Origin of the sequence: Cytobacillus massiliigabonensis, assembly GCF_900199725.1 — a bacterium.
Taxonomy (GTDB): Bacteria; Bacillota; Bacilli; order Bacillales; family Cytobacillaceae; genus Cytobacillus; species Cytobacillus massiliigabonensis.
In genome coordinates this window covers 2,931,450-2,981,597 of record NZ_LT904904.1, presented here as the reverse complement: position 1 = coordinate 2,981,597, position 50,148 = coordinate 2,931,450, and the positions used below count along the sequence as shown (strand labels likewise).

The window sequence follows — 50,148 nt, the reverse complement described above, 5'->3', positions numbered from 1 at the left end:
GCGCGTCGATTTCGCCATGGAGTTCAACTTGCCGGTGGAATTTACGGTGTGGACTGCGGGAAGATTTTCGAAAGTAAACGGGTGGGTGAAGTACGTTGATATGATTGCGCAACAGTTTCGCGTAAAATTAGCAAACGGAATGATAGAGCGTGTGAGCATGGCGGACGTGGTTGACGTGCGGGTTGTCGAAGATTGACAACGTGCCCACTTTCGCATATTATTAGACCGTAAGAGTCGAACGGAAACCATACGCAAGATTGACCGAAAACCGATTGACCGACTGATTGAACGTTGATACTACGTAGATTGACCGTTTTGATTGAACGTGAAAGTCCTCCGTAGTCTTCAAAACTATCTGTGACCAGCGTGCCTGGTCAGCTGGGTTCGATTCCCAGGCGGTCCCGCCAATAAAACTAATTAAATGTAGAAACCTAACACGTCTTTTTTAAAGGCGTGTTTTTTGTTGTTTATAGAGTAAGAGCTAAAAAACTTGAACAATAGGGGATTTAATGTATTGGGAATTTTATAATTATTCAGTAAATATTATTCAAAAATAAACAAACATACTATATAATAAACAAAAATAAATAAACGTGACTTTACAAAAGGGATGGATGAAAAATGAAGGTAAGTTTATTCGCAACCTGCCTTGTTGATTTGTTTCAGAGCAATGTGGGGAAGGCTACGGTTGAGCTACTAGAAAAGTTAGGCTGTGAGATTGATTTTCCGGAGTCTCAAGTCTGCTGCGGTCAGCCATCTTATAATAGCGGCTATGTGAAAGAATCGAAAGAAGCAATGAAACGAATGATTGAAGCCTTTGCAGATGCAGAATATGTCGTTTCGCCATCTGGGTCTTGTGCTTATATGTTTCATGAATATCCGCATATATTTAAAGATGATCCGATTTGGGAACATAGAGCAAGGGAATTAGCTGAAAAGACATTTGAACTGACCCAATTTATAGTGGAAGTTTTAAAGATTGAGGATGTTGGTGCTAGATTTGATGGGAATGCAACCTACCATACATCATGCCATATGACGAGATTACTAGGTGTAAAAAAAGCACCGATGATTCTATTAAACAATGTAGAGGGTCTGAGAATGACTGAATTGCCTGGAAAGGAAAAGTGCTGCGGCTTTGGGGGGACATTCTCGGTAAAAATGGCTCAAATATCTGAACAAATGGTAGATGAAAAAATCACACATATAGAAGAAACAGAAGCGGATTATTTAATAGGAGCAGATGCAGGATGCTTAATGAATATTGGAGGGAGAATTGATAGAAAAGGTAAGGGGATAAAGGTTCTCCATATTGCTGAAGTATTAAATAGCCGTTAATGCACAATTAATATAGATTGGGGGAATCGTGTATGCCGATGAAAATAGGTTCAGAAGAATTTAAGAACCGTGTAGATAAAGGAATTCATGATTCATTTATGCGTGGAGCTGTTGCTAGTGCACAGGATGGAATTGGGCAGAGAAGGCAAGAAGCGGCTGATGAACTTGGCAACTGGGAGGAATGGCGTTCTCATGGGGAGGAAATAAGGCAGCATGTGTTAGCACACTTGGATTATTACTTAGAGCAATTAAGCGAGAATGTGGCAAGACGTGGCGGGCACGTCTTTTTTGCTCGAACGAAGGAAGAAGCAAATGACTATATACAAGAAGTGGCCAAAAGGAAAAAAGCGAAGAAAATTGTCAAATCAAAATCGATGGTGACGGAGGAGATAAATTTAAATTCAGTTTTGGAAAATGCCGGATGTGAAGTAGTCGAAACGGATCTTGGAGAATACATCCTCCAAATAGATGATCATGATCCGCCTTCTCATATCGTTGCACCGGCCTTACATAAAAATAAAGAACAAGTTCGAGAGGTATTTACAAAAAAACTAGGGTATAAAAAGTCGTCCAAGCCAGAGGAACTTGCATGGCATGCACGTGAAATGCTGAGAAAGGATTATTTAACTGCAGATATAGGCATTACAGGCTGTAATTTTGCTGTGGCTGAAACAGGTTCCATTTGTTTAGTAACAAATGAGGGCAATGCAGATTTAGTTACATCATTGCCCAAGACGCTAATTACAGTTATGGGGATGGAGCGGATTGTTCCAACCTTTGAAGAAATGGAAGTTCTTGTTTCTCTTTTAACTAGGAGTGCTGTCGGTCAAAAGCTAACAAGCTATATTACCTTGTTTACAGGACCAAAAGCTGAATTGGAAGTAGATGGACCTGAAGATTTTCACCTGGTAGTTCTAGATAATGGAAGATCCCATATTATTGGCGGGGAATTTCAATCCATTTTACAGTGTATTCGCTGTGCAGCTTGTGTAAATGCATGTCCAGTCTATCGCCATGTAGGCGGCCATTCTTATGGTTCGATTTACTCTGGTCCAATTGGTGCTGTCCTTTCTCCGTTATTAGGCGGCTATGACGATTACAAAGAACTTCCTTACGCATCAACACTTTGCGGAGCCTGTACCGAGGTCTGTCCAGTGAAAATCCCTTTGCATCAGCTCTTACATAAACATCGTGAAGTCATTGTAGAAAGAGAAGGAAAAGCACCAATATCTGAAAAACTGGCAATGAAGGCATTTGGCTTAGGCGCTGCATCACCAGCTTTATATAAAATTGGTTCCAAAATAGCACCGACGGCTATGAATCCTTTTACAGTAGGAGACAAGATCTCAAGCGGTCCCGGACCGTTAAAAGCATGGACAGAAATTCGTGAATTCCCTGCTCCAAATAAAGAAAGATTTAGAGACTGGTTTAAAAATCGTGCAAAGGAGGATCGTGAATAATGGAGAGTACGATACAAAATCGAGATGAATTTTTGAATCAAATTGCCTTTCGGCTTGGGCGCGAGAGACTCATTGCTCCTATAGAGAGACCAAAATGGAAATATCGCCCTCAAGAAGGAGTATTAAAAAATAAAACACAGGATGAATTATTGGATGTGTTAAAGGAACAATGTAAGAAAATCCATACAAGTATTTGCATTACAGAACTAAAGAATTTACCTGCTGCCTTAAAAGATGTTGTATCTGCATTTGGCGGCGGCCCCATTGTTACTTGGAAGGATGAACGTTTTTCCAAATGGGGGCTAGGCACGCTTCTAAAAGAGAAGTGGGAATGTTATGAATGGGATCCTGCAAAAAAAGAGGAAAACATAAAAAAAGCGGAAGAAGCGAACATTGGGATTACTATTAGTGAGATCACTCTTGCAGAATCGGGAACAGTCGTTTTATTTACGGATAAAAACAAAGGCAGAACGGTGAGCTTTTTACCTTCAGCATTTATTGCTCTCATCCCCAAAAGCTCGATCGTTCCCCGGATCACTCAAGCGGCAGTAAAAATGAGAGAAATCTTTCAAAATACAGGTCGTGTTCCATCATGTATGAATTTTATTACTGGACCAAGCAACTCTGCGGATATTGAACTGAAATTAGTTGTTGGCGTTCATGGACCTATTAAGGCGTACTATATTGTTATTAATGATCTCTAATTGCAGAAAAATTGTTTGAAGGGAATGAATGATATTGGAACTGTTTATAGATACTGCAGAATTAAAAGAAATTAAATCTGCACAAGCTTTATCCATATTAGATGGAGTAACAACCAATCCAACGATTCTATCGAAGCAAAAGCTGCCTCCAAAGAAAATTCTTGCGGAAATTAATGAAATTGTCAGAGGGAAGGTATGGTACCAGGTGACTGGAGAGACTGAGAAGGACATGGTACGGGAGGCACTGGATATTTGTTCGGTCATTACACATCCGGTTATTAAGCTGCCAATGGGAATAGAAGCATTGAATGCATGTCATTCTCTTTCAAAACAAGGAATTGAGACAAATATGACCCTTATTTTTTCCGTATCACAAGCGCTGCTAGCGGCAAAAGCGGGTGCTGCATATATTAGTCCATATGTAGGGAGGGTAAATGATACGGGGTGGTCTGGATATCAGCTAATCAAAGAGATTGTAAGTGTATTTGAAATACAAAACTATCAAACAAAAGTGATAGGTGCTAGTTTAAGAGGGAGTCATGACATTGTTGAAATGGCCATGCTAGGTGCAAAGGCGGTTACGATGCCATATAAGGTGTTCTTTAGCCTGATGCAGCATCCAATGACAGAAATCGGGAGATATCAATTTAATAATGACTGGAAGGATTTTCAAGATCGGCTAAAAACGGAATAAAGGGTGGTTGATGATGTCTGCTTTCCTGCTTGCTCATGATCTTGGGACAACAAACCATAAATGTGTGGTCTTTAATGAAAAAGGGGATATAATTGCTTCCGCTCAAAGAGCGTATCCAACCTATTATTCAAACGGTGGAATGGCAGAACAAGACCCTAATGACTGGTGGAGCAATTTTCTTGAAACAACGAAAGAAGTACTTACCATAATAAGTCCTGGAAAAATCGCCGGTATTAGCTTTAGTGCGCATATGAATGGATGTTTGCCTGTAGACCAAAATGGCGTCCCTTTAATGCGGTCCATCATCCATGCTGATACAAGAAGCATGGAAATTGAAACTGAAGTCTATCAAAAGGTATGTGAAAATCAGCTGTATAATATAACAGGAAATCGGATTGATTCCAGATATACTTTATTAAAGATGTACTGGCTGAAGGAAAAAAAGCCAGAAATCTATCAGTATACTCGCTTTTTCCTTCAAGCAAAAGATTATCTCGTTTACAAGCTTACAGGCAATTTAGGTGTAACTGATTATTCTGATGCTTCATTAACAGGTGCTTTTCATCTAAAGAATAGACAATGGGAAGATTCTCTATTTAAAGAATTAGGGCTTGATCTATCTAAAATGCCAATCCCTGTACCTTCTACAGAAATAGTCGGTTATGTACAAAAAGAGATTGCTAAAGAAACAGGATTATTAGCAGGCACGCCAGTCATTATTGGAGGGGGGGACGGTGCCTGTGCCACGGCAGGTGCTGGTTCCTTAAGACAAGGTGAAACATACATTAGCTTAGGTACAACTGCATGGGTTTCAAAAGTTGTGGAGGAACCTTTTATAGACATTGAAAAGCGGGTTTTCTCAATTTGTGATTTAAATCCGAAATATTATAATGTGCTAGGGACTATGCAGACGGCTGGAGCCGCATATGAATGGGCGATCAAACTATTCTCTCCTGTTGTAGAATGGGGAAGTTTGGAAGTTAAACCAGAGTATCAACAATTTGATAAACAAATAAAAAAAGTTCCTGCTGGTGCCCGCGGATTGATTTTTCATCCATACTTATTAGGTGAGCGTTCACCTATTTGGAACGAAAAAGCAAGAGGCAGCTTTTTGGGGATGCATCTTGAACATAATCGGTTTGATATGGCGAAAGCAGTTTTAGAAGGGATCGCCTATTCTCTTTGCGGTATTTCAGAAATAATTAATCCTCAAGCTAGAAAAGAAATCCGAATGATTGGCGGGTTAGTTCAAAGTGAGAGTCTAATTCAAACGATTTGCGACGTTTTAGAACGTCCGATTCAGTTAACGGCAAACCCGTCTGAAGCAACTTCATTAGGGGCTGCAATCGCTTTAGGGGTAGGAATTCAAATGTTTCCAAGCTTTGAGGATGCTTCCCATATGATTTCAAAAGTTAAGCAATATCACCCAAACGATGAGAACAGTACAATTTATAATCATCAAATGAATCATTTCAAGATTCTTTACGAACGAATAAAAGACATTCAATTTAATAACTAAATCATTTAAAGTAGATCTATTTATCTCGCAATTGTGGGTTAGTAGGTCTATTTTTTGATTGAGAACTAATAATTTATTTTTAGAAAATTATAAAAAATAGTTGATTTTTCACTTAAATAAAGATAAAAATAAATAAACGGTAATAATACAAATAAAACAGAAGGAGATAAGATGGATGTTAAAAGGAATACCCAAAATTATAAGTCCAGAACTTATGAAAATTCTTTTGGAAATGGGGCATGGGGATGAAATTGTTCTAGCAGATGGAAATTTCCCTGCTGCGGCTTGCGCGAAAAGGATCATTCGCAGTGATGGTCATGGTGTTATTAAACTGTTAGAGGCAATATTGAAATTTTTCCCTTTAGATCATTATAGTGAGTTTTCAGCCTCACTTATGAAGGTTGTTGAAGGGGATGCAGCAGTTCCAACTATATGGAATGCTTTTGAGGAAGTTATAAGAACAGCTGACACTGATTTTAAGTCCTTTGAAATGATTGATCGTTTTGATTTTTATGAACGGTCAAAAAAAGCTTATGCTATTGTTGCAACTAGTGAAAGCGCATTATATGGCAATATCATTCTAAAAAAAGGGGTAGTGGCTGAATAACTTTATAGTTAGAAAATATGGGAAGGAAATTAGAGGTGAAGTGATGCTGGTAGCAGAGAGACAGGAAAAGATCAGCGATATTGTAAATGAACGCGGGAGTATTCGGGTTTCAGAACTTAGTGGCTTGTTTGGGGTTACTGAGGAAACGATACGGAGAGATTTAGAAAAGCTGGAAAAGGAAGGATATTTGCGCAGAACACATGGCGGTGCTGTTAGTCCAAAGGAACCGCCCTATGAACTATCTTATTTGGAAAGAGAAGTGATGAATGTAGCAGAAAAGAAGGAAGTAGCAGAGCAAGCACTGAAATATATTCAACCTTATGACCGAATTATATTAGATGCTAGTTCTACTGCTTGGTATATTGCCAAGGCTTTGTCTGATTTCCCTTTGACAGTTCTCACTAATTCATTAAAGGTTGCTGCGGAACTGTCAAATAAAGAAAAGATAACAGTCCACATTACTGGTGGGATGCTATGGGCTGATTCATTAGCATTAGTAGGTCCTTTAGCAGAAAAATCATTAGGTAATTACTATGTGGATAAAGCGTTTATTTCTTGCAAGGGAATTGATCCTGAATGGGGAATTAGTGACTCCAATGAATTTCAAGCACTAGTTAAGAAAAAAATCATAGAAATTTCTGACACTGTTTATTTACTGGCAGATTACAGTAAATTTGGGACGAAAGCTTTTTCTCATATTTGCCATTTAAATCAAATAGATAGGATTATAACAGATTGTAAGACGCCGAACAAAGAGCTGAAAAGGATAAATGCATAAGAATTATTTGATCGGACGAGTATATTTACAAGAGTTAGAATTTTCAAATATATATTGATTTTGTTTTGAATATTTATTACAATCAACATAAATAAAAGATAATTCACAAATATAAAACTTAAATGTTTTGGTTTATCTTTTTTTAGAGGTATTAATGTAAACGATTACATCAAACAATAGATTAGTAGGTGGTATGATGGATGATCGATTGTTAATAATGAAAGGAATTAGTAAAGCATTCCCTGGTGTGCAGGCGCTGTCAAATGTTGATTTTGAATTATATAAAGGAGAAGTGCACGCACTTTTAGGAGAAAACGGCGCAGGGAAATCTACATTGATGAAAATTTTGACCGGTATTTATCAAAAAGATTCTGGCAAAATCTTTTATCAAGGGAAGGAAGTGGAGATTCCCGATACGAAGGAAGCGCAGGAGCTTGGCATTAGCATCATTCACCAGGAGCTTAATCTAGCACTAGATCTTACAATAGCTCAAAATATTTTCATTGGCAGAGAGCCAAAAAAAGGCTTTAATCTCTTTTTAGATGAAAAGGAATTGAATAAAAAAGCGCAGAAGCTGTTTGATCGATTAAATATCCAATTGAATCCAAAAGATTTAGTAGGAAATTTATCAGTTGCTAAACAGCAAATGGTTGAGATAGCCAAAGCGCTATCCTTTGACTCAAAAATATTAATTATGGATGAACCAACAGCGGCATTAACTGACTCAGAAATTGATTCCCTATTTGCGATTATCAGAAACCTGCGAAAAGATGGTGTTGGCATTATCTATATCTCTCATAGGATGGAAGAGTTAAAGCAAATTACTGATCGAGCAACAGTTATGCGCGATGGTACATATGTAGGAACAATAAACATGGCAGAAGCAACGATTGACCAAATCATTTCAATGATGGTAGGAAGGCAAATCTATCAAAATCAAAAGCCTGAAATACAGGCAAGAAATAGGGAGAAAGTTCTTGAAGTGAGAAATTTGAATAGAGGATCAATGATAAAAGATGTGAACTTTTCACTTCATAGAGGAGAAATACTTGGATTTGCCGGGCTAATGGGAGCTGGAAGGACAGAAGTAGCGAGGGCAATATTTGGTGCAGACCCGCTTGAAACAGGTGAAATATTTATTAATGGAAAAAAAATCCACATTAAATCGCCTAATGATGCTGTCCGAAATGGAATCGGCTATTTATCTGAAGATCGAAAACAATTTGGTTTAATGCTTGAAATGGATGTAAAAGCGAATGTAGCAATTGCTGCCATGAAAAATTTTATTCAGCTTGGATGGCTGAATAATACAAATATTAATAAGCAATCAGCTAGAATGGTAGACTCACTGAAAATCAAAACACCATCGATCAATCAGCAGGTGAAGAATCTTTCTGGAGGGAATCAGCAAAAGGTTGTCATTGGCAAATGGCTGACAAGAGACTCTGATATATTAATTTTTGATGAACCTACTCGTGGAATTGATATAGGAGCAAAGGATGAAATTTATAAACTACTAAATGAATTAGCTTCCCAAGGAAAGTCAATTATTATGATTTCGTCGGAGCTGCCTGAAATATTACGGATGAGTCACAGAGTGATTGTCATGTGTGAGGGCAGGATTACAGGAGAATTGAGAAATGATGAAAAAATATCCCAGGAAGAAATCATGGCTCTGGCTACGAAACGAATTGGCTAATCGTTTGACAACTTTACGAAATTTATAAGGAGAGTGAGCGAAATGCAGACCCCAGAGCCTCAACTAATACTAGATGATAAGAAAAGAGTAAAAATGAAATCGAATGCTATCCAGCAATTTCTTGCTTTTGGCAGTTTAATCGTTCTTGTCATTTTCTTTTCTATCGCTTCCCCTAACTTTTTTCAATTTGATAACATTATTGGAATTTTACTCTCTACATCGGTTATTGGCATTCTTGCGTTAGGTGCAACTTTCATCATTATAACAAGCGGAATTGATCTATCCGTTGGAACCGTTATGACCTTATGTTCAGTTATGACAGGGATTTTTATTACAAGTATGGGATTACCTATTTTTGTTGGCGTTTTAGGCGGTATATTAACCGGTGCTACGGCTGGAGTAATCGCTGGTATTGCCATCTCGAAATTTCAAATTCCACCCTTTATTGCTACGCTTGCGATGATGATGATTGCCAAAGGATTGGCACTTGTCATATCAGGCGCTGCTCCAATTTACTTTACATCACATGAAGGCTTTACAAAAATTGCGATGGGATCACTCATTCCAGGAACTGAAATTCCAAATGCCGTTCTCATCTTCTTCGGAATGGCAGTTATTGGCGGAATTATTTTAAACAAAACAATTATTGGCAGATACACATTTGCGATTGGAAGTAATGAAGAAGCAACTCGTTTATCTGGTGTTAATGTGAATAAATGGAAGATTATCATTTATGGAATTGCAGGAGTATTTACTGGCATTGGCGGGATTGTAATGGCTGCTCGTCTAAATTCTGCCCAGCCAGCATTAGGTCAAGGATATGAACTGGAAGCGATCGCTGCGGTAGTAATTGGAGGTACATCATTAAGCGGGGGAAAAGGGACGATTTTAGGGACAGTCATTGGTGCACTAATTATGAGTGTACTGACGAATGGTCTTCGAATATTATCAGTGCCTCAGGAATGGCAGACAGTCGTTGTAGGTGCTGTCATCTTATTTGCTGTTTACACAGATGTTTTGCGAAATAAGAAGTCAAAATAATTACTCGGTATTACTCTCCATAAGAGAATAATATATATTTTTTCAAATTTATTAAGGGGGCTTTCAATTGAAAAAGAAGAGCAGTATTTTTCTAACCGTCTTGCTTTTATTCTCTTTAGTACTGAGTGCATGTTCGTCAGACGAAACAAATGGTGAAAAAGAAGAAACGGATGCAGGTAAATCGAAGGATGGGAAAACATATATTGCGATTATTTCAAAGGGATTTCAGCATCAATTTTGGCAGGCGGTAAAGCAGGGAGCCGAAAAAGCAGCAGAAGAGTTCAATGTAGAAATTACCTTTGAAGGACCAGAAAGTGAATCACAGGTTGATAAGCAAATGGAAATGCTTCGTGCTGCACTAGATAAAAAGCCGGATGCTCTAGGCTTTGCTGCTTTAGATAGCCAGGCAGCTGTGCCTTTGCTTCAGGAAGCCAGTGATAAAAAAATTCCAATTATCGCATTTGATTCTGGTGTAGAAAGTGACCTGCCTTTAGCAACAGCAGCAACGGATAGCCGTGCAGCTGCAGCACTTGCAGCTGATAAGATGGCTGAATTAATTGGCGGAAAAGGGGAAGTAGCAGTAGTTGCACATGATCAGGTCAGCCAAACGGGTATTGAGCGCAGAGATGGCTTCGTAGAGCAAATGGAAGAAAAATATCCAGATATTAAAATTGTTGATATTCAATACGGCGGCGGTGATCATCTAAAATCTACTGATGCTGCAAAAGCTATTATGCAGGCATATCCGGATCTTAAAGGGATTTTTGGAACAAATGAAGGATCTGCTATCGGGGTGGTAAACGCTGTATCCGAAACGAAGAACAAGGAATTAGTTATTATTGGCTTCGACTCAGGCAAACAGCAAATTGATGCGATTAAAAATGGACTAATGGCAGGAGCAATTACGCAGAATCCAGTAGGAATTGGCTATGAAACTGTTAAGGCTGCTGTAGATGCAATCAATGGAAAAGAAGTTCAAAAGAATATTGACACGGGTTTCTTCTTCTATGATAAGAACAATATCGATAATGAAGAAATAAAGGCTGTTATTTACGAATAGTCATCAAGCCAAAGAGAGGGTGCTGAGGCGAATGGCATCCTCTTTGTTAGTTAAATAAACCAATCTTTTAAGAAAACGAACATGTCGAATAATACTTAGGAGAAAACGAATGAAAAAAATTAAATGGGGGATATTGAGCACAGCAAAAATTGCCATTGAACAAGTTATCCCTGCTATCCAAAGGTCATCGAATGGTGAGGTATATGCCATCGCCAGCTTAAGCAAAAAGGCAGACAGTGTGGCTGATGCATTCCAAATTCCTTTTTGCTATGAAAGCTATGAAAACCTTTTAGACAATCCAGACGTAGATGCTGTCTATATACCGCTGCCAAATAATTTGCATAAAGAGTGGGCGATTCAAGCAGCAAATGCTAAAAAGCACGTGCTTTGTGAAAAACCTGCAGCATTAAATGCTGAAGAAGTGAATGAGATGATTATGGCATGCAGAAACAATCAAGTACTTTTTATGGAAGGGTTCATGTATCGTTTCCATCCACAGCATGAGAAGGTAAAGGATTTAATAAAGGAAAAAGCGATTGGTGAGGTAAAAATGATCCGGGCTTTTTTCTCTTTTTATATGGAAGATAGGAAAGAAAATATTCGCCTGAATCCTGCCCTTGGAGGCGGAGCTCTTTATGATATTGGCTGTTATTGTATAAACTCTCTTCGATATTTATTGGATTCAGAACCGCTAAGTATGAAAGTTACAGGAATAATGAACGAAAAGGGGGTAGATACATCTGTCTCAGCAATTATGCATTTTCCCAACCAAGTGCAAGCCTCTTTTATGTGCAGCTTTGATGCCGTACTAAAAAATGAATATGAGGTGTTAGGTACGAAGGGTTCTATACGAGTTCCACATGCGTATAGACCAGATTTGAACGCTGGAAAAGGAATCGTGCAGCTTTCAAATGAAAATGAGAATCATGAGTATGTTATATCGGGAGATCAATATGTATTGGAAGTGGAGCATTTTGCAGAATGCATTCTTTCAAATAGAAAACCAGTGTATTCAGGTGAAAATACCCTTAACAATATGAAGGTTATCGATTCATTAATAGAAAAATTAAATGAAGTCATTTTGCCAAATTGAGGTGGGAGCTTTGTCAAAAGTAATTGCTGAATTAAGACGATATGCAGATAAAATTGTGAAATCCGGTCTTGTAGTTGGGGCTGGTGGAAACTTAAGCATGAGGGATGGAAATATGATGTATATTTCTCCAAGCGGCTTTGATCTCCAGGAGATTGAAGATCATCAATGGGTGCGTGTGTATATAGATACTGGCGAAATATTAGATCCATTAAAACCCTCCTCAGAAGTGTTAATGCATCTTGAATGTTTTCGCAAACGTTCAGATATTACAGCCGTCCTTCATACACATCCAAGCTACTCAGTTGGTGTTTCTTCCGCTGGTCATTCAATTCCTAGTTTGTTCCCTGATTTTCCTGCGATGATTCGAAATATTGCTTATTTAGATTATATGATCCCAACTACAGATGTATTGGCAAATGCAGTTGCTGATGTGATTCATGATACCGATGTAGTAGTTATGAGAAACCATGGAGTATTAACAGTAGGAAAAACAATGAAGGAGGCATATTTCTTTATGCAGATTACAGAGGAATCGGCAAAGGTTTATACAATTGCCTCGACTGTTGGTGTTCCGCGAATACTGACTGAGGAGGAATGCCAAGCATTAAGAAATTTGTCTTCAGAGAAATATAGATCTGAATTGCTTAAGGATTCGAAGTAATCATTGGTCGTTATTAAAGGACGTGAAAGAAATGAAAAGTGTTTGGGCTTTTGATTTAGGGGCATCAAATGGACGTTTGATGATCAGCCGATTTGATGGAAAGAAGCTGTTGATGGAAGAGATTCATCGATTTACCAATCAGCCGGTTTTTTTAACTGGTCACTATTATTGGGACATATTAAAAATATTCCAGGAAATGAAAAATGGGATGGGCAAATGTATTTTAAAGGGATATAAACAAATCGAAAGTCTTTCCATAGACACATGGGGAGTCGACTTCGGTCTTCTCTCCGCATCAGGTGAGCTGCTTGGAAATCCTTATTCATATAGAGATCAGCAATCAAATAATAGTTTAATCGAAATGTATAAAACGGTACCTAGAGAAGAATTATTCTACCGAACGGGTATCGAGCCTGCAGCTATAAACACTATTTGCCAGCTATATGAGATAAAAAATAGAAATCCAGACCTTATAGAGAAAGCAGATACTGTTTTACTTACTTCAAATCTCTTAAGTTATCTCTTTTCAGGTATAAAGGCAAATGAATATACAATAAGTACGACGACGTCCTTATTTAATATTCATCAGCGAAATTGGGATACAGATCTTTTGAGAAAATTAAATCTGCCCTCTGACTTAATGGCAGATATTATAGAACCAGGGACAATGCTAGGACCGACCATGAATTCAATTAATGCAGAGCTCGGAATCCCATCTGTAAAGGTAATTGCTGGTGCTGGGCATGATACAGCTTGCGCTCTTGCAGCACTGCCAATTAAAACTAAGAATGCCGCCTTCATGAGCTGCGGAACGTGGATATTAATGGGGATACAAGTGAAAGAGCCAGTTATAACTGAGAAAGCACTAGAATGGGGATTTACAAATGAAGGTACGGTGAATGGAGAATACCGGCTATTAAAAAATACGATGGGTTTATGGCTCATTCAGCAATGTAAATTGATTTGGGAGAAAGAAGGATTGAGCAGTACATATGAAGAGGAAGCAAGATTAATAGAAAAAACTGAAGCGTTTCAGCGTTTGGTTGATCCAGATGATCCGCAATTTTTTAATCCGGTAAATATGCCAAAGCAGATTAGGGATTTTTGTTTGAATACAAACCAGATGCCTCCAGAAACAATCGGGGATTTTCTGCGTTGCATTTTAGAGAGTCTATCCCTTAAATACAGGTGGGTACTTGAAAAAATAGAGTACTTAACTGGTCAAAGAATTGAAGTTATCCATATGGGTGGCGGAGGAATTCAGAACGAATTTCTATGCCAATTTACTGCGAATGCAACGAATAGAACAGTCGTTGCAGGTCCAATCGAAGCGAGCTCCATTGGGAATGCTCTATCTCAATGGGTTGCCTTAGGCGAAATAAAAGATTTTCAGGAAGGAAGAGAAATAATAGAAAACTCTTTTCCTATGAAAATTTATGAACCGCAAAATCAATTACCTTGGCAAGAAGCGTATGGACATTTCAAGAAACTATTGAAAAGGGGACTTGTATATGAAGACGATTAAGAATAGATACCTTGGAAGTTTACCGAAAATAGGAATCAGACCAACGATTGATGGCAGAAGGAATGGGGTTCGAGAATCTTTAGAAGAGACAACTATGAACTTGGCTAAATCGGTGGTAGAATTTTTATCCGAAAATCTTAGGCATTATAATGGCGAGCCTGTTGATTTTGTTATTGCTGATACTTGTATAGGCGGGGTGGCAGAAGCTGCACAGGCGGCAGAGAAATTTGCTAGGGAGGGCGTCGGTGTGTCCATTACTGTCACACCATGCTGGTGCTATGGTTCAGAAACAATGGATATGACTCCTGAAATTCCTAAAGCTGTTTGGGGATTTAATGGAACTGAACGGCCTGGTGCCGTATATTTGGCAGCTGTACTTGCAGCACATAATCAAAAAGGGATACCTGCATTTGGAATCTATGGCAGGGATGTGCAAGACATTGGTGATACGGTTATACCAAACGATGTCAAAGAAAAACTGCTTCAATTCGCTAAAGCAGGTCTTGTAGTAGCAACAATAAAAGGAAAATCATATCTTTCCATGGGCAGTGTTTCGATGGGGATCGCAGGAAGTATGATTAACGAAAGTTTTTTCCAGGAATACCTTGGAATGAGAAATGAATATATTGATAGTTCAGAATTTATAAGAAGAATGGATAAAGAGATTTATGATAAAGAAGAGTACGGAAAAGCTTTAAGCTGGGTAAAGGAAAATTGCAAGGAAGGACCGGATAATAATTCTGAGAGTGGTCAGCGTTCAAGGGAAGAAAAGGATCGCGATTGGGAAACTAGTGTGAAAATGTCATTAATTGCGAGAGATTTAATGATAGGAAATCCGAAGCTTTTAGAGTTAGGCTATGGGGAAGAAGCACTCGGAAGAAATGCCATTGCCGCTGGCTTCCAAGGTCAGCGGCAATGGACAGATCATTTCCCGAACGGAGACTTTATGGAAGCAATCCTAAATTCCTCATTTGATTGGAATGGCATTCGTCCTCCTTATATTCTTGCGACAGAAAATGATAGTTTGAATGGAATTACGATGCTGTTTGGTCATTTGTTAACGAATACAGCTCAAGTATTTGCAGATGTAAGAACGTATTGGAGCCCCGATGCAGTAGAACGAGTTACAGGCTATAAGCCGGAGGGCCTGGCTGAAAATGGATTTATTCACTTAATAAATTCTGGTCCTGCAGCTCTAGATGGAACAGGTGAACAATCAATAGATGGAAAGCCGGCCATTAAACCATTCTGGGATATTAGTGAAGAAGAGGCTCAAAATTGCTTGGATGCAACACTTTGGAGACCATCTTCTACAGGATATTTTCGCGGAGGCGGCTATTCAAGTGACTTTCTTACAAAAGGGAACATGCCTGTAACCATTGCAAGGATAAATTTAATTAAGGGATTAGGACCTGTACTTCAAATTGCAGAAGGGTATACAGTTGAACTGCCGAATGAGATGCATGATACACTTGACCTGCGTACAGATCCAACATGGCCAACCACTTGGTTTGTTCCTAATTTAACAGGAGAAGGTGTTTTTCAGGATGTATATTCAGTCATGAATAGCTGGGGTGCCAATCATTGTTCAATGAGCTACGGTCATAATGGGAGTGACTTAATTACACTAGCTTCCATGCTTCGGATTCCAGTTAATATGCATAATGTCAAGAAGGATAAGATTTTTAGACCAAGTGCATGGGGAATGTTTGGAACGAATGATCCAGAAGGGGCAGATTACCGAGCTTGCAGTACCTATGGCCCATTATATCGATAATTCATGATGTTACAAAACCCCTGATTCACATTTCAGGGGTTTTTCAAACAGTATACTCATTGGAAAGAAAAACTAATTTCGAAGAGAGGCTAACCGATGGAAGGAAAGAAGTATACAATTGGGATTGATTATGGAACAGAATCTGGAAGAGCTGTATTAGTTGATATAACTGATGGAGGAATAGTTGCTGCCCATGTAACTAAGTACAGGGATGGAGTCATTGATAAACAATTGCCATTCTCAAATGTCATATTGGATTCTGATTTCGCATTGCAAAATCCTGCTGATTATTTATCAGTGCTTTCAATTTCTGTACCAGAGGTCCTGAAGCAATCAGGAATAAATCCAGCTGATGTGATCGGAGTTGGGGTGGATTTTACAGCGTGCACCATTTTGCCGACAGATGAGCAATTGGAACCACTTTGCTATAAAGAGCATGTAAGAGAGAATCCGCACGCTTGGGTAAAATTATGGAAGCATCATGCTGCACAAGAGGAAGCTAACAAAATAACTAAAATAGCTTCCGATCAAGGCGAAGAGTGGCTGAAGCGTTACGGGGGGAAAATATCATCTGAGTGGATGCTGCCTAAGGTGTGGGAAGTGTTGAACAAGGCACCTGAAGTATTTTCCCAGACAGCCTATTTTCTGGAAGGATCCGATTGGATAACTGCTAAAATGACTGGAACAATCAAAAGGAACAGCTGTGCAGCAGGCTATAAAGGGACTTGGCATAAGAAAGAGGGATATATACCCGCACAGTTTTTGAATTTACTGGATCCAAGACTAGCTGATATTTATGAAACAAAATTAAGTGGCGAGGTTGTATCAAGCGGATCGAAAGTAGGAGAACTAACAAGTGAGATGGCTGAATTGATGGGGCTTCATTCTGGTATCGCCGTTTCAGCAGGGCTGATAGATGCCCATGCGGCTGTCCCAGGGGTTGGGGTTTCAGAACCGGAAAAAATGGTTATGGTCATGGGAACCTCTACTTGCCACATGCTTTTAAGTGAGAAGGAAGTATTTATTGAAGGAATTAGTGGAGTAGTTGAAGATGGAATAATTCCAGGCTTATATGCTTATGAGGCCGGTCAAGCGGCAGTGGGTGATATCTTTGCTTGGTTTATTGATAAGAATGTTCCTACTTATATATGTGAAAATGCGGTGAGTGAAGGAAAAACTATTCACGAATTATTAGAAGAGAAGTCGAATAAACTGAAACCTGGAGAAAGTGGTTTAATCGCTTTGGATTGGCAAAATGGAAATCGTACTCCATTAGTGGATGCTGATTTATCAGGTCTATTAATTGGATTGACTTTATCTACAACACCTGAGGAGATTTACCGTGCATTAATTGAATCCACCGCTTTTGGTACTAGGACAATTATTGATACGTTTCGTAAGAATGGAGTAGCAATCTCCGAGCTTTATGCATGTGGAGGACTTCCTCAACGCAATAAGCTGCTCATGCAAATTTATGCAGATGTGACAAACATGGAAATTAAAATCTCTAGCACAACTCTTACTCCTGCAATTGGAGCAGCAATGTATGGAGCTGTTGCAGCAGGGCAATCAAAGGGCGGCTATAATACAGTGATTGAAGCATGCCGAAACATGGCTAAACTAAAGGAAGAAACATATATCCCAATTCAAGAGAATGTAGAAAAATATGATTCTCTATATTTGGAGTATAAACGCTTGCATGACTATTTTGGCCGTGGAGAAAATAATGTAATGAAACGATTGAAAGAGATGAAAGAAATGAATATTCGATAAGAAGATTACCCTCAGGCTAGTATCTGAGGGCTTAATTAATAAAAAGGTAAAGAGATGATGACGATGGGAAAATTGTATGCAATTGGTGAGGTATTAATAGATTTTGTTCCACTGCAAAAAGGGCTGCCCCTTAAAGATGTGGTTACCTTTGATCGAGCCCCTGGAGGAGCCCCTGCAAATGCAGCAGCAGCTGTGGCAAAATATGGGGGAATGTCTTCGATGATTACAAAAGTAGGAGAGGATCCATTTGGTGATTTTTTAATAGAAAAGCTAGAAAGTGCAGGAGTGGAAACAGATAAAATTCGAAGAACAAATGAAGCAAAAACAGGGATTGCTTTCGTATCATTGAAAGAGGATGGGGAAAGGGATTTTTCCTTTTATCGTCATCCTTCAGCAGACTTGCTTTTACAAGAAGACGAAATTGATACGAAATGGTTTAAACTGGGGGATATCCTTCATTTCTGTTCCGTTGACTTAGTGGAAAGCCCTATGAAGAAAGCGCATAAAAAAGCCATTCTAGCAGTTATTCAATCAAATGGTTTAGTCAGTTTTGACCCTAATGTCCGGCTTCCCTTATGGGATGACCCTGAGGCATGCCGAAGGGCAATCCTTGAATTTATCCCACTTGCCCATATTGTAAAAATATCTGATGAAGAGCTGGAATTTATTACAAATATATCAAATATAGATGAGGCGATTGAAACCTTGTTTTGCGGGAATGTAAGAGCAGTGATTTATACTAAAGGATCTGCGGGTGCGGATTTATACATAAAAAAATATAAATATGAATCAAAGGGATACCCTGTAAAAGCAGTTGACACAACGGGGGCTGGTGACGCGTTTATTGGCGGTATTTTATATCAGCTCCTAGAAAGAGGAGCATGTCCATTTAATGTTGTAGAAATTCTCCAGGAACATCATGTTGAATTATTAGCATTTGCGAATGGAAGCGGTGCTTTAACAACTACTGGCCTAGGAGCTATATCTTCATTGCCGACAAAAGAGGAAATTTTAGAATTAATTAAATGATGCCTTTTTAAAAAGAGTTAAATTAAACGAAACAAAAATAAATAAAAATAGAAATAAAGATATTCAAAGATAAACAAAACTATATTATAATTAAACAAAATATAATAAATGGAAGCGGAGGAGAGTGTGTGGTTAAAAATTATTGGAATAGTGACATGGCGTGCCAATTACAAGAAGGACTTGCTGAGTTAGTTTACCGTTCTAATTTAATAGGTTCCGATCGTTCAGTATGTAACTGGGGCGGTGGGAATACTTCTATGAAGACGACAGAAAAGGATTTTCGCGGCAGAGATGTAGAGGTCATGTGGGTAAAGGGGAGCGGGTCTGATTTAGCTACAATGAAGGCTGGGAACTTCACAGGGCTAAGATTAGAGGATATAGGCCCATTGTACGATCGTAATGAAATGTCAGATGAAGAGATGGTTACGTATCTTTCCCACTGCATGATTGATAGTAAACATCCACGAGCATCCATTGAAACATTGCTGCATGCCTTTTTACCATTTAAACATGTTGACCACACACATCCAGATTCGATCATAAGCCTTTGCTGTGCTGATAATGGGAAGCAAATGGCAGAAGAAATATATGGAAACCGGTTTGTTTGGGTTCCTTACATCCGCCCCGGCTTTACTTTATCAAAGATGATTGCTGATGGAGTAGAAAATAACCCTGATGCTGAGCTTGTTTTAATGGAAAAACACGGTTTGGTTACTTGGGGTGACACGTCAGAGGAAGCCTATAATAAAACGATTGAGATTATTACCAAAGCAGAAAATTTTATAAATAGCAGAATGGAGGGGGCTTCAATATTCGGCGGTCAAAAATATAAGTCTCTTTCTGAAAATGAGGCAGCAAATATTTTAGCATCAGTCATGCCGAAAATACGTGGTTTGGTTAGTGATGAAAAGAAAATGCTTTTAACTTATGACCGCGGGGAAGATATTCTCCAATTTGTTAACAGCTATCAAGCCAATGAGCTTTCTCAGATAGGTGCTGCCTGTCCTGACCATCTAGTTCATACAAAACGCATACCGCTTTATATAGATTGGGATCCAGAATCGATGAATGTAGATTTATTAATTGAAAGATTGATAGATGGAGTGACTGCTTTTAAAGCCGAATATGCAGACTATTTTAAACGAAATAAGCTTCAAGGAGATCAGATGTCCGAACCTGCTCCAAGAGTTATTCTCATACCAGGGATTGGAATGATTAATACAGGGAAGGATATTGGCAATTCAAAAGTAAGCGGTGCGCTATACCATCGTGCTATTGCTGTTATGAAGGGAGCATCTGCATTAGGAAACTTTACTTCATTAAATGAGAATGAATCCTATAATGTTGAGTACTGGCCGCTGGAGTTGTATAAATTATCTCTGGCACCTAAGGAAGCGGAATTTTCGAGAACGATTGCTTTTGTAACGGGAGGTTCAGGCGGAATTGGAAGTGAAACGTCCCGGAGATTTGCCGCTGAAGGCGGGCATGTTGTCATTGCAGACTTAAATTTAGAAGGTGCCAAAAAAGTGGCTGCAGAAATTAATGAAAAATTTGGATCTGATCGTGCAATAGCAATTAAAATGGATGTAACAAAGGAAGAAGAAGTCCAGAGTGCGTTCCATCAGGCGGCACTTTCATTTGGCGGGGTGGATATAATTGTTAACAACGCTGGTCTTGCCACATCAAGTCCGATTGACGAAACGACACTTCAAGAATGGAATTTAAATATGAATGTTTTAGGAACAGGCTACTTCTTAGTTGCCAGGGAGGCATTCAAGACGATGAAACAGCAAGGAATGGGTGGAAACATGGTCTTTGTTGGTTCGAAAAATTCTGTTTATGCTGGTAAAAATGCTGCAGCTTATAGCTCTGTGAAAGCATTAGAAACACATTTAGCAAGATGTATAGCTGCTGAAGGAGGAGAATACGGAATTCGTGTGAATTCGATTCTTCCAGATGCTGTTCTACAAGGCTCGGCTATCTGGGGTTCCAAATGGCGTGAGGAGCGAGCAGCAGCCTATGGGATTCATCCGGATCAATTAGAAGAACACTATCGCAATCGTACAACATTGCTAGTAAATATTTATCCATCCGATATTGCTGAAGCGATTGCATTCTTTGCATCAACAAAGGCAGATAAAACGACAGGCTGTATGATAACAGTTGATGGAGGTGTACCTGCAGCTTTCACAAGATAAAATAAATCAAGAGATAACCATGATTGAGAAATTCATCTGGTTATCTCTTTTTGTATTGAGCTTCCAAAAATTATGATATATTATTTATGGAAATGAACGTATAAATAAAAAAATACAGACATAAATCAAAAATGAAAGGGATGGAATAGGAGTGCTTGTAGCTGAAAGACAGAGAAGAATTGTGGAAATTGTAAATGAACGGTTAAGTGTTCGTGTCACTGAATTAAGTAAAATTTTTTCCGTTACAGAAGAGACGATACGGCGTGACTTAGAAAAGCTTGAAAGAGATCATTTACTAATGAGGAGTCATGGAGGGGCAGTAAGCATTGAAAAAGAACAAACAGAGATATCCTATTTAGAAAGAGAAATTTTGAATGCAGCTGAAAAAAAGGCGATTGCAGCAGAGGCTATCTGCTTTATAGAACCTGGAGATCAAATTGCGCTAGATGCGAGTACAACTGCATGGTATATGGCAAAGGAATTGCCTGATATGCCTTTAACTGTTCTTACGAATTCGATAAAGACAGCCATTGAACTAAGCAAAAAAGAACAAATTAAGGTCATATCGACTGGTGGAATCTTATTATCACAGTCACTTTCATATGTGGGACCGCTTGCTGAACGATCCCTTAGCATGTATCACGTGAACAAGGCATTTCTTTCATGTAAAGGGGTACATCTCGAGAAAGGATTAAGTGATTCGAATGAATCGCAGGCATTATTGAAAAAACAGATGATGGAAATAGCAGATGCTGTCATTTTGATGGCTGATTCCAGCAAATTTGGGATACGTGCTTTTTCACAAATTTCATCCGTTACAAAAATTGATACGATTATTACTGATCCAAAAATGGATGAACATGCAATAAAACAATTAGTAGAAAAAGGGATAAAAGTAGAGGTTTCAAAATATTAAAGTATTTACAAATGAACCATTGGTTGGAATTTTGTGAAAAAAAGAGCATTTTTCTTCCTATTTACACTATCTACATAGTAAAATATTAATGTCAATCGACATTAATCGACATGTGGAGGAAAAGAAATTGTTCAGACTAAGGAAACAGCGAAATAGTAGTTATAAATGGTTAGGATCAATGTCAGTCGCGAAAAACCATGTCCTTATCTCTCCAGCCCCAATGGTAAAAGAAAAGCTTTCTATGATTCATTTGGAGGAAAAAGATTTAGAAATCGTTGCAAGTATTCAGCCCTTAGTAGAAAAGTACGTTGACAAAGTTGTGGATGAGTTTTATAAAACCATTTTACAAGTAGAGGAGCTGCGGACGATCATTGAAATGCATAGCAGTGTTGATCGTTTACGGCAAACTCTTCGAACCCATCTAATTGATTTGTTTGAAGGCAAGGTCGATTCTGCATTTTACGAAAAGCGTATCAGGGTAGCAAAGATTCATTATCGGATTGGGCTTAAGCCTGCATGGTATATGGGTGCATTTCAAAATCTGCAAAATGCCTTATTTCAAAATATAATGGAAGAAGTGCAGGACTTAGGAGAATTACAGAAAATTTGGACGGCTGTTTCCAAGGTCTTAAGTTTAGAGCAACAGCTCGTGTTAGAAGCGTATAATGAAGAAACTGAACAAAAAATACAGTCTACTTTCACAGATGGACAGAAGGATTTGCAGCAAAAAATTTATCATGTCAGTCAAACGCTAGTTGCTTTTTCAGAAGAAACGCATGCTTCTGTAGCCTCATTAATAACTAATAGTAAAGATGTAAGTGAATTAGTACAGAACAGCTACATTCAAGCGAAGACAATCCAAGGACAAGTGAAAGAAGGACAAAATACACTTTTAACATTATTAGAGAAGGTTAATCAAATTAAAAATGAGATTCACTTAATGCGAGAAACAGTTTCTCATTTAGCACATTCATCTGAACAAATTACCGAAGTAGTCCGACTTGTTCATATCATTGCAGACCAGACCAATTTACTTGCCTTAAATTCTGGAATTGAAGCAGCAAGAGCAGGGGAGTATGGGAAAGGGTTCGCTGTTGTTGCACAGGAAGTTAAGAAATTGGCAGAAAAAACAAAAAGCTCAATAGCAGATATCCAATCATTAATCGATACTTCACAAACTTACACTGCTAAAGTGGCAAATACTTTATTAAAAGTTGAAGAGGCGGTTCGTGTTGGAGGAGATGTATCCAAATTAACGGATGAAAATTTTCAAACAATCCGATTATCGATTGAAGGTAATGAAATGAACTTGAATAGTATGGAAAACCAAATGAGTAGTTTAGTAAAAGTTATTGAAGAAGTAGGAAAGTCAACAATACAGGTTGCATCATCTGCTGAATCATTAAATAAAGTTATGAATTTTACCGAAGCACTATAGAAATCGTTAATATTAAGCATTAAGGGGTGCAAGAATATCGTGCTCTCCTTTTTTATTTAGAAAGCATTGATTTATTCCATTTCTAATAAAAGATCTATTTTTTGACAGCAACAAATGACTTGTTTATAATTAGCTTATTAAAAGTTGATATATCAACTAATTAAGGTGATGAAATTGAAATACATACCATTGGATAATATCGGTGTCTTTATACATACGATTGATTTAGAAATCACAAACTATGTCAATAATCGTCTAGCTTCCCACAAGTTAACTTCCGAGCAAAATTTAATTATGGCGCTTTTATGGGAGCAAGAAGGAATTTCTCAAAATGAAATTTCATCAAAATTAAACAAGGATAAAGCTAGTATTGCAAGAATGGTTTCGACTCTTGAAAAAAAAGGGTATATTCGCAGAGAGGTATGTCCAAGTGACCGTCGCTCAGTTGAAATTTATTTAACAGCCGAAGGAAGAAATCTTGGAACAGAGGTTATACCAATTAATAAGGAAATCCTTCAACTGATCACCAGAGGAATGACGGTTGAGGAAATTTCAGAACTTCGTAATCTTCTCATAAAAATTCGTGATAATGTAAATCAATATTAGACTGTTGGTGTGCGCCTGCATGTTGTTGATATATCAAATGAATACTAAAAACTGGAGGTTATATCTATGAAAATTGTTGCAATCGTTGGCAGTATCCGAAAAGAATCATATAATTTGAAACTTGCTCAGTATGTGAAGGAAAGATATAAAAACTCCTTTGAGTTGGAGATCTTGCCTATTGCTGATCTTCCTCATTATGACCAAGACATTGAATTGAATCCCCCAGCCGTTGTTACGGAATTTAAAAATAAAGTAGCAGAATCAGATGCTGTTCTATGGGTGACACCTGAATATAATTATTCCATTCCAGGTGTATTGAAAAATGCAATAGACTGGTTATCACGTGTCGAAAAAGTTATGATAGGGAAACCATCCTGGATCATGGGTGCAACAATGGGAGCTCTAGGTACAGTAAGGGCTCAGCAGCATTTGCGTGATATTCTATTCTGCCCAGGTGTTGGTTCACCGCTTTTACCAGGAAATGAAGTGTATGTTGGCGTGATTCATGAAAAGATGGATGGCACGGGCAATCTTACACATGAGCCTACAATTAAGTTCCTTGATATGGTTACTGATAATTTTATAAACTGGTTTAATCAACAAAAAAATTAATAATTTCATTTCTAATACAAAAAATATATCCCTGCAAGACTTATGATAGGGATATATTTTTTATTTTCTTTTATATTGGTTACGTATGTTGGCCAGTGCCTATTCTTTTTTCTTCTCTTTCTCTTCCTTTTTTTTATCAGGCATGGACCTGAAAAATTGCGTATTCATACTGCCTTGAGCAATATTTTCTAGGAAGAATTCACTGATTAGCTTTAAATATTCTTCATCATCGAACATTTTTTTATTTTGTAACTCCATCTCTGCTAATCCTTCATAAGTTGAAAGTAGTGCATACGTATGATCTTGCCCAGTAATAGGGGTTAGAATATCTACTTTGTGCTCATATTTTTCGTTCCGAAAATTTTTAATGGCTGTTAAATTTTCTAATCCTTCGTTGAATTTATCTTGTTTCATTTGAAATGTTTGATATACATAAACAGTCAATAATAACTCCCCCAGTGTGTATGGTAAACTATATTCATATTCTATCCTGAATTTTTCCAAATTAACCTTTTGTTGAAAATCAAATAAGGGGAACATTATTTAGAAAATAAAATATTGGAAAGATTAGGGGATTGTCCAAGCAAAAGGCTGCAATAAAAATAAAATAGTATGGAAGATCTCCTCCTTAAGGTCTGTGGTCTACCTTTTAAACTGTTCATCATGTTTTAGTGGATGAACAGTTTTTTTATTTTCATTCTTTAGCGGTCTATCTCAAAAGTCTCAGAAATATGGTAAAATATATGAAATACTTCTAATACAGCATGAAATGAGGAAGATTGATGAAGATCACTGTAAGAAAAAAGTTAGTTTTTGGGTTTTTGTTAGTGCTTTTGTTATTTGCAATTGTTGCGGGCATATCGAACTATCAACTTGAAAAAGTAAATGATCAATATTCCAACTTGCTGGAAAAAGATGTACAAAAACTTCTTGTCGTTAAAGATTTTAAAGAGGATTTAATGATTGAATCTGATGGAATTAGAGGCTATTTATTATCTGGTGAGTCCATTTACTTAACTGATTATGATATGGCAAATAAAAGGCTGAATCAACAAATAGAAGAATTAGTGAAAACAACAGATGACAAGGATGCTAAGCAAATTGTAACAGAAATTAGGAATTTGCATGCAAAATTTGAAGGCATTGCTGAATCTGCAATAAAATTCAAAATTGCCAATAATGAAGCTGCTTATATGGAGCTCATTCAAAACTCAGCAAAAGAAACTGGACAAGCATTTATTAAAAAGACGGATGAATTGATAAAGCTTCAAGAAGAACAATTGGCTCATGACAGGCAAAATACGTCAAATGATATCGCTTCAGCCCAGCTATTTGTCATTATTTTCAGTATTGCTGCCTTCATTTTAGCTATTATGATTGCATTATTTATTAGCAGAATGATAACAAGACCCATTCAATTAGCAGCACATTCAATTGACCGAATTGCTAAAGGTCATTTAAATCATGACGAATTAAAGGTGAGAAATAAAGATGAAATAGGGTTATTAATCCATTCCTTAAATCGGATGGTCAAAGATCTTAGAAATGTGGTCGGGCAAATCAGAGAAAGTTCTTCACAATTAGCTTCCAGCAGTGAGGAATTAGCAGCAGGTGCCGAACAGAGTACAAATGCATCAGAACAGGTGGCTCGAATTACTCAGCAAAATGCGGTCAGTATGGAAAAGCAAATAGTTGGTTTTCAAGAAACCACTAACTCTATACACGAGGTAAGTAAAAGTATACAAGAAATAACAAGAAGCAGTTTGGAAATGAAAGATGTAACTGAAAAAGCAAATACTCTCACAATCAATGGAGAGCAATCTGTTGGAAACATTGTTATGCAATTAAATGAAGTGAATGTCTATGTCGAAAGTGCTGCTAAATCCATTCATCTGCTTGAAGATCGTTCAATAGAAATTCGTAATATTATAGGAATGATTACAAATATCGCAGAGCAGACCAATCTTTTAGCATTAAATGCTTCTATTGAAGCGGCTAGGGCGGGAGAACATGGAAAGGGATTTGCTGTAGTTGCGGATGAGGTGCGCAAGCTTGCAGAGGAGTCAAAGGTTTCTGCGGAACAGATTCAAAATATGGTTGAAATGATTCAGCATGAGACAATTCAGGCAGTACAAGCAATGAATGTTAGCAATAATCATGTATTAACTGTACTGGAAGATTCGAAGAAAACGAGGAGTGCTTTCTCAGAAATTGCAGAAACAATGGAAGATGCTACAGGAAAAGTAATAAATGTATCTAATTTGCTCGAGAAACTTTCAGCTTTATCTGTACAAATCTCTAATGGGATATCAAATGTTAAAGATATTTCCGAACAGAATGTCATTGCAATGGAGGAAGCATCTGCTGCCACGGAGGAGCAATTGGCAACGATGGAGGAAGTCTCTGCTTTATCATCATCACTTGCAAAGATCGCATCCGAAATGCAGTCCTCTGCATCAAGGTTTACATTATAATGATTATGGATTAAAAAGGAAAATAAGTGAACTCAAAGGAAGTACTAGCTTGATGCTAGTACTTTTTATCATTTTGCAGAAGATCCCTACTCTTTTTTCTTCCCATCTTTGCCAAAGAAAGTTTGTTTTAGCATTTGATGACCTAGTACTGCTACACCTGCGGCAATGATCCCATTAATGAGACCTATAAAGGAAAAGCCAAATGCAAAACTTCCGATGAGAATAGAGACTAGTAGAATAACCCAGATTATCATCCAATTAGGAATAAATGGTGTTTGTTTTAAAGCGAATCCAAGCACCCATAGTGCGGGTACGAGCATCAGGTAATTTTGATTTAAATATGAAAGAAGATCCAACGTTTTCACCTCCTTGCTTGTTCCCTATTATTCTATGAAAAATAGAAGTTTTTGTTTGTTTCTTTATCCAGGGATATCTGAAATTTTTATATTAATAGGCTTATATCATATCCTTTTCTCTTCTGTCCTTGTATATAAAGGGTGAGAGGAGGTGAAGAACATGGCACAAGCATTAATGGTCGATACGAAAATTCGACTGAGCTTTGAAACAGGTTTAAATGATAAAGGAGAACCTGTATATAAGTCGAAGACCATCGGGAATGTAAAGAAAACAGCAAGTGCAGATCAAATTTATGAAGCTGCAGAAGCTCTAGCATCTCTTTGCAATGACCCGCTGGTAACGGTTGTAAGGAATGACAGTTTTGATATTGTTGGGTAATAAGCAAGAAATTAACTTTTAGAGGAGGTGTAATGATGGCAAAATCATTAGAGCTATCTTTCTTGACACAAACAGGGAAAATATCCAAGCTTTCAGTTGATAACCCAAAAGAACCAATCAACCCGGCTGCAATTAAGCAAGCAATGGAACAAATCATCACTGCTAATATTATTCAAACAACAAATGGGGATCTTGTGTCAGTTGAGGGAGCAAAAGTTATTGAACGGAATGTAACTGATTATGAATTAGCATAGGCTTAATGGGGCTGTTCATTTGATTGAACGGCCCTTTTGTCTAGCTGCGGCTCCCAGCAGTTGCTTGTCGCATTTCAATTTTCAAATAGTTGTAGAAAGGGGTTTGGAGGATGGAAGAGTTCATTCCGTTAATAAGTGAAGTGGGGTTTCCGGTCGTTGTAACACTCTTTTTGCTGCATCGAATTGAAGCCAAACTTGATGTAGTGGTTACTTCAATTCAAAGCCTTCCAGAACGTCTAAAAGAATAGATAGCAAGACTTCCATTGACACTTGTTAGATTGACTTATTTTTCTAATAGTGTTAAATTTAATATAGCCGTTATGCATCGCATTATATATTTTTGCAAGCCGATTTTTCCAAAGATTTGATTGTTTGGATGAGTAATGATGAGTAAAAGCTATAATCGTTGTGAATGGTGAATTAACACATGGCTAGTCTATTGCCAATAGGAGGATTTTTTCTTATGAAAAACGGTAAAGTTAAATGGTTTAATGCTGAAAAAGGTTTCGGATTCATCGAAGCTGAAGATGGAAACGATGTATTCGTACATTACTCTGCAATCCAAACTGAAGGTTTCAAATCTTTAGAAGAAGGCCAAGAAGTATCTTTCGAAGTTGTTGAAGGTGCTCGTGGACCACAAGCTGCTAACGTAACTAAACTATAATTGACACACTAATAATGAAACAGTCCTGTCTTACTGGCAGGACTGTTTTTTTTTTAGAGTTTTACTCCATAAAGTAGAAATCTCATAAATGATGAATTTTGATATAATAATAGATAAGAGCAAGTAAGGAGATGAGAACGAATATGAAATTTATTCATACAGCTGACTGGCATTTAGGGAAGCTTGTTCATGGGATATATATGACAGAAGATCAACGATATTTTCTCAATAAATTTGTTGAATTAGTAGAGGAAGAGAAGCCAGATGCTGTTGTTATTGCAGGAGACTTGTATGACCGCTCAGTCCCTCCAACTGACGCGGTCGAACTGCTTAATGAAATACTATTTAAAATCAATGTAGAGTTAAAGACACCGGTTGTTGCAATTGGGGGCAATCATGATAGTGCAGAAAGACTATCATTCGGAAGCTCATGGTATAAACAAAGTCAATTCTATTTATCTGGCAAGCTTGAATCTGATATTCATCCCATACATATCAATGGTGTGAATTTTTACCTTGTCCCATATGCTGAGCCAGGTATGGTTAGGCATCTATTAAATAATGAATCTATTCATTCGCATCAAGATGCAATGGAAGCAGTCATAGGGAAAATCGAACAAAATATGAATCCGAGTGAACCTAATGTCTTGGTCGGACATGCCTTTGTCCTCGGCGGCAAAACGAGTGATTCTGAGCGAACGTTATCTGTAGGTGGCTCAGGGTGTGTAGGAGCGCATATTTTCGAGCCATTTTCGTATACCGCACTAGGTCATTTGCATAGCCCAGATGCGATAGGACATCCGAAGGTCCGATATTCAGGATCCCTTTTAAAATACTCCTTTTCGGAAGCTAAGCAAGAAAAATCTATTTCAATTATTGAAATGAAAGAAAATGGACAATTTGATTTGCGTATCCGCTCTATTACCCCTAAAAATGATTTACGCGAGATTGAAGGTCATTTAGATGAGCTAATGGATCCAAGTTTTTATGAGAAACAAAATGTAAATGATTATCTGAAAATTAATTTACATGATGAGGGAGCATTAATTGATCCAATAAATAAGCTTCGGCAAATATATCCAAATGTCCTGCATCTTGAACGGAAAATAGCTATGACAGATATGAAGAAAAAGAAGTCATTTTCATCTAATAAGGAGGATAAGAAGTCCGAGCTTGAGCTGTTTAAGCTATTTTACGAGGAAATGACAACTTCAGAATTTACAGGCGAAAAAAATGCGGTTATGACTGAAGTAATCGAAAAAACATTGAAGGAGGAGGCAGCGAAATGAGACCGTTAAAATTAACGATGCAAGCATTCGGCCCGTATGCTGGATGCGAGCATATCGATTTTACGAAGCTAGGAAGCCGGACGATGTTCGTTATTTCAGGAAAAACCGGTTCAGGGAAAACAACTATTTTTGACGGGATCAGCTATGCCATATATGGAAAAGCAAGTGGAGAAGATCGAAATGGACCAGATCTCAGAAGCCAGTTTGCTAAAGATGAAACAGTAACAGAGGTGTCATTAGAATTTACCTTAAGAAACAAAACCTATTTCATTACGAGATCCCCTCAGCAGGAAAAGAAAAAAGCACGTGGAGATGGGGTTACAACAATAGGAGCAAAGGCAGAGTTATACGTATACGACACAGATGGAAATAGACAGCTTCTTGCCGCTAATGTTCGTGATGTTGATGAAAAAGTAAAAGAAATTATGATTATTGATAGTAATCAATTTAGACAAATATTAATGATTCCTCAAGGAGAGTTTCGTAAGCTTCTTACGTCTGAAAGCAAGGATAAGGAAGTAATTCTGCAGCGGCTATTCCATACACAAATCTATAAACGGATTGAGGAAAAATTAAAGGAAGATGCAGTAGATCTGAAAAAAACGGTTGAAAAGCAAGTTGAACAACGAAATCAGGCCATTCAGAATATTTCCGCGCTATATAATGAAGAATTAAAAGGATACCTAGATGCTGGCAGTTTAAATGATCACCTCATCATGCCTTTATTAAGGTCTGAGATCAGCCAAATGTCAGAGGAGCTTGGGAAACTTGCGGATCATCTAAAAGAAAAACAAGAGGAAAGAAATACTCTTCAGCAAAAGCTATATGAAGCAGAAGTTATAGCTAAACAATTAAAAGCAAAAGATGATTTGCAAATTAGGAAGGCAGAGCTAGAGAAGGAAAAAGAAAAATATTCTCAAATGGAAGTGCAAATCAATCTTGCCCAAAAAGCAGCAGTCCTTGCACAGCAGGAAGAGCTCTGCCATCATTTAAAAAAAGAAGTGGATGCAGCAAATCGTGAGCTTTCTATATTAAAGGAGCAAGAATCTCAACTTTCCATCCAGCTCAAAGAACTGGAGGAGAGATGGGAAGCTGAAAAAAGTCGCGAACCAGAAAGAAAGGCAATTGGCGAACAAATAAGTTTTTTGAATAATTTGAGGACAGATATGCAATCCTTAGCAAGTATTCAAAAGGAAGTGCAGGAATTAGGAAGAGAACTTGAGAATACTTCAAAGCAGAAATCAACGTTAGAAGAAATGGAAAGAAGGACTGAAAAAAACATTCTTGCATTAAAAGAAGAAAAGCAGGATATTGAACAAAATCAGCTAAAATTAGTTGAGGTCTCACACAAGCTTGAAAAGACAGCAGGAGAACTTTCACTTATTCATAAATTTGAGGAACAGCAGTCCCGATTGGAACAGGCAACTGGTCAATTTGAAATGAAAAAAGACCTGTTGGCTAATGCTGCTGCTAGGCTAGCTGATGCTAAGAGTTTGACAGCGGAATTAGAACAAAAATGGCTCCATGGACAAGCTAGTTTTCTTGCGAGTCAGCTCAATGAAGGGGATGCCTGCCCTGTATGCGGGTCTGAACATCATCCCAAGCTAGCTACCTCAGCAACAGATGTTCCAAATGAAAAAGACATCAAAAGTGCCAAGCAGCAATATGATGAAGTTGAAAAGAAAAAGACCCGTGCGGAAAAAGCTTTTTACGAAGCACAATCCTTTATTCTTTCGGTAAAGGAAACTGTAAATAACATTGTTGATGATATCCAAAAGCAGCAGCCTGATTTATCTCCGTCTGAATTCCCAATATATAAACATTCAATCCTTTCAAAGCAGCAGGAGTTAGAAGCAACACATTCTATGCTGTCAAAAAGTATTGAACGGCTTTCAATTTGTGCAAAAGAATTGGCAGCTTTCGAGCAGGATAAAGATAAGTATGGTTCCGAACTTCAAAGAATAATGGAAAAGTTAAATGAAACCACCATTTTATATACGGAAAAGAAAACCTATTTACAACGAATGATTGAAAGTATTCCCGAAGACCTCCGTACTATCGAGGCTTTTGAAGCTCGTCTAATCGAGTCTGTAAAAAAACAAGATGAACTAATGCAAAGATTAGAATCTGCTCAGCGTTTGTATCAGGACAGCCGAGAAAAATACCTTTCAATTACAACGAAATATGAAACCATTGAATTGAATATGAAGAAAACAAATGAGCAGCTTGTAAAAGAAAGAGAAGCATTCGTTAACCGCATGAAGGAACAAGGATTTGCTGTTTATGGGGAGTATCATAGTGCAAAAAAATCGGATCAAGAAATCAAGCAGTTAGAAAAAGCATTCATCGATTATCGTGAGGAAGTTCGTTCTGTTAATGATCGCTATACTGAATTGCATGAGCTTTTATTAAATATTGAGAGACCTGATATGTCTAAGCTAAATGAAGCATTTACTGATATTGAAGAACAAATTAAATCGCTGCAGGATGTGTATACAAATCTATTTATGAAGAAAAGGGATAATGAGGAATTAGCCAATAAAATAAACCATATAAATGAAGAAATGAAAACAATTGAAGAAAAATACAAGATAATTGGCCATTTGTACGAGATTGCTAAGGGTCAAAATACGTATCGGATAACATTTGAAAGATTTGTTTTAGCTTCGTTTCTTGACGACATTTTAAGTGAAGCAAACGGCAGGCTAAAAAAAATGACCAGTGGAAGATACGAACTCATTAGGAAAGCGGACCGTTCAAAAGGAAATGTTCAGAGCGGCTTAGAATTGCTTGTTTTTGACCAATATACAGGTCAGGATCGCCATGTAAAAACACTATCTGGCGGTGAAAGCTTTAAGGCTGCACTTTCACTTGCTTTAGGATTAGCAGACGTAGTCCAACAATACGCTGGAGGCGTCTCACTTGAGACCATGTTTATTGATGAAGGATTCGGTACCCTTGATCCGGAATCGCTAGATCAGGCTGTTGAAGCTTTGATTGACATCCAAAGCAGCGGAAGACTTGTTGGGATTATTTCACACGTACCTGAACTTAAAGAAAGAATTGATGCAAGGCTTGAAGTGTTCGCAGACCAATCAGGGAGCAGGACTGAATTTCAGTTTTTATCATAATATAGTGATAACTTCATAGAAGAAATAATAGATAAAAAATACAAAAAGTTCGCTTGTTATGAAGCGAACTTTTTGTATAAAAAGGCGATCTAGGAAATGAAGAGGTACGAGGATTATCCAAAGTTAAATGAACAAAAGAAAAGCTTACCACCTTATCTATGAAGGGTAAAGTTTATCTGTGAAGTAAAAGTCCAGTCGTTCATCCGGTGTATGAAGGACAAAACTAGATTGAAAAGCATGCGGGAAGTCGTTCATCAGGTATATGAAGGACAAAACTGGATTGAAAAGCATGCAAGAAGTCGTTCATCTAGTGTATGAAGGACAAAACTGGATTGAAAAGCATGCGAGAAGTCGTTCATCCGGTGTATGAAGGACAAAACTGGATTGAAAGGCATGCGGGAAGTCGTTCATCCGGTGTATGAAGGACAAAACCGGATTGAAAAGCATGCAGGAAGTCATTCATCCGGTGTATGAAGGACAAAACTAGATTGAAAAGCATGCGGGAAGTCGTTCATCCGGTGTATGAAGGACAAAACCAGGTTGAAAAGCATGCAGGAAGTCGTTCATCCGGTGTATGAAGGACAAAACTGGATTGAAAAACATGCGGGAAGTCGTTCATCCGGTGTATGAAGGACAAAACCAGGTTGAAAAGCATGCAGGAAGTCGTTCATCCGGTGTATGAAGGACAAAACCGGATTGAAAAGCATGCAGGAAGTCGTTCATCTGATGTATGAAGGACAAAACTGGATTGAAAGGCATGCGGGAAGTCGTTCATCCGGTGTATGAAGGACAAAACCGGATTGAAAAGCATGCAGGAAGTCATTCATCCGGTGTATGAAGGACAAAACTAGATTGAAAAGCATGCGGGAAGTCGTTCATCCGGTGTATGAAGGACAAAACCAGGTTGAAAAGCATGCAGGAAGTCGTTCATCCGGTGTATGAAGGACAAAACTGGATTGAAAAACATGCGGGAAGTCGTTCATCCGGTGTATGAAGGACAAAACCAGGTTGAAAAGCATGCAGGAAGTCGTTCATCCGGTGTATGAAGGACAAAACCGGATTGAAAAGCATGCAGGAAGTCGTTCATCTGATGTATGAAGGACAAAACTGGATTGAAAGGCATGCGGGAAGTCGTTCATCCGGTGTATGAAGGACAAAACCGGATTGAAAAGCATGCAGGAAGTCATTCATCCGGTGTATGAAGGACAAAACTAGATTGAAAAGCATGCGGGAAGTCGTTCATCCGGTGTATGAAGGACAAAACCAGGTTGAAAAGCATGCAGGAAGTCGTTCATCCGGTGTATGAAGGACAAAACTGGATTGAAAAACATGCGGGAAGTCGTTCATCCGGTGTATGAAGGACAAAACCAGGTTGAAAAGCATGCAGGAAGTCGTTCATCCGGTGTATGAAGGACAAAACCGGATTGAAAAGCATGCAGGAAGTCGTTCATCTGATGTATGAAGGACAAAACTGGATTGAAAGGCATGCGGGAAGTCGTTCATCCGGTGTATGAAGGACAAAACCGGATTGAAAAGCATGCAGGAAGTCATTCATCCGGTGTATGAAGGACAAAACTAGATTGAAAAGCATGCGGGAAGTCGTTCATCCGGTGTATGAAGGACAAAACCAGGTTGAAAAGCATGCAGGAAGTCGTTCATCCGGTGTATGAAGGACAAAACTGGATTGAAAAACATGCGGGAAGTCGTTCATCCGGTGTATGAAGGACAAAACCAGGTTGAAAAGCATGCAGGAAGTCGTTCATCCGGTGTATGAAGGACAAAACCGGATTGAAAAGCATGCAGGAAGTCGTTCATCTGATGTATGAAGGACAAAACTGGATTGAAAGGCATGCGGGAAGTCGTTCATCCGGTGTATGAAGGACAAAACCGGATTGAAAAGCATGCAGGAAGTCATTCATCCGGTGTATGAAGGACAAAACTAGATTGAAAAGCATGCGGGAAGTCGTTCATCCGGTGTATGAAGGACAAAACCAGGTTGAAAAGCATGCAGGAAGTCGTTCATCCGGTGTATGAAGGACAAAACTGGATTGAAAAACATGCGGGAAGTCGTTCATCCGGTGTATGAAGGACAAAACCAGGTTGAAAAGCATGCAGGAAGTCGTTCATCCGGTGTATGAAGGACAAAACCGGATTGAAAAGCATGCAGGAAGTCGTTCATCTGATGTATGAAGGACAAAACTGGATTGAAAGGCATGCGGGAAGTCGTTCATCCGGTGTATGAAGGACAAAACCGGATTGAAAAGCATGCAGGAAGTCATTCATCCGGTGTATGAAGGACAAAACTAGATTGAAAAGCATGCGGGAAGTCGTTCATCCGGTGTATGAAGGACAAAACCAGGTTGAAAAGCATGCAGGAAGTCGTTCATCCGGTGTATGAAGGACAAAACTGGATTGAAAAACATGCGGGAAGTCGTTCATCCGGTGTATGAAGGACAAAACCAGGTTGAAAAGCATGCAGGAAGTCGTTCATCCGGTGTATGAAGGACAAAACCGGATTGAAAAGCATGCAGGAAGTCGTTCATCTGATGTATGAAGGACAAAACTGGATTGAAAGGCATGCGGGAAGTCGTTCATCCGGTGTATGAAGGACAAAACCGGATTGAAAAGCATGCAGGAAGTCATTCATCCGGTGTATGAAGGACAAAACTAGATTGAAAAGCATGCGGGAAGTCGTTCATCCGGTGTATGAAGGACAAAACCAGGTTGAAAAGCATGCAGGAAGTCGTTCATCCGGTGTATGAAGGACAAAACTGGATTGAAAAACATGCGGGAAGTCGTTCATCCGGTGTATGAAGGACAAAACCAGGTTGAAAAGCATGCAGGAAGTCGTTCATCCGGTGTATGAAGGACAAAACCGGATTGAAAAGCATGCAGGAAGTCGTTCATCTGATGTATGAAGGACAAAACTGGATTGAAAGGCATGCGGGAAGTCGTTCATCCGGTGTATGAAGGACAAAACCGGATTGAAAAGCATGCAGGAAGTCATTCATCCGGTGTATGAAGGACAAAACTAGATTGAAAAGCATGCGGGAAGTCGTTCATCCGGTGTATGAAGGACAAAACCAGGTTGAAAAGCATGCAGGAAGTCGTTCATCCGGTGTATGAAGGACAAAACTGGATTGAAAAACATGCGGGAAGTCGTTCATCCGGTGTATGAAGGACAAAACCAGGTTGAAAAGCATGCAGGAAGTCGTTCATCCGGTGTATGAAGGACAAAACCGGATTGAAAAGCATGCAGGAAGTCGTTCATCTGATGTATGAAGGACAAAACTGGATTGAAAGGCATGCGGGAAGTCGTTCATCCGGTGTATGAAGGACAAAACCGGATTGAAAAGCATGCAGGAAGTCATTCATCCGGTGTATGAAGGACAAAACTAGATTGAAAAGCATGCGGGAAGTCGTTCATCCGGTGTATGAAGGACAAAACCAGGTTGAAAAGCATGCAGGAAGTCGTTCATCCGGTGTATGAAGGACAAAACTGGATTGAAAAACATGCGGGAAGTCGTTCATCCGGTGTATGAAGGACAAAACCAGGTTGAAAAGCATGCAGGAAGTCGTTCATCCGGTGTATGAAGGACAAAACCGGATTGAAAAGCATGCAGGAAGTCGTTCATCTGATGTATGAAGGACAAAACTGGATTGAAAGGCATGCGGGAAGTCGTTCATCCGGTGTATGAAGGACAAAACCGGATTGAAAAGCATGCAGGAAGTCATTCATCCGGTGTATGAAGGACAAAACTAGATTGAAAAGCATGCGGGAAGTCGTTCATCCGGTGTATGAAGGACAAAACCAGGTTGAAAAGCATGCAGGAAGTCGTTCATCCGGTGTATGAAGGACAAAACTGGATTGAAAAACATGCGGGAAGTCGTTCATCCGGTGTATGAAGGACAAAACCAGGTTGAAAAGCATGCAGGAAGTCGTTCATCCGGTGTATGAAGGACAAAACCGGATTGAAAAGCATGCAGGAAGTCGTTCATCTGATGTATGAAGGACAAAACTGGATTGAAAGGCATGCGGGAAGTCGTTCATCCGGTGTATGAAGGACAAAACCGGATTGAAAAGCATGCAGGAAGTCATTCATCCGGTGTATGAAGGACAAAACTAGATTGAAAAGCATGCGGGAAGTCGTTCATCCGGTGTATGAAGGACAAAACCAGGTTGAAAAGCATGCAGGAAGTCGTTCATCCGGTGTATGAAGGACAAAACTGGATTGAAAAACATGCGGGAAGTCGTTCATCCGGTGTATGAAGGACAAAACCAGGTTGAAAAGCATGCAGGAAGTCGTTCATCCGGTGTATGAAGGACAAATCCAGATTAAAAAATATAAGAGAAGTCGTTCATCGGATTACTGAGAGATATTTTTCATCTAAAACGAACAGTTCTACTTCAGAAGGGGAGTGGGACAGCCCGTAGCCGAAAAGTTAGAGTAAGGACCTAATAATACGTGCGACTCTCTTTAAAGAACCTTCTATCCTTTTTCTTACAGTTTACTAGCAATGGATGTGATAGAATGAAGAAAAAAGTGATAAAAGGATGATTGAAAATGAAGAAACGTGTGGGTTTATCATGGAGCGGCGGAAAAGACAGCTGTATGGCACTTGATAAATTGACAAAACAAGGGGTGGAGGTCGCCTGTTTAATAACAACGATTCCAATTGAACTAGGCCGTACTTTTGGACATGGAGAGAAGATGGAATTAATTAAACTTCAGGCAAAGGCTTTAAATATTCCGGTAGAATTTATCTCCTGCACCTTCGAAGATTACACTAGCAGCTTTACCGAAGCTTTGAAAAATTTTAAACATCAATATCAATTGGCTGGGATTGCCTTTGGTGACTTATATTTAGAAGGACACCGGGAGTGGGGCGAACAATTGGCAAATGAAACATCACTTGAACCTATTTATCCATTGTGGGGAAAAAAAGAGGATGCACTACTTCTTCTGAATACCTTTGTTAAGTCAGGTTATAAGGCAACTGTCATTCGGGTTCGTGAAGATGTACTTGATAAAACATGGCTTGGCAGACAGCTCGATTCTGCATTCATTCAAGATATAACGAAAAAGGATTGTTGTCCGATGGGGGAATCTGGCGAATATCATACATTTGTTTCAGATGGTCCACTTTTTCAAGCAAGGATTGAACTGGAGCAGCCAGAAATCATCAAGTTTGAAACAACGCAAAAATATGAGTTTCAAAAAATTAAGCTAATACCAAAAGAATAAAAGGGGCTTAGTTAAATGAGCAAACTATTTGACCATCAATATGACCTTTTTCCTTTTGAAGCCTTTTCTGCATCTCACTTTTTAATGATTGCATTATTTTTATGCGGATCTGTATTTCTATATAGGTTTCGAAACCAATTAAGGAAATATGATCATTGGGCAAGAACCATCATGTTTTTAGTCCTTTTCTTATTAGAAACCTTGTATCATTTTTGGTTATATAAAGATGGTTATTGGGATATTTCATTTACTCTCCCTCTGCAGCTTTGTTCACTTAGTCTCATATTATGTTTAATTCTATTAGCAACAAGAATGCAATATATTTTTCAGATTGTCTATTTTATTGGAATAACAGGTGCCTTTATGGCAATTCTGACACCTGAATTATTTCTAGGATATCCTCATTTCAGATTTTTTCAATTTTTTATTACTCATATGCTTATTATTTGGACTTGTCTTTATTTTGTGTTCGTCCATAAGTTTAAACCGACAAGAAAAGGTCTTTTTGCCTCCTTTTTATTTTTAAATGGGAGTGCGATGGCTGCGTTTATAGCAAATAAAGTTACAGGCGGAAACTATATGTTTCTTGCCCATAAACCAAGCAATGGTTCTCTATTAGATTATTTTGGTCCTTTTCCTTATTATATACTGACATTAGAAGCGGTTGCTTTCTCCCTGTTTTTCCTTCTGCTTGTCCCTTTTACTAGGAAAAATAGAATTTCAAGGAAATTATATGACAAATAACCTTTACGATTGAATTTTTCTTATATAAACGATAATGTGAAAGATACATAAGTAAAGCAGGAGTAGGTGGCAGCGATGAAAAGGTTTTTTACAATTGGTATGGCTGGACATATCGATCATGGAAAAACAACGTTAACAAAAGCTTTAACAAATGTGGATACAGATCGATTAAAGGAGGAGAAGGAAAGGCAAATTTCCATTGAGCTTGGGTTTGCTCCTCTTTATGAAGATGAAGACATCCAAATTTCGGTTGTGGATGTGCCTGGTCATGAACGATTTATTCGACAAATGATCGCTGGTGTAGCAGGCATTGATTTAGTGGTTCTTGTTGTGGCAGCGGATGAAGGAGTTATGCCCCAAACAAGGGAACATTTACATATCTTAGGATTATTAGGAGTTCAGAACGGCATTGTCGCTATTACAAAAATTGACCGTGTCGAGGAAGAATTTATTGATTTAGTGAAGGATGACATTTTAGAAGAGTTAAAGGGGACTGTATTTGAACATTCACCCTTTATCCTAGTTGATAGTCTTTCATTGAAAGGGATAGACGATCTGAAAAATTTGATTACTAATACACTTAAATTAAAGGAAACTAGGGATGTTAGAGGGGCTTTTCGGCTTCCTATTGATCAGGTCTTTACTATAAAGGGACAAGGTACAGTTGTAAGGGGTACAGTCTATGAGGGATCAATAGAAGAGGGACAAGCTTTAATGGTGATGCCAAAAGGACTGGAAACACGTGCAAGGCAGCTTCAAGTTCATCATCAGCCTGCTGAACATGCATTTGCTGGTCAGCGGGTGGCAATCAATCTTTCTGGTATTGCAAAGGAGGATATCGAACGAGGAGATGTCCTTGTGTCTTCAGAACATTTTATTATCACTCGGACAATTGATGTGGCACTGAAGGTTGCTGGAGATTTAGATTACATGGTTAAACAGAGAATGCCAATTAAATGTCATATTGGTACTGCAGAAGTGATGGGACGAATTGTGTTTTTTGACCGGAATGAAATAAAAGATGACAACAGTGAAATTCTTTGTCAAATCCGGTTAGATGAAGAAATTGTTACAAAGCGTGGTGACCGATTTATTTTAAGACGGCCAAGTCCTCAAGAAACAATTGGAGGCGGATGGGTCATTGATCCAAGAGGAGAGAAGTATCGTTTCGGTCATAAAACAATTGAAGAATTAGCAAAGAAAAAAGAAGGCAGCCCAAAAGAAAGAATGATAGCTGCGATATCTGAAGCAAAAAGTTTGACACTAACAGAATTAATCACAAGAACTTCACTTGATGAATCAGAATTAATGTCCATTTTAAGTGAGGATGACGAGTTTATTTACTATAATAGAAAGGAATATACTCTATTCTCCATTAAGGACTTTATTGTAGAAGAATTGTATGACCGCATGAAGGATTTTCATAAGGATCATCCGATGAAGCCAGGTGAAAATAAAGCTGCATTATTACAGCCTATGCATAAAATGTACCCGAAACAGCTTTTGGAGTATGTTTTAGAACAGGCAATTGAATCTTCACTCTTCTGCAAGAGGGGGCAATATATTCATCTACGTGATTTTAAGCCTCATATTCCTTCGAATTGGGAAAAAAGAACAGGCGGCATGCTGGAACAGCTAAAAAGTGACGGTTTAAAAGTGAAATATATTAGTGACTATTTTACAAATGCGGGTATACCGAATCATATCGTTCCTGACATTATGAGATTTTTAGTAGAAGAACTTGTGATTGCCCCGCTTGATGATCAATACTATTGGCATAGTGAACACTTTAAACATGCGGTCGAGGTGTTGAAAAAACGTACTGGTCCGGAGTTTGAGGTTGGTGATGCAAAAGAAATTCTTGATCTCTCAAGGAAGTATATGATACCGTTTTTGGAACGATTGGATGCCCTGGATTTAACAAAAAGAATAGAGAATAAGAGGATATGGATAGAAACTAAATAAAGATAAAGAAGCCAAATCGTTTTGAACTGGCCTCCGATTGTTACTAATGTAAAACAATTAGGGGGCAGTTTAATTCTGAATGGCTTCTTTTTTTAGGTCTTTTCACTTGCTTTTTATACTGATGTGTGAGTTTTAGGTGAAAATACCTATAAAATTATAGAATATATTAGCTTTAGAGGGGGCAATTGGATGATAATGAATAATATACTTATCACTCCAATTTTTACAGATATAAATTTAAGAGAATTTTCTATAAAATAAAAGCCATAGAATAATAAGGAGTGAACACCATGAGAAAGCAACTACTTACAATGGCAGCAACAGCTGGACTATTCTTAGCACTTCAAGGGAATGCAAGTGCACACGAAAATACATATGAGGTACGATCGGGTGATACATTATGGAAAATTGCCCAAGCGAATAATCTATCAGTCAATCAAATTATTGAATGGAATAATATATCCAACTCTGTTATTTATCCTGGTCAAAGTTTAAGTTTACTAGCACCGCACAGTCATGATCAAACAGCTACTTATACTGTGCAAAATGGCGATGGTTTATGGGGAATTGCAAGAAAATTCAATCTTTCGGTTGAAGAGCTGAAAAGTTTGAATGGATTGAAAACGGATACTATTTATCCTGGACAAAAATTAGTTGTTAAAGGTGGACAAGCGTCTGCTGTAAATCCAAGTACTTCTTATACGGTCCAAAGCGGTGATAGTCTTTGGACGATTGCAACTCGCCATAATTTATCGGTATCACAATTAAAGTCTTTGAATAATTTAAGCTCAGATTCCATTTATGCTGGGCAAGTCTTAAAGGTTTCAAACACATCAGTTTCCAGTCAGACTCCAGCAACTAATGCTTCTAAGGTGGATGCGCTTATTGTTGAAGCAAAAAAGTACATTGGAGTTCCTTACAAATGGGGGGGAAGTACACCTGCAGCATTTGACTGCAGCGGCTATTTAAACTATGTGTTCAACAATGTTGGCATTGCCATTCCAAGGACGGTTGCAACCATTTGGGATGCGACAAAGCCAGTTTCCACACCGAAAGTGGGGGATATAGTATTCTTTAACACAGGCTCAGGCCCATCACATGCAGGAATTTTTCTAGGAAACAATCAATTCATTCACTCTGGTTCATCTACAGGAGTAACGATTAGTGATATGAGTCTATCGTATTGGAAGACTCGTTATCTTGGGGCAAGAACAGCATTATAATTATAAATAAAACAAAGCCTCCAGTCATGGCGGCTTTGTATCTGTGTGAAAAATAAATGGTCAGTCTGATTCATTGAACAAGTCTTTATGTACGAAATAATAACCTGCGCAGAGAAATGAAGCAGACCGACATTTACATGCTGGGTTGTGAGCAGATGCTCATGAATGTTTTTATACTAAAGGATCATTTCTGACTGCAAATAATGGAAAAGTAATTTTGCTGTATTCTCGAGCGATTTTTTATGCGTTCTTTCAAAAGCATGGGATGAATCAATCCCTGGTCCGATCAGCCCATGAACGATGTCATGTCCTGCACGAATGGCTGCTGAAGCATCTGAGCCATAGTAGGGATAAATATCAAGCTTATAGTCAATTTGATGATCCTTCGCAAGCTGCACTAGTTTTTTTCTTAGCTCATAATGATATGGGCCGCTGGCATCCTTAACACAGATCGAAACAGTATATTCATCTGTTGCTTGACCATCCCCCATGGCTCCCATATCAACTGCCAAATATTCAACCGTTTCAGGGGTAATATTGGAATTCCCTCCGTAGCCGATTTCTTCATTGTTTGAAATAAGAAAATGAGTAGTATAGGGTAGTTCTATGGTCTCTGATTTTATTTGCTTTATTAATTGCAATAAGAGTGCAACACTTGCTTTATCATCAAGATGTCGTGATTTGATATATCCTGAAGGTGTAAGCTGTACACGTGGGTCAAAAGAAACAAAATCACCAATCTCAATTCCTAGTTCACGTACATCTTCCGCACTATGAACAACTTCATCAATTCTAACTTCCATATTATCCTGATTTCTTTCAGCCTTACCTGCATCCTTATATACATGTACAGACGTTTGGTGCATCAAGATCGTTCCTGTATATTTCTTTCCTTGAGAAGTTTCAATCTCACAGTATTCGCCTTCAATGGAGTTGTATTTAAAACCGCCAATTAGATCAAGCTTAAGTCTGCCGCAAGGTTTAATTTCTTTAACTATAGCTCCAAGTGTATCCACATGGGCTGTTAGGAGACGGTGCTTTTTATCATCGCTGCCATGAAGTGTTGCGATTAATCCCCCTTTACGGTTTCTGCTTGTTTCTACATTCAATTCTTTCAAGTATTGTTCTACAAATGAAATCACCTTTGACGTATTTCCAGAAGGGCTTGGGATAGAAACCAATTCTTTTAAAAGCTGAAGTGTTTCATCGATATTTGGGTATGCCATATGTACATCTCCTCTCTTTGAAATAACATGTCCATTTTATTATAATTCTTTCTTAACCGCATATGAAATAAAAATAAAAAGAGACCATGAGGGGTCTCTCGCCAAAAAGTTATTTTTTTATGAGTGATTTAATCCCGTGATATAACAATACGAATGAGAATACAACAATTGCAATTCCGCCAACAATATCGAAAAAGTTTGCAATTCCTGGAGTAATGACTGCAGATGTTGGCACATTAATAAGCGCGAATCCTGACAAAATTGAGGCTAAATAAAGCAAGATTAATAGTTGCATATATCTGTCCCTCCCTTCACTATACACTATGATGGAGGGGGAATAATTGCTTCATCTTTTGTCCATATAAACGAAAAGAAATGTCTATTTTTGTAGGATATAGGGGGAAACTGGCTAAATTTTTATCATGGTTTTTAGTTTTCAATCCTAAAATTCTATGATATATTAGATAACATCGTTCAGCTTCCTTATAAAATTTTGATGTTCAATAGAAAAATTATGTAAACTTAGCGCTTGCTAAGTTTTTCTGATTTTTTAAAGTGTGAGGTGTGAATTTTGAAAAAACTTTTTTTATCAATAAAAGAAAAAATGAAAGGGAATTTGCCGCTTTTCTTTCTCGTCGTTATTTTATTTTGGCTAAAAACATATGCTGCTTATCGAATAGAATTTAATTTAGGAATAGATAATAAAATGCAGGAGTTTTTATTATTTATTAATCCTTTAAGTTCTGCTCTTTTATTCTTTGGGATAGCATTGTTATTTAAAGGCAAAGTTCAATCAACCATATTAATTATAATGAACTTCTTGCTTTCGTTTGTATTGTATGCAAATATTGCGTATTATCGCTTTTTTAATGACTTTATTACCGTTCCGGTCGTCATGCAAACAAAAGTAAATGGGGGACAATTAGGAGAGAGTGCTTTATCTTTAATGTCTCCACTTGATATTTTCTACTTTACGGATACAATTTTGCTCATCTTTTTCGTAGCAAAGAAATGGTACAACCCAGGGAAATTAGTAACCAGAAAACCGGGGGCAGTTGTAATCCTTGCTGCAGTAGCAACGTTTATGCTGAATCTTGGACTTGCTGAAAAAGATCGTCCTGAGCTATTAACACGTTCATTTGACAGAAATTATCTTGTTAAATACTTAGGCGCTTATAATTTCTCTGTGTATGATGTCATTCAAAATGCGCGTTCTGCCAGTCAAAGAGCATTGGCTGACTCCAATGATATTACTGAAGTTGAAAACTATATTAAGGCGAATTATGCTGCGCCAAATCCTGAATACTTTGGGAAAGCGAAGGGCATGAATGTCGTTTATGTGTCAATGGAGTCATTGCAGACATTTATGATTGATTACCAGCTAAATGGGCAAGAGGTTACTCCTTTCTTGAACTCTTTAGCACATGATGGGAAAACTTTTTACTTTAATAATATTATTAACCAAACGGGTCAAGGGAAAACATCTGATGCGGAGTTTATAATGGATAACTCATTATATCCAATGTCACAAGGTGCGGTTTATGTAAATAAGGCACAAAATACGTATCAGGCGTCTCCTGCTATTTTAAAATCACTTGGATACAAATCTGCTGTATTCCATGGAAACTACAAAACTTTCTGGAATCGGAATGAAATGTACCGTTCCTTAGGTTACGATGATTTTTTTGATGCAGAATATTATAATATGACAGATGAAAATACAAAGAATTATGGTCTAAAAGATAAACCATTTTTTGCTGAATCGATGCCAATATTAGAGAGTCTGCCACAGCCTTTCTATACTAAATTTATTACGTTGTCTAATCATTTTCCATTTAAAATGGATGAGGGCGATACAGATTTTCCAGCTGCAGAAACAGACGATAATGTTGTAAATCAATATTTCCAATCTGCAAACTATATGGACCAAGCATTAGAGCAATTCTTTAATGATTTGAAGACATCAGGATTATATGATAATACGGTTGTCGTTTTATATGGGGACCATTATGGAATTTCTGAAAATCATAATAAAGCAATGGAAGAAATTATCGGCAAGGAAATTACACCATTCGATAATGCGATGCTTCAGCGGGTACCTGTGTTCATTCACGTTCCTGGAGTAGATGGCGGATTAGTAAATAAAGTTGGCGGTCAAGTAGATGTTCAGCCTACATTACTGCATCTATTAGGAATAGATACGAAAGATTATTTGACAGTAGGTTCTGACCTTTTATCAAAAAATCATCGTGAAGTTGTTCCATTCCGTAATGGCGATTTTGTTTCTCCAGAAGTTTCCCAGATAGAAGAAAAGTGTTACTCAACTGAAACAGGGGAGCTAGTAGAAGGAGCAGGGTGCGAGTCACTAGCTGAGAAGGCAAGGATTGAGCTGCAAATGTCAGATGAAATTGTCTACAAAGACTTGCTTCGTTTCTATAAACCAGAAGGCTATGAGCCGATAGATCGTAATGATTATCAATATATAAAGAAGGAAATTCCTATTAAGGAAGAAAGAAACGGACTTGGCACACAGGAATAAAGGAGAGGAGTGAAGTAAATCTTCACTCCTTTTTTTGTAATGTATAATAATGAGGGACAGGCAGGAATGAATACAGGATGGTTTCCATAACCACCATCTGCGACTTAAATCGGTTATTAGAATATATGGATTAATCTTAAGAGGGTTAGACTAGTAGGGTGAGATTTATTTTTTTTTGTATCTTAACCTAAGATGAGTGCTCATACGAGTCTTTCAATCTATTTACTATTGAAAATACATGCTGAAAGTCAAGACGGTATCCTTTCGGAAACAACATGCCTAAACCGTAGGAATGCTTGAATTCAATAAATGAATATTGACTTTTCAGTTCTTCCCAAAATAAATGAACCCCAAAGTCATCACGTTGTACGGCAATATCATGGAACAAGATAACACCTTGTTTAGCTAGTTTTGGCAGCCAAGTTTTAAAATCGTGAGAGACAGCCTCATAGGTGTGATAGCCATCTATATGAAGCAAGTCAATTGATTCATCTTCAAACTCATTCAGAGCTTCATCAAACCTGCAGCGGATTAAGGAAGAATTCTTGGCATAAAGTTGATCAGTAATTTTAGAAACAGCTTCGTATACTGTATTGTCGTAATAACCCGCATGAGGATCTCCTTCCCACGTATCAACCGCATAACACATCGTATTCATGCCTTCATCTTTAATCGCTTGAAGAAAACTAAAATATGAAGCTCCCCACTGGGTTCCTAATTCTACAATAGTTGCGGGCTTCAGGAATCTTACCAAATCATAAGCAAAATGACGATGACCACTCCAAGCTGACTCTTGAGTAATATACATATGATCTTTTTCATATTCAAAAACAGGTTTATGAAAAATCCATTTGTTACCTAATTCAGTGTTTAAACAGTTACTATAATGATGAATAAATTCTTTTCTAGAATCTTCATATCCTGTAGATGCGTTTCTAATTCCACAGTCATGAATACACCATGGGCTTAATTGTTTGGGAATGCCTATATCATATCCGGCTTTAAGAAATTCAAAGGAATGGCAAGTATCATAAAAGTGCCAGCCATTTATAATATCTTCTCTCCATGGAAGATCATATTGTGTAATCATGATAAGTCCATCAATTGCTTGAACACTTTCATATTCTGATGTAACTTCACTAAATGATAAAAGCTCCATTTGGCCAGTATGACTATCATATACTTTCCCATATGTGTCTAAACTTTCCCACCATATACAGCTTTTAGGCATCGTTTTTGCTCCAACTACTCCAATCATCCCTAATAAAGGATGCCTTTTGAATATAGATAAAATATCAACCAAAAAATTATTATTAATAATAAAAACATCTTCATGAAGATACACTTTATATTTAGCATCGCTATTCTGCATCATTTGCTGATATCCTGAAGCAATGCTATTCATGTTTTCAAGTGACTTAAATTGGATTTCGAATCCTTCTGGAATGGTTAATGAATGGATGAATGCTTGTGATTTCTGATATTTCAGCGGGTCCTTGACACACGAAATAAAGCTTATTCTTTTTCCGCTGTCTTCATTTTCAAGTTCAATTGAAGGTATAGGATGCTTTTTTAATAAATCATCAAAAAATTGTTTATTGTGTAATATTTTTTCATCATATGGGTTAAATGTTCGTGCCTTTTCATTGTGAAAATATGCTTTTTCATAATCACCTAAATGATAGTAGCAAATACATAACTGAAGATGAGGGAGCCAAGTCCAGCAAGATTCGTTGAAAAATCCCCAATTGTCTTTCGGTCTTTCTAATTCTGCAGCAATTTTGTACCATACGATTGCCTTTTGATACTCGTTTTTCTTCAAAAATTGAAACCCCATCCTACAGCAAAATTCAGCACGAGGGGTGTCATATTCAAATGACTTAAATACATATTCTCTCTCTTTCGTTTCATCTCCCAAATGATAATAAATATCTGCTAATTTCCCACAGGCAGAAATATTATCTTCAACCCATCCCTTATTGGAGTTCAAAAATGTCAAATAATAATCTATGGCTTTGTTGTATTGTTTATGATCAAGTAATTCGTTCGCATAATAATATAAGTCACGCGGAGTAAATGCTTCCCCATTTTCTATTCGTTTTTCATAGATTCGTAAATTTCGTGTAGAGTCCTGATGAGTCCCTGTATGAATGACAACAACATCACTGTTCGTAATATGACCTCTCACTTCAAGGAATTCATGCACCGCCCCGTGCCACTGAAAATTATTGCTCCTTTTAACAAGCCGGTTACGTCTATAGCTAAGAGAGGGATTTCCTGATGAATCCACACCTAAATGATAGAGCATGGTTACAGAATCGATAGATGGATTAAGGGTATTTTTTATATTTAGAAGTTTTTTTTGATCTTCTTCCAAAAGAATATCATCAGCATCTAACCAAAGAATATAGTCTTTGGTGGCTTTGCTGAATGAAAAATTGCGTGCTTCTGAAAAATGATCAATCCATTCAAAATCATAAATAAGGTCTGTATAGTCTCTGACGAGTTCTTTCGTTCGATCGGTAGACCCCGTGTCAACAATGATAATTTCATCAACAATATCCTTTATACAGTTCAAACACTGGGAAATCGATCCCTCTTCATTTTTAACAATCATACATAGGCTAATTGTCATTGGAGGCTCTTGATCAAGAAGGAGAGAATAAATATCATTTCCCCACTTCTCCCGTGCTTTGTTCCAGTTTTCATTTAGCAATCCTTCTAAATCTATACCAGTTTGGCTAAATGTTGCATGGCCTTCATGGTGGACAAAAGAATCCAAGGCAATCATAAGCTCAAACCCCTTCATTTTCGCTCGAAGACATAAATCATCATCCTCAAAATTCCCCAAACCAAATCTTTCATCAAATAATCCAATTTCATCAAGTACAATCTTTTTAATTAATAAACAAAAACCGACCAGTCTGGGGTAAGGTAAGGACTGCCCCTTATACGCTTGTTCTCGTTTTTGTGCAAATTCTTCTATTTCATGAATCCCATTATAAGTAACAGGTACTTGCTGAGGATAGGCGCAGAAGTTGCTTACTGGTCCGACCATACCAATTTTTTCATTACTGTAGAGCACACGAAGCATGTTTTCTAACCAATTGGGAGTAACAACCGTGTCGTTGTTTAAAAATAAGATGTTTTCGCCAGATGCATGGTTTACTCCTTGATTGCATCCTCTTGGGAATCCAGCATTTTCTGAATTGAAAATCGCTTTTATATCTTTTTGTTCCTTCAAGTAATGGATAGTTCCATCTGTAGATGCATTATCGATAACAATCAGTTCAATTTCTTCGGAAGTATTACTTCGTATGCTTTCAAGGCAGCGAATGGTCATATCCAGCTGATTATGTGTTAAGATGATGATACTCGTTTTCATGATTTTCTATCGTCACCTCATTTTCTAATCAAAGTTGATATTTTTAAGATATGCATGGCAGGCGACAGATACAAATAATTTTCTGATTAAATAGGAAAACGGCCAATGAATAATCGGCCGTATATTTGTCTTAACTTAATTTAATAATGTGTACAGATGCATTACTATTTGTTTGTGTGCCCCCAGCTGGTGTATTTAAAGTAACGGTTCCCGACTGGGATATAAAGTTTCTTAAAGTAAGCGTCGATGGGGCGGTAGTCACGGTAATGATTGCTCTCCCATTCAATTGAGGGGTATTAGCAGTACCGTATATCGATCCTGGAACAAGTGTATTATTTAAGAATAAAGCAAATTGTTTACCATTTCCAGGTACAGTAGTTACTCCAAAGAGCACTGAATAATTACCTGTTATTGGAAGAATGATTTGTGCAGAACCAACTGCATGTGCAATCCCTACAAGTGTTCCGTTAGTATCAAATGTGACATCTGTGTTAATTGGAACATTCTGTGTGGTTAGGTTATAAATGTATCCATATGCTGATATTGCACTTGTACCTGTAGGTCCTGTAGCCCCAGTGGGTCCAGTAGGTCCCGTAGATCCAGATGGTCCTGTAGGTCCCGTAGATCCAGATGGTCCCGTAGCCCCGTTAAGTCCCGAAGCGCCGGTGGGTCCCGTAGATCCAGAAGGTCCTGTAGCGCCTGTAGGTCCCGTAGATCCGGTAGGTCCAATAGATCCAGTAGTCCC

The 50,148-nt window shown here is 38.0% G+C and carries 39 protein-coding genes and 1 pseudogene; 34 read left to right on the top strand and 6 right to left on the bottom strand.

All coding sequences use genetic code 11. The features are described from left to right. The 22 genes from C1726_RS25850 to C1726_RS25745 form a co-directional block, all read left to right on the top strand. The coding region (locus tag C1726_RS25850; RefSeq protein WP_142385115.1) for a YolD-like family protein at window positions 1-196 on the top strand (196 nt) is incomplete at its 5' end. A 425-nt stretch (window positions 197-621) separates the two neighbouring features. Then, window positions 622-1,338 carry a (Fe-S)-binding protein gene (locus C1726_RS25845; RefSeq protein ID WP_102275779.1) on the top strand — a complete coding sequence of 239 codons (717 nt, stop codon included), beginning with the start codon at window positions 622-624 and terminating at the stop codon, window positions 1,336-1,338. Window positions 1,339-1,370: 32 nt separating this feature from the next. Continuing rightward, the gene (locus C1726_RS25840) at window positions 1,371-2,798 is read left to right on the top strand and encodes a LutB/LldF family L-lactate oxidation iron-sulfur protein (RefSeq protein WP_102275778.1); all 1,428 of its coding nucleotides are present in this window, start codon (window positions 1,371-1,373) and stop codon (window positions 2,796-2,798) included. Further along, the gene (locus C1726_RS25835; RefSeq protein ID WP_102275777.1) at window positions 2,798-3,502 is read left to right on the top strand and encodes a LutC/YkgG family protein; all 705 of its coding nucleotides are present in this window, start codon (window positions 2,798-2,800) and stop codon (window positions 3,500-3,502) included. The genes C1726_RS25840 and C1726_RS25835 overlap by 1 nt, the downstream gene beginning before the upstream one ends. A gap of 28 nt (window positions 3,503-3,530) precedes the next feature. Next, window positions 3,531-4,196, top strand: a complete 666-nt coding sequence (locus C1726_RS25830) for a transaldolase family protein (protein ID WP_102275776.1) — start codon at window positions 3,531-3,533, stop codon at window positions 4,194-4,196. Window positions 4,197-4,209: 13 nt separating this feature from the next. After that, window positions 4,210-5,715: a xylulokinase gene (locus C1726_RS25825; RefSeq protein WP_180968305.1), complete on the top strand. Its 1,506-nt coding sequence runs from the start codon at window positions 4,210-4,212 to the stop codon at window positions 5,713-5,715. Between the two features lie 175 nt (window positions 5,716-5,890). Then, window positions 5,891-6,322: an RbsD/FucU family protein gene (locus C1726_RS25820; protein WP_102275774.1), complete on the top strand. Its 432-nt coding sequence runs from the start codon at window positions 5,891-5,893 to the stop codon at window positions 6,320-6,322. Between the two features lie 43 nt (window positions 6,323-6,365). Continuing rightward, the gene (locus C1726_RS25815) at window positions 6,366-7,100 is read left to right on the top strand and encodes a DeoR/GlpR family DNA-binding transcription regulator (RefSeq protein ID WP_102275773.1); all 735 of its coding nucleotides are present in this window, start codon (window positions 6,366-6,368) and stop codon (window positions 7,098-7,100) included. Between the two features lie 196 nt (window positions 7,101-7,296). Next, window positions 7,297-8,799: a sugar ABC transporter ATP-binding protein gene (locus tag C1726_RS25810; RefSeq protein WP_102275772.1), complete on the top strand. Its 1,503-nt coding sequence runs from the start codon at window positions 7,297-7,299 to the stop codon at window positions 8,797-8,799. Between the two features lie 42 nt (window positions 8,800-8,841). Continuing rightward, window positions 8,842-9,840 carry an ABC transporter permease gene (locus C1726_RS25805; RefSeq protein WP_102275771.1) on the top strand — a complete coding sequence of 333 codons (999 nt, stop codon included), beginning with the start codon at window positions 8,842-8,844 and terminating at the stop codon, window positions 9,838-9,840. A 67-nt stretch (window positions 9,841-9,907) separates the two neighbouring features. Beyond that, entirely contained in the window at window positions 9,908-10,900 is a 993-nt protein-coding gene (locus tag C1726_RS25800) for an ABC transporter substrate-binding protein (protein WP_102275770.1), read from the top strand. 109 nt (window positions 10,901-11,009) lie between these two features. After that, complete coding sequence (locus tag C1726_RS25795) at window positions 11,010-11,993, top strand: Gfo/Idh/MocA family protein (RefSeq protein ID WP_102275769.1); 984 nt, start codon at window positions 11,010-11,012, stop codon at window positions 11,991-11,993. 10 nt (window positions 11,994-12,003) lie between these two features. After that, the gene (locus C1726_RS25790) at window positions 12,004-12,654 is read left to right on the top strand and encodes a class II aldolase/adducin family protein (protein ID WP_102275768.1); all 651 of its coding nucleotides are present in this window, start codon (window positions 12,004-12,006) and stop codon (window positions 12,652-12,654) included. A 31-nt stretch (window positions 12,655-12,685) separates the two neighbouring features. Continuing rightward, window positions 12,686-14,179, top strand: a complete 1,494-nt coding sequence (locus C1726_RS25785) for a rhamnulokinase (RefSeq protein WP_102275767.1) — start codon at window positions 12,686-12,688, stop codon at window positions 14,177-14,179. Beyond that, complete coding sequence (locus tag C1726_RS25780) at window positions 14,166-15,956, top strand: L-fucose isomerase (protein WP_102275766.1); 1,791 nt, start codon at window positions 14,166-14,168, stop codon at window positions 15,954-15,956. The genes C1726_RS25785 and C1726_RS25780 overlap by 14 nt, the downstream gene beginning before the upstream one ends. A 96-nt stretch (window positions 15,957-16,052) precedes the next feature. Next, complete coding sequence (locus tag C1726_RS25775; RefSeq protein WP_102275765.1) at window positions 16,053-17,729, top strand: ribulokinase; 1,677 nt, start codon at window positions 16,053-16,055, stop codon at window positions 17,727-17,729. 63 nt (window positions 17,730-17,792) lie between these two features. Then, window positions 17,793-18,758 (top strand): carbohydrate kinase family protein, encoded by a 966-nt coding sequence (locus C1726_RS25770; protein ID WP_102275764.1) that lies wholly within the window; start codon window positions 17,793-17,795, stop codon window positions 18,756-18,758. Between the two features lie 128 nt (window positions 18,759-18,886). Continuing rightward, on the top strand, window positions 18,887-20,956 hold the full coding sequence (locus C1726_RS25765; RefSeq protein WP_102275763.1) for a bifunctional aldolase/short-chain dehydrogenase: 2,070 nt from the start codon (window positions 18,887-18,889) through the stop codon (window positions 20,954-20,956). A 151-nt stretch (window positions 20,957-21,107) separates the two neighbouring features. Then, a complete protein-coding gene (locus C1726_RS25760; protein ID WP_102275762.1) occupies window positions 21,108-21,872 on the top strand; it encodes a DeoR/GlpR family DNA-binding transcription regulator in 765 nt (254 codons plus the stop codon). Between the two features lie 127 nt (window positions 21,873-21,999). Continuing rightward, window positions 22,000-23,310, top strand: coding sequence for a globin-coupled sensor protein (locus C1726_RS25755; protein ID WP_180968304.1), 1,311 nt, complete (start codon window positions 22,000-22,002; stop codon window positions 23,308-23,310). Between the two features lie 168 nt (window positions 23,311-23,478). Then, a complete protein-coding gene (locus C1726_RS25750) occupies window positions 23,479-23,916 on the top strand; it encodes a MarR family winged helix-turn-helix transcriptional regulator (RefSeq protein WP_102275760.1) in 438 nt (145 codons plus the stop codon). A gap of 66 nt (window positions 23,917-23,982) precedes the next feature. Further along, on the top strand, window positions 23,983-24,528 hold the full coding sequence (locus tag C1726_RS25745; RefSeq protein ID WP_102275759.1) for an NADPH-dependent FMN reductase: 546 nt from the start codon (window positions 23,983-23,985) through the stop codon (window positions 24,526-24,528). A 99-nt stretch (window positions 24,529-24,627) separates the two neighbouring features. Here the strand turns inward: C1726_RS25745 and C1726_RS25740 are convergent, their stop codons facing one another. After that, on the bottom strand, window positions 24,628-24,972 hold the full coding sequence (locus C1726_RS25740; RefSeq protein ID WP_102275758.1) for a hypothetical protein: 345 nt from the start codon (window positions 24,970-24,972) through the stop codon (window positions 24,628-24,630). 338 nt (window positions 24,973-25,310) lie between these two features. On the opposite strand from C1726_RS25740, the gene C1726_RS25735 reads away from it, so the two are divergent. Further along, a complete protein-coding gene (locus C1726_RS25735; protein ID WP_102275757.1) occupies window positions 25,311-27,002 on the top strand; it encodes a methyl-accepting chemotaxis protein in 1,692 nt (563 codons plus the stop codon). A gap of 86 nt (window positions 27,003-27,088) precedes the next feature. Here C1726_RS25735 and C1726_RS25730 read toward each other — a convergent pair whose 3' ends face one another. Further along, complete coding sequence (locus C1726_RS25730; protein WP_322091015.1) at window positions 27,089-27,367, bottom strand: phage holin family protein; 279 nt, start codon at window positions 27,365-27,367, stop codon at window positions 27,089-27,091. A gap of 151 nt (window positions 27,368-27,518) precedes the next feature. Between C1726_RS25730 and C1726_RS25725 the strand changes: the two genes are divergently transcribed. The 10 genes from C1726_RS25725 to C1726_RS25680 all read left to right on the top strand — a co-directional run bounded on the left by C1726_RS25725 (window position 27,519) and on the right by C1726_RS25680 (window position 42,253). Then, on the top strand, window positions 27,519-27,737 hold the full coding sequence (locus tag C1726_RS25725) for a DUF1659 domain-containing protein (RefSeq protein WP_102275755.1): 219 nt from the start codon (window positions 27,519-27,521) through the stop codon (window positions 27,735-27,737). A gap of 35 nt (window positions 27,738-27,772) precedes the next feature. Further along, window positions 27,773-27,991 carry a DUF2922 domain-containing protein gene (locus tag C1726_RS25720; RefSeq protein ID WP_102275754.1) on the top strand — a complete coding sequence of 73 codons (219 nt, stop codon included), beginning with the start codon at window positions 27,773-27,775 and terminating at the stop codon, window positions 27,989-27,991. 110 nt (window positions 27,992-28,101) lie between these two features. Continuing rightward, window positions 28,102-28,239 carry a YvrJ family protein gene (locus C1726_RS25715; RefSeq protein WP_102275753.1) on the top strand — a complete coding sequence of 46 codons (138 nt, stop codon included), beginning with the start codon at window positions 28,102-28,104 and terminating at the stop codon, window positions 28,237-28,239. A 215-nt stretch (window positions 28,240-28,454) separates the two neighbouring features. After that, complete coding sequence (locus tag C1726_RS25710; RefSeq protein ID WP_053475815.1) at window positions 28,455-28,655, top strand: cold-shock protein; 201 nt, start codon at window positions 28,455-28,457, stop codon at window positions 28,653-28,655. Between the two features lie 143 nt (window positions 28,656-28,798). Next, complete coding sequence (locus C1726_RS25705) at window positions 28,799-29,944, top strand: exonuclease SbcCD subunit D (RefSeq protein WP_102275752.1); 1,146 nt, start codon at window positions 28,799-28,801, stop codon at window positions 29,942-29,944. Further along, on the top strand, window positions 29,941-33,075 hold the full coding sequence (locus tag C1726_RS25700; RefSeq protein ID WP_102275751.1) for an AAA family ATPase: 3,135 nt from the start codon (window positions 29,941-29,943) through the stop codon (window positions 33,073-33,075). Before C1726_RS25705 ends, C1726_RS25700 begins: the two co-directional genes overlap by 4 nt. A 4,565-nt stretch (window positions 33,076-37,640) precedes the next feature. Next, window positions 37,641-38,321, top strand: coding sequence for a Dph6-related ATP pyrophosphatase (locus tag C1726_RS25695; protein ID WP_102275750.1), 681 nt, complete (start codon window positions 37,641-37,643; stop codon window positions 38,319-38,321). Between the two features lie 15 nt (window positions 38,322-38,336). Beyond that, a complete protein-coding gene (locus C1726_RS25690) occupies window positions 38,337-39,065 on the top strand; it encodes a YwaF family protein (RefSeq protein WP_102275749.1) in 729 nt (242 codons plus the stop codon). 75 nt (window positions 39,066-39,140) lie between these two features. After that, the gene (gene selB, locus C1726_RS25685; RefSeq protein WP_102275748.1) at window positions 39,141-41,030 is read left to right on the top strand and encodes a selenocysteine-specific translation elongation factor; all 1,890 of its coding nucleotides are present in this window, start codon (window positions 39,141-39,143) and stop codon (window positions 41,028-41,030) included. Window positions 41,031-41,320: 290 nt separating this feature from the next. After that, the gene (locus C1726_RS25680) at window positions 41,321-42,253 is read left to right on the top strand and encodes a C40 family peptidase (RefSeq protein ID WP_102275747.1); all 933 of its coding nucleotides are present in this window, start codon (window positions 41,321-41,323) and stop codon (window positions 42,251-42,253) included. Between the two features lie 176 nt (window positions 42,254-42,429). On the opposite strand, the gene C1726_RS25675 is transcribed toward C1726_RS25680, so the two are convergent. Together C1726_RS25675 and C1726_RS25670 are read right to left on the bottom strand one after the other, a co-directional pair. Then, window positions 42,430-43,479 (bottom strand): M42 family metallopeptidase, encoded by a 1,050-nt coding sequence (locus tag C1726_RS25675; RefSeq protein ID WP_102275746.1) that lies wholly within the window; start codon window positions 43,477-43,479, stop codon window positions 42,430-42,432. 109 nt (window positions 43,480-43,588) lie between these two features. After that, window positions 43,589-43,774 (bottom strand): hypothetical protein, encoded by a 186-nt coding sequence (locus tag C1726_RS25670; protein WP_102275745.1) that lies wholly within the window; start codon window positions 43,772-43,774, stop codon window positions 43,589-43,591. A gap of 309 nt (window positions 43,775-44,083) precedes the next feature. Between C1726_RS25670 and C1726_RS25665 the strand changes: the two genes are divergently transcribed. Next, the gene (locus C1726_RS25665) at window positions 44,084-46,018 is read left to right on the top strand and encodes an LTA synthase family protein (protein ID WP_180968331.1); all 1,935 of its coding nucleotides are present in this window, start codon (window positions 44,084-44,086) and stop codon (window positions 46,016-46,018) included. A gap of 187 nt (window positions 46,019-46,205) precedes the next feature. On the opposite strand, the gene C1726_RS26905 is transcribed toward C1726_RS25665, so the two are convergent. Then, window positions 46,206-49,403 (bottom strand): glycosyltransferase, encoded by a 3,198-nt coding sequence (locus C1726_RS26905; protein ID WP_102275743.1) that lies wholly within the window; start codon window positions 49,401-49,403, stop codon window positions 46,206-46,208. 130 nt (window positions 49,404-49,533) lie between these two features. Then, a pseudogene (locus C1726_RS26845) lies at window positions 49,534-50,148 on the bottom strand (collagen-like protein); the annotation flags it as partial.

Excerpts from the sequence above, each read along its gene's own strand:
- C1726_RS25845 (WP_102275779.1), top strand. The coding sequence starts at position 622 with ATGAAGGTAAGTTTATTCGCAACCTGCCTTGTTGATTTGTTTCAGAGC.
- C1726_RS25840 (WP_102275778.1), top strand. The coding sequence starts at position 1,371 with ATGCCGATGAAAATAGGTTCAGAAGAATTTAAGAACCGTGTAGATAAA.
- C1726_RS25835 (WP_102275777.1), top strand. The coding sequence starts at position 2,798 with ATGGAGAGTACGATACAAAATCGAGATGAATTTTTGAATCAAATTGCC.
- C1726_RS25830 (WP_102275776.1), top strand. The coding sequence starts at position 3,531 with ATGATATTGGAACTGTTTATAGATACTGCAGAATTAAAAGAAATTAAA.
- C1726_RS25825 (WP_180968305.1), top strand. The coding sequence starts at position 4,210 with ATGTCTGCTTTCCTGCTTGCTCATGATCTTGGGACAACAAACCATAAA.
- C1726_RS25820 (WP_102275774.1), top strand. The coding sequence starts at position 5,891 with ATGTTAAAAGGAATACCCAAAATTATAAGTCCAGAACTTATGAAAATT.
- C1726_RS25815 (WP_102275773.1), top strand. The coding sequence starts at position 6,366 with ATGCTGGTAGCAGAGAGACAGGAAAAGATCAGCGATATTGTAAATGAA.
- C1726_RS25810 (WP_102275772.1), top strand. The coding sequence starts at position 7,297 with ATGGATGATCGATTGTTAATAATGAAAGGAATTAGTAAAGCATTCCCT.
- C1726_RS25805 (WP_102275771.1), top strand. The coding sequence starts at position 8,842 with ATGCAGACCCCAGAGCCTCAACTAATACTAGATGATAAGAAAAGAGTA.
- C1726_RS25795 (WP_102275769.1), top strand. The coding sequence starts at position 11,010 with ATGAAAAAAATTAAATGGGGGATATTGAGCACAGCAAAAATTGCCATT.
- C1726_RS25785 (WP_102275767.1), top strand. The coding sequence starts at position 12,686 with ATGAAAAGTGTTTGGGCTTTTGATTTAGGGGCATCAAATGGACGTTTG.
- C1726_RS25780 (WP_102275766.1), top strand. The coding sequence starts at position 14,166 with ATGAAGACGATTAAGAATAGATACCTTGGAAGTTTACCGAAAATAGGA.
- C1726_RS25775 (WP_102275765.1), top strand. The coding sequence starts at position 16,053 with ATGGAAGGAAAGAAGTATACAATTGGGATTGATTATGGAACAGAATCT.
- C1726_RS25770 (WP_102275764.1), top strand. The coding sequence starts at position 17,793 with ATGGGAAAATTGTATGCAATTGGTGAGGTATTAATAGATTTTGTTCCA.
- C1726_RS25750 (WP_102275760.1), top strand. The coding sequence starts at position 23,479 with ATGAAATTGAAATACATACCATTGGATAATATCGGTGTCTTTATACAT.
- C1726_RS25745 (WP_102275759.1), top strand. The coding sequence starts at position 23,983 with ATGAAAATTGTTGCAATCGTTGGCAGTATCCGAAAAGAATCATATAAT.
- C1726_RS25735 (WP_102275757.1), top strand. The coding sequence starts at position 25,311 with ATGAAGATCACTGTAAGAAAAAAGTTAGTTTTTGGGTTTTTGTTAGTG.
- C1726_RS25725 (WP_102275755.1), top strand. The coding sequence starts at position 27,519 with ATGGCACAAGCATTAATGGTCGATACGAAAATTCGACTGAGCTTTGAA.
- C1726_RS25720 (WP_102275754.1), top strand. The coding sequence starts at position 27,773 with ATGGCAAAATCATTAGAGCTATCTTTCTTGACACAAACAGGGAAAATA.
- C1726_RS25715 (WP_102275753.1), top strand. The coding sequence starts at position 28,102 with ATGGAAGAGTTCATTCCGTTAATAAGTGAAGTGGGGTTTCCGGTCGTT.
- C1726_RS25710 (WP_053475815.1), top strand. The coding sequence starts at position 28,455 with ATGAAAAACGGTAAAGTTAAATGGTTTAATGCTGAAAAAGGTTTCGGA.
- C1726_RS25705 (WP_102275752.1), top strand. The coding sequence starts at position 28,799 with ATGAAATTTATTCATACAGCTGACTGGCATTTAGGGAAGCTTGTTCAT.
- C1726_RS25700 (WP_102275751.1), top strand. The coding sequence starts at position 29,941 with ATGAGACCGTTAAAATTAACGATGCAAGCATTCGGCCCGTATGCTGGA.
- C1726_RS25695 (WP_102275750.1), top strand. The coding sequence starts at position 37,641 with ATGAAGAAACGTGTGGGTTTATCATGGAGCGGCGGAAAAGACAGCTGT.
- C1726_RS25690 (WP_102275749.1), top strand. The coding sequence starts at position 38,337 with ATGAGCAAACTATTTGACCATCAATATGACCTTTTTCCTTTTGAAGCC.
- selB (WP_102275748.1), top strand. The coding sequence starts at position 39,141 with ATGAAAAGGTTTTTTACAATTGGTATGGCTGGACATATCGATCATGGA.
- C1726_RS25680 (WP_102275747.1), top strand. The coding sequence starts at position 41,321 with ATGAGAAAGCAACTACTTACAATGGCAGCAACAGCTGGACTATTCTTA.
- C1726_RS25675 (WP_102275746.1), bottom strand. The coding sequence starts at position 43,479 with ATGGCATACCCAAATATCGATGAAACACTTCAGCTTTTAAAAGAATTG.
- C1726_RS25670 (WP_102275745.1), bottom strand. The coding sequence starts at position 43,774 with ATGCAACTATTAATCTTGCTTTATTTAGCCTCAATTTTGTCAGGATTC.
- C1726_RS25665 (WP_180968331.1), top strand. The coding sequence starts at position 44,084 with ATGAAAGGGAATTTGCCGCTTTTCTTTCTCGTCGTTATTTTATTTTGG.
- C1726_RS26905 (WP_102275743.1), bottom strand. The coding sequence starts at position 49,403 with ATGAAAACGAGTATCATCATCTTAACACATAATCAGCTGGATATGACC.